We start from the raw sequence: 57,671 nt of genomic DNA on the forward strand, positions 1-57,671 counted from the left end.
CGCGGGGTGGAGCAGCCCGGTAGCTCGTCAGGCTCATAACCTGAAGGCCGTAGGTTCAAATCCTACCCCCGCAACCACTTCCATCATAAATCCCTACAAATCGACGTCTGATCGCCATGAAATACTGGCTTATCAGACACTTAAACACGTCCCGACCCTCGAAAGAGGGCCGGGCGATTGCGCGCGTCTTCATCATGCCATGGCCCACTGGGCCGCCTCAACCGGTTTCTCCGATCGTTTGTTCAATATTCATCGAAGGAAACCAGGCAATGTCTGAAGATCAGGAAATGCGCGAGGAAATCCGTGCCAGAATGAAGGGCCGGATCCGGTTTAATGTCGCCACAGATCGGGTCGAAGTGATCGTCGGGGAGCCGGACGAATTTCTCCGCTGGGAGCCGATCAACCGGCTCACCATGCTGCAGCATCTTCCACCCCTAGTGGTGGAGAGGCTTTGGGACATGTTCGCCGACGCGGCAGGGGCGGGCTTCTATGCTGAGGACCGGTTGGCCGGGGTAAAATTCCTTGGCTTACACAGGGTGGCGGAGTATCTGGAGGAGAAGGAATGCATCCGGATCGACGAAATCCCGATGCCTTCGTTCTCAGCATTGGCACCAGCGGTGAGTCTAGATACATATCTTGCGGGGCGAAACCGGACGACAATCAGCGAAATCCTGAAGGCCGTCCCTGATGCCGCCGAAAAGGAGTTGCCTCTTCAGCTCAAAGAGACTGGATGGGAGCCACGGCGGTCAGCTACAGAACGCTTTTGGGTGAAAGTTCAAAACGGGTAGACTGATGAACCGACTCTCCTTCTCGTTAGAGGGGGAGAGTTGGCGTACGCCAAGCAGAAAGGCAGCTTTCGCCTACACGTCAGACATACAAGGAGAGTCCGGTAGTTTCCGGAAGCAGACATTGGGACTACTCAGTTGGACCGACAAAATATGCATTCGCACATAACAATCAGAGAGGCAAAACATGGCAATTAGACACATCGGCGTTTAGCATTATAATTGATTTACACACTGGAAACGCAGGAATTCTCAAAATGGTCCCAAAATTTTTCATAAAAAATTTCATTGATCATTATGGAGACCCATCTTCGTTCAAATATAACGGGTTATGGAGTCTTCTTTTGACGAGAAACAAAGAGGAAACAGCTGATTTTGCTAGAAGATATTTCGATGACTTCAATAAAATTTCTACAGACGGATGGAATTTATGCGTCTGCGCGAATTTCGACCCCAATAGATATCCTAGCCAATGGTTTGATGACGAAAAATTTTTTGAATATGAGAAATTAATTCGAGAGCAGTTGATTTTTTCAGGAGTAACAGTTCCTGATATGGCAATAATATTTTATGATCCGCACGATGAATATTTAGGAATAACAAATCTAATAATACCAATAAATAATAAAGCGATGCAAAATAAAATATTGTTTAAAAGAGCATTTGAGGGCATACAATCTGATATAATGTCATCGGCTGATGAACTCCATATCAATATCAGATCTGAAATAACCTCTGACGACTACAAAAAAATCATAAATAGGTTACAAGGGAAATTGGAAAGAAGGAAACTTTTATCTTTTATAAGCATGATTTCATCTCCGGTTGGAAACGCATTTCTGGGCGCTTTAGTCGGCAAGTTTGTTTCATAACGTAACAATCTGGTTTGCTCTCCGCTATATTTTTAGCGAAGCAGACAGGCGGCAGTCGCCTTCATGTTGGACATCCACGCGGCTGTGGCCATTGCCCGAAAGCCGACATTATCAAGCGAACCGTAATAGACAGATTTTGGGGCAAAACCAACGTTCGCGAGCAGCGCTGAGAATGGTAGGTCGACATCTAAGACCTGCCATTCTCTCCGCACTGATGATCGTTCCCAGAATGCGCAGGACTGGGCCGATTGCAGAATGACAGCTTCCAAATGATGCGTAAGTGAAGCGGACATCGTTCAGCTAAGTTTCGAAGCCTGAGTTCTTCGTTTTGGGTGGCCGCGCGACGTCGATGACTTAGACATCGATCATATCCCGCAACCCCTCTGGCCGCAGGTCTATCAGCATCTGGCGCATGGCTACGCCCGTTTCCGGCCTCTGTCGATACGGTCAAGTTGCGGCGGGATACGCTGGAGGCAGCGCGCAACGAGACCTCGGCCAAGTTCGTGGAGCCCGTCGCCAAGTGAGCCAAGCGCTATATCGAGCAGTTGCTGCCCGATTGCGAACTGACCTTCTCCGAGGATCTCGGGCTCGAGCGCGTGAAGCGCGTTGGTGTCGCCGAGGATTGTGCGAGCCTATCGCGCGGCACGCAGGAACAGCTGGCGGTGCTAACCCGGATCGCCTTTGCCGACATGCTGCTCGAGCAGGGTAAGCCCGTATCGCTGATCTTCGACGATCCGCTGGTCTATTCAGACGACGGCCGGCTCGACACGATGATCGAAATCTTGAGCGAGGTCGCGACGCGCATGCAGGTCATCCTGATCACCTCTCGCGACCGTGCTTTCCGTCAGGTTCCAGTCAACAGACTGCTGATGAAGATCTCTTGAGAGTCTTTTCTCAGCGGTTGCTGATTTGAGATAGGTTGACGCGTCAGAGAACGCAAATCATGATCGCGTAAAAGAGGATAAAATATGGCCAGGACTGCCGAATATTCTATCAAGGGCTATCTCTACCAGTTCCTGCGCTATCTGTCGGAAATCCTCGCGGCGGGGCCGGGAACGAAAATCACGATCGAGGGAGCGATTGAGGATGTCGATGTCGCGGCCCCGGGGTTCACGACCGCCGTCCAATGCAAATATCACGAGGCCGTCGACAAATTCTCGCTGAGCAAGATTTACAAGCCGGTTCTGCTTATGCTCCAGCATTTTTCACACAACAGTAGCGCAACGCCGGAGATCCGCTATCGGCTTTTCTGTCATTTTCCTGACCAGAATGGTACGCGCCAGCTAAGCAAGGATGAGCTCAAATCGGTGCTCGCTACCAAATCCGAGGCGATGCAGAAGATTATCGAACGGATAGCGCCCGGCGTCGATCACGGTGTATTCTTGGCGCGATTCACGATCGAATTTGGCCAGACCAGCGAAGGCCTGCAGAAATCCGTTCTCGCGACACTCAGCGCCAAGGGGTTCTCCGCAGAGGATGTCGATGCGATCATTTTCCCCAATGCGATCCAGCGGATCGTCGATACTGCGACCCGATCCGCTATCACCGACCGCACAGTAGATCCCGCTACCTTCATCGAAGCACTCCGAGATGTCCGCCGTGTGACGTTCACCCGCTGGACGCGGGCACTTGCCTCGCGCGCGCAGATTGCCAAGCGGTTGCGCGAAGATCTTGCCCCCTCGCTCGCGCACAATGTTCGCCGCCGTACGTTCGTCATCAACCCGGGCATGATCGAGAAGTTCGACGATACGATCGTCGCTTTTATCAAAGGGTTCGTCGAGCGCTACTGCTGTAAATATCTCCACGAGTATCCGCCACTGTTCCTGATCACGGGTGATTATGACGTGGATGCGCTGGCGACCCGACTCCACGATGCCGGCCTCACCGCCGCGACCGGCATGGTCGGAAGCGCGTTTCGCGCCAACGCGTTTTTCAAGAAACCGATGCGCCGGAAGACGCCGCTCGAGATCGAGTTTCGCCTCGGCCTCGCGCGCCGGTCAGTCGTCACCGAAGATCCACCCCAGCGTCCAGACGAGCTGTTCTTGGTGAACGTGACCGACGACGTCTGGGCGAAGAAGGACGTTGCAGTCCATCGCTTTGAGATCGAGCGGCTGTCCGATCTCGAATATGTGCTTAAGCTGAGGAAAGAATATGCCTGATCTTAGTGATCCTATCGGCTGCGTCACTGACAGCTCGCCGTCGTTGGTGCGCATCGAAATCAGCAATGCGGAGGATTTCGAGAAGCACAAGGCGAAGCTCGGCGTCGGGCAATATCTGCTGATCGCGTCGGGCAATGATCTCTATTTGCTTGCCACCATAATGGCGGTCCGTGCCTCGCACGTAGATCGCGCCAAGCCTGAGAGCGGCGATGGTGGGGGCGGGGACGCGGACTCGGTCGCGTTCCGCTTCCAAATCGACACCCAGCCAATCGGCACGCTGTCGGACGATAGCGACTTCACTCGGGGCACACCTGCATTGCCGGTGCCTACCGAATATGCCTATGTCACTCCACCCGAGATGCTAAGCACAATTTTCTCGAAACAGATCAAATCGCCATTCTCGTTTGGGACGCTGAGCGTCGCGCCCGACGTAAAGTTTGAGGTTGATGGCGACCGCTTCTTCAGCAAGCATGTCGCAGTGGTCGGCTCGACGGGGTCGGGCAAATCCTGCGCGGTCGCCAAGATCCTTCAGACCGTAGTTGGCATTGAGCAAAAGGTAAACGCCAACAAAGCCGCGCAGAAGAACGCGCACATAGTGATTTTCGATATTCACGCCGAGTATGCAGCGGCCTTCCAGCTCGCCGAGACCGAGAAATTCACGCTCAACCTACTCGACGTTGATACGCTTAAGCTACCCTACTGGCTGATGAACGCCCAAGAACTCGAGGAGTTGTTCATCGAAAGCAATGAGAACAATTCGCACAACCAAGTCTCGCAGTTCCGCCATGCCGTCGTGCGCAACAAGTGCCGGCACAATAATGACCTCGAGAATATTTCGTTTGACACGCCGGTCTATTTCTCGATCGACGAGGTGGTGACTTATCTCGAGAATATGAATGCTGAGGTGATCGGTAAGCTCGCCAATGAGGGGAAGCCTAAGCTCGCCGACGCGACTTTGGTTGCTGACCGCGACAGCTGCTATTTTGACAAGCTGCAGTCGTTCGTGGTCGCGTCGACAGCTACTGCGACCAAGGCTAGTAATGGGCCATTTCATGGCGAGTTCGATCGCCTGATCCTTCGCCTACGCACGCGGCTTGCCGATCCACGCCTGCGCTTCGTTTTCTATCCGGTAAAAGAGGGCGGAGCAGCGCTCGAGACCAGCGACTTCGCCGATGTGGTCCGCCAGTTCGTCGGGTACCTCACCAAATCCAATGTCTCGATCGTCGACCTGAGCGGCATCCCGTTCGAGGTGCTGAGCATCGTAGTCAGCCTGATCTCGCGGATGATCTTCGACTTCGGCTTCCACTATTCTAAGAACCGCCATGTCGGCGGCAATGTCAGCGACGTGCCGATAATGGTGGTGTGCGAGGAAGCGCACAATTACGTGCCCCGGTCGGGTGGCGCGCAATATGCCTCCTCCCGGAAGTCGATCGAGCGGATCGCCAAGGAAGGCCGGAAATATGGCGTGACGTTGATGGTCGTGAGCCAACGGCCGTCCGAGGTTTCTGAGACGATCTTCTCGCAATGCTCGAACTTCATCTCGCTCCGGCTTACCAATGCGGTCGACCAGAATTACATTAAGTCGCTGCTTCCTGATCTGTCCGCCGGGATAGGCGACCTGCTGCCCAACCTCGGCCAGGGTGAATTTCTCACCGTGGGCGACGCGCCGCTAATGCCGACTGTTGGTCGGTTCGCGCTCCCGGTGCCCGAGCCGCATTCGCGCAGTGTCAATTATCTCCAAGAATGGAATGCCGACTGGCGCGAGATCAATTTTGACGATGTGATCGAGCGCTGGCGCGGCAAGGTGCTCGGCGCCACCGCTGACACCTCCAAGATGGGCTAACCCGTGTCGTCACCTATCTATCAGCAGCGACGGGCGACCACCGAGCCTTCGGCCCTGTTTGGCGCACTCATCCCTACGGGCCGCTTCAATCACGTTGAAGCCCTAAGCGAGGTGACGACTAGGTACCCAATCTTGGTGATCGCGATTCTCGCTTAACGCTGATCAACGAACGGCGGCCTTCGGGCGGCGGGACTAACTCGACTAACCGACCAACATTGGGGTGCGCTGCGGTCGGGCTGCTGGATCGGAGGCGAATGACAGGTCCCGGCATGAACGGACGTTCAAGCGTTGACCGCTGAACGTCTCGACTTGGTCGGTAGCAGCCAAGAACATGAGCGCAAAGAATGGATGCTTTCGTTTATCGCTATCCCGATAGCCGACTTTCCGTTCCCCCTCCATTGCTGTCGCATCAGCAGGAGAGGATCAACTCTGCCATCCCGTCCAGCCGGACCTTATGCCGCTCCCAGTCCGGCATGATACGCGCAAGAAGTGACCAGAACGCAGGGCCATGGTTGTGCTCCTTCAAGTGGCACAGCTCATGCAGGATCACGTAATCAATGCAGTCACGCGGAGCTTTGACCAGATGCGGGTTCAGTGTGATGGTGCCCCCTGGTGAGCAGTTGCCCCACTGGGTCTGCATCACCTGAAGTTTCAAGGCAGGGGGCGTTGTCACCCACAGTGTTGTGGGGAGAAGGGCGGACAAGCGGTGGCGGAACACCTCCTGCGCCCGCGTAAAATACCAGAGTTCCAGCATCTTCTGGATCCGCAGAGCGTGACGTTCCTGTAAGGATACTTCCAGCCGCCCACGCAGCATCCGCACGGTCTCGGGCTTATCCGGCTGATGATGCACTTTCAGCAGATGCCGCCGTCCCAGATAGAAATGACTTTCCCCACTGACATAGGCACGCGGCGTGGCATGTTCCTGCACTGTCCGGAAGTCCCGCAGTTTCTGCCAGATCCAGCGGGTTTTCTGGTGAAGCGCCTTGTCCAGATCAGCCTCTGTCGTGCCGTCCGGGACAGAAGCCTCCACACGCAGGTCAGGATGCACCCTGATCCGCAGCGTTGTGCCGGGACGTGCGCGGAGCACGAGATTCACCCGGATCTGCTCCCCTCCATAGGTCAGAATGCGAGAAGGGATTTCTTCCATGTTCAGCCGCGTAGGGTATCAGCAGGCCCAGCCCGCATGATCTGGATGACCTGCTCGATGATCTCCTGCGCCTTGTCCACCCCAAAGCCTGCTTTCTGGCCTGCGCTGAACAGCAGAGGCAGCAGTTCTTTCCTGACCGCCTTTTCCATATCCGGGCGACTGAGAGAATTCTCCCGCACGGCTTTATCCACGATGCTGTCGATCTCGAACGCCAGATCAACCCAGCGCTGTTTTTCTTCATCCGTCTGTTTGTGGTTAAAGATGGCGGCCAGTGTTTTCAGGAACACGCCATAATAGGCGTGCGCATGGCGATGTCCGTCAAAAACAGAGGGGATATTCTCCAGTTTCCGCTGGGCCGCCTGCTCCTCAAATTCCTGAAACAGCATGAACTGCTTGAGTGGGTGGTCGAACAGGCTCTCCGCCTCTTCAATCACCTTGCGCAGCAGGGCCGAGAACGCTTCCTTCGCATACGGATCATCCTGCATCTCGTGGTCGATCATTTTCGTCACACGGGTGCGGATCAGGTCCGTCTCGTTGCGGGTTTTCTCTTCGCTCCAGTTTTCTGGCTGATTGTCTTCGGGCTTCTGGCCCATCTTGCCCACGGCATACAGTCCATTGGACTCATGGACCTTCACGCCCGCCACATGCCGGTCCAGCAGTTTCTTCACCTGCTCGGCGTACTGGTCAAAATCCACGGTTTCGCCCGTATCCTGCATGACCATCTGGCGCAGGCTACTCAGTTGCTTCAGCGTTTCCTTGTAGGTGGCGCGGTCTTTTTCCGTGAAACTGGTGTCTTCAAAGAACGCCACGGATTGCAGCGCCACCTTCAGACAGGCCGCGAACTTCGTCAGCGCTTCATAGAAATCATCCCGACGCTTGAGGTTTACGTCCACCATCTGGCCGTGTTCCTCCACCATGCGCGGCATCAGCACGGCGCGAAGCTGCTGGAGGTCGCTCCTGTTCTTCACGCCCTCAAAAATGGCCCAGAGCGCTTTGTGCAGGGCAGGGAGTTCGCGGTATTCCGTGCTCATCTGGCTATACAGCCCGGCAATGTCCTTGGGGTCATACCCGCCGACATTCTCGGCTGCCAGTTCGTCATACCAGGCCAGCGTGGTGTCCAGCTCCGCCAGAATGCCGCGATAATCAATCAGCAGCCCATGCTTCTTCTGGTCATGCAGGCGGTTCACACGCGCAATGGCCTGGAGCAGGTTGTGCTGCTTCAGCGGCTTGTCGATATAGAGCACCGCATTCTGCGGTTCATCAAAGCCGGTCAGCAGCTTATCGACCACAATGATCAGCCTGAGATCCGGGTCCTTTTCAAAGCGCTCAATAACGCCGCGTGTGTAATCCTCCTCGCTCTGGCTGCCGACATTGTTTTTCCACCAGTCCTGAATTTCCGGCTGCTTGCGCTCATCCACTTCCGTATGGCCCTCGCGCGTATCGGGCGGGCTCATGACGATGGCACTTTCAAACAGACCGACCTCATCCAGATACTGCTTGTAGCGGATGGCAGACAGCTTGCTGTCACAGGCCAGCATACCCTTGAGGCCGCTGTCGATGTTGCTGTCAAAATGCGTGGCCAGATCCATGGCGATCAGCCGGATGCGGTCATCGGCCTTGTAAACCTGATTGGCGCGGGCAAAGCGCTTCTTGAGGTCTGTGACCTGTTCTTCCGTCAGCCCCTGCGTGATGCGCTCGAACCACGCATCAATGGCGCGGTCATTCACATCCAGATCAGGCTTGCGCTCTTCATAGAGCAGGGGCGTCACCGTGCCGTCCGAGACAGCCTGCTGCATGGTATAAGAGTGGATGATCCTGCCAAACCGGCTTGTTGTTTCACTCCCCTTGAGCAGCGGCGTGCCGGTAAAGGCAATGAAGGCGGCATTGGGGAGCGCGTGCTTCATGCGGGCATGGTTCTCCCCGCCCTGACTGCGATGCCCTTCATCCACCAGCACGATGATGTCCGCACTGTCGTTATGGCATTCGGGCAGCGTGGTCGCGGTGTGGAACTTGTTGATGAGCGAGAAGATGATGCGTTCCTGCCCATGCCCGATCTGCTGCGCCAGACGGCGGCCGGACGTGGCGAGTGCCTCTTCCTTGTCCTTCTTGTCCGCCAGTTCGCCGCCGGTGGAGAAGGTCGCGCTCAATTGGCGCTCCAGATCTTTGCGGTCTGTCACCACCAGAATGCGACACTGTTTGAGGTCCTCATCCAGAATGAGGGCGCGGCTGAGGAACACCATGGTGAAGGACTTGCCTGACCCTGTGGTGTGCCAGACCACGCCGCCCTCGCGCCCGCCATCGCTGCGGCGGGACTTGATGCGTTCCAGAAGGCGCTTGATGCCAAAAACCTGCTGATAGCGGGCGACGATCTTGCCTGCCTTGCGGTCGACCAGCGTGAAGAACCGCGTCATGTCCAGCAGGCGCTCGGGGGAGAGCAGGCCGATCAGCAGACGGTCCTGATCCGTGACATGCAGCGGGCGGGACGCCCAGTCCTCGAACCACACCCGGTCAGAGGGTTTCCGCTCGGTAAACAGCGCATCTTTCTGCGCCCCTGAAAGCGGTGTGTTTTTGAGCGCCTCCATCCGGCTTTCGGGAATGTCCTCTTCCTTCCAGCTTGCCCAGAACTTTTTGGGCGTGCCGCAGGTGCCATAGCGCCCGTCATGGCCGGTGATGGAGAGCAGAAGCTGGCTGTAGGCAAAAAGCTGAGGGATTTCATCCTTGTTCTGATTGCGGATGTTCTGGGAAATCCCGGCCTCCACGGTCGGGCCTTTGCCCGGCTGGCCATCGGGGCGCTTGGCCTCGATCACCGCCAGCGGAATACCGTTGACGAAACACACAATATCCGGCCTGCGCATCTGTGTCAGATCCGTGCGCAGGACGCTGAATTCTTCGCTAAAGGTAAAGCTGTTATTGGCCGGGTTCTGCCAGTCGATGAGGGCGATGGTCGGGTTGGCCTTGCGCCCGTTGATGAACTCGGTAATGGCAATGCCGAACAGCAGATGCGTTGTCATCTTCTCATTGGCGTCGCGCAGGCCGGAGACAAAGTCCGGGTGCGTGACGATGGAGACAAGCCGCTCAATGGCCTGATTGGACAGGGCGTGTTCCTGTCCTTCAAACGTAAAGCGCCGTTTTTTCAATTCCGCCCGCAGGAGAGCGTCCAGCACCACGGCACTCTGCTTGCCGCCCCGCAGGGCCAGTGCTTCGGATGGGGGCAGAAACCGCCAGCCGAGTGTGCTGAGCAGAGCCAATGCGGGCAGTTTGGCGCTGTATTCTTCCTGAAATTTTGGGGCGGGGGGCATGGTGTCAAATATCCTGCGATCTGAAATGACTTAATCGACTTTTACGCGACGTTTGCCGGTGAGGAGCTGCTGCATGAGGGCTTTCTTTTCCTGACGCAGGCGGGAAAGGTCGGATTCAAGGGCTGCGATTTCTTCGTCTGCTGTGGTCAGGACGGCGGCTATGGATTTCTGTTCCTCTACTGCCGGTACGGTAATTTGTAGATGCATAAAGTCAGCAGGTTTGACGTTGAGAAGACCATGTGCACGGCCACCTTCATGAGCAATCTGCGTAAGTCCGTAGTTTATGAGGCCAGAATCAAAATAAAATTCAAAAAAATCTCCGTTGGCAGTCAGATGAGATTTTAAACGGAAGCAAATATATAGGGTGGTAACGACACCTTTATCGTAACGGTTAAGTCGTTTAATCGCTCCCATAGGATAACCAATGGAATAACTTTTATTATAAGCGAAATCACCCTTTTCAAGGAGAAAGTATCCATCAAGCGTATCTGATGCGACTGTTTTTTTGAAATATTCTTCCTGTTTTACCAATCCATCTTGGGCAGAAATTGTAACAACGTTTGTATTACCTGATGTGTTTCGCTGCATAAGGCGAACGAAAAAATCAGAAAGCCGGTGCTTTTTCCACTCCTCTGTGAACCCCGGCAGGCGTTTTTTACCTGTGAGAAGTTGCTGCATGAGGGCTTTTTTCTGCTTCTGGCTGTTGGCCAGAAGCTTCTCCGTCCCCTCAATCGCACGATCCCACGTCGAGAGGATCGCCGCGATCTTCTTCTGTTCGGGGAGAGGGGGGAGTGGAATCTCAACCTGCTGATAAGCTCCTACATTTAAATGTTTCTGAGCCATTCCTCCTTGGAGGTTAGCAACCTGTGATTTTCCATATTCTGAGTTGGTAAAAAGACAGAGGTAAGTAGGGATGATTTTTTGTATGTCAGGGCGAGCTATTACGATATCGATCGCATTGCAGCCAGCATATTGCGGAGTTACCACGCAAGCTGTGCCGGGATAGCCTGTACGAACGACCAGAACATCCCCAGTTTTCAACTCACTTTTTTTATTTTCATTGTGGCCTTTGTGAGAAAAATAGACCCAATCTGAGTTGTTGACCTGACCTTCTTTCACATTGGCTGAACGAAAAGCTTTAATACCTTCGCTTGCAGAGACGTAATATTGTGATGGTTTAATAACAACGCCCACAGAAACGGATCGACAGACTTCTGCAACAGATCGTTTTTTCCACTCCTCAGGAAGCATAACCCAGCTCCTTCAGATAAGCGTCCATCTGGGCTTCCAGCTTGGCCAGTTCCGCCTTGATTTCAGCCCGTTCAACCCGCACGGCGTTCAGGTCGATCTCTTCTTCTTCCTCAAACGTATCGACATAACGCGGAATGTTCAGGTTGTAGTCGTTCTCTTTGATCTCGTCCGGCGTGGCGAGGTGGGCGTATTTGTCCACGTCCTTGCGGGCGCGGTACGTGTCCACAATTTTGGTGATGTTCTCCTCGGTCAGCACGTTCTGGTTCTTGCCTGCCCTGAACTCTCGGCTGGCATCAATGAATAGCACGTCCTTCGTCTTGCGGTCCTTGCGGAAAATCAGGATAGCGGCAGGAATCCCTGTGCCGAAGAACAGCTTTTCCGGCAGGCCGATCACCGCATCCAGCAGGTTTTCCTCAATCAGCTTCTGGCGGATTTTGCCTTCCGAACTGCCCCGGAACAGCACGCCATGCGGCACCACCACACCCATGCGGCCCATGCGGTCTTTCAGGGTGGAAATCATGTGCAGGATAAAGGCGTAATCGCCCTTGGTCTTGGGCGGCACGCCACGCTTAAAGCGGTGATGCACATCGCCTTCCGCCTCGTCATGCCCCCATTTGTCGAGACTGAAGGGCGGGTTGGCCGTCACCACATCAAAGCGCATCAGATGGTTTTTATCATCCAGCAGCTTGGGGTTGCGGATGGTGTCGCCCCATTCAATGCGGTGGTTGTCCTCGCCATGCAGGAACATGTTCATCTTGGCGAAGGACCATGTGGAACCAATGGCTTCCTGCCCATACAGGGCATAATCCTTGCTGCCCTTGTGGTTCTGCGTCACCTGCCGTCCGCACTTCATGAGCAGGGACGCCGAGCCACAAGCTGGGTCACAGATGCTCTCGCCCGGCTGGGGGTTCAGAATACGGGCCAGCAGTTCACTGACTTCCGGCGGGGTATAGAACTCGCCAGCTTTCTGCCCTCCACTGGCGGCAAAGTTCTTGATCAGGAACTCATAGCCATTGCCGATCACGTCCAGATTACCCACGCGGGAAGGGCGCAGGTTTAGGTCCGGTTTGGCAAAATCTTCAAGCAGATGCCGCAGAATGGTATTCTTTTGCTTTTCATCCCCCAGTTTGTCGGAGTTGAAGCTGATGTCCTGGAAGACGCTCTTGCCCGCGTCCTTCAGCTTGGTGCCATTGGCCTCTTCAATGGCGTGCAGGGCTTTATCAATCCGCTCACCGTTTCCGGGGGCGTTGCGCTCTTTATAGAGCGTATAGAAGTCCGAGCCCTTGGGCAGCACGAAGCGTTCCTGCGCCATCATGGCTTCGATCAGGGCGGGGTTATCGCCATACTTTTTTTTGTAGCTGTCATAATGGTCCTGCCAGACATCGGAGATGTATTTCAGGAACAGCATGGTCAGCACGTAATCGCGATAAGTGTCAGGGCTGACAGTGCCGCGGAAGGTGTCGCAGGCGCTCCACAGCGCCTTGTTAATCGTGTCTTGTGAAATCTGCTCGGTCACGAACTTAAATCCTGTTTCAAAACGTCAAGGGAGTGTCAGCCCGCCAGAAGGTCTCTGGCAAGCCCGGTCATCATCTGCTGGCTGGTCTGGCGCAGGCGGCGAAGAAGGTCTTCCTCGCGCTGCATGGCGTTGGCCAGTCCGACAATCTGTTCCTGTCGAGGCAAAGGGGGTAGCAGAACGGGCGTGGCCTCCAGAACCGGCCGTGCAATGTTGCGGACCAGGGTGGAACTCTGGGCGTTCTGCTCCAGATGCCGTTGCGCGGGTTCCTGATTGAGCCACCACGCCAGATAAGCAGGCAGCACATCCGGACGTGACACGCGCAGCAGAAAGAAGTGCGGAGCAGCGACAGCCTGAAGGCTGCCGATACTCTCATTAACCAGAACGGCCTGAGACACATTACCACGGGCAGGGAAGAGAATATTGCCCGGATGCAGCCAGTCCGGCTCACGACGTCCGGCCATTTCGGTGCGCACGCAGGACGCCCAGTCCACACCAGAAGGTGAGGTGTCCCGCATCTGCACGACAGCTGTTTCCACTCCTTCGGTCGGGTCAATCCGTCCTCTGAACGGATGGCCTGCCGAGATGCTGGCCACTGCCACAAGATCCATTTTCTGTGCGCCATTTGGTTTCATGTGATTTTGGTAGGCGAGTGGGAGGGTGTCGTCAATAGGATTCTACCATTGGCTTTCGTGCAGAGAAACGCTCCCGTAAATTTTGTCTTTATAGGGTGAGTGACACCGTCATGACGGTGTCACACGGGTGTCATTTCTATCGCACCTTTGGTGCTCCCTGAGAGGCCGGGATGACGGCGTCATGACACCACCATAAATGGTGTCATGCATTCGGTGACACTCTCACGATGCGTCATCTCTGCCGTCATGACGGTGTTATGACAGGTGTCAGGCAAAGTGTCATGGGCGTCATGCTTCCTGAAAAACGGCAGAAAACAGCCATTCCACCCTTTTTCGGCGTGTCCCGGTTTTTGAGCGTGTGAGGGCACGCTACCTCAATTTCATACGCACCCTTCGGATGCATATGAAATCGCTGCGTTTTTTCTTCTCTATCGCGGCATTTTTGCGAAGCAAAAATCAGAGCCGCTCTTTCTCTCTGATTTCAGGTCTCTTGCACCTGCGGTGCGCCCTGATGATGGGGTGTGACGGTGTCATTTTTGGGGATTGGGGGCTTTTGAGGCGCATGACCCTTATTGCCCCAAGGGAGGTCGGAGATCGGTTGCTCCGGCTTTGCTTCTGTCTTGGCGTAGGTCGTGGCGTCTCGTCCTTCATCATCTCAATCGGAAAGACCCTGTTCCATGTGTACACCCCAGATGGCCTGCAACGTTTTTGACGTCTTTGCCCTTCATCGTATCGAGACCTTCTTGCTGTCAGAACTCTTGAGCGGTGGTCGTTCGGATCTCGCGCTCCTTGAGGGGCTCGTCATCCTCAGTCGCGAGATTGATCGCAAACTCGGCGAGGCCCTGAAGGCGGATCAGGATCTAGCGGTCGGCTAAGCGCACCGTTCGATACCAATACTTTTTTCTCACACTCAACGGCACAGGATGCCGTTTTTATTCTCCGACATGATGTGGGGCGGGTGCCCCGCGTCATGACGCGACCTTAGGAAACTCTCATGTCGTCGATATCGTCTTCGCAGTATTCTACTCGCGCATGTGAAATGCGTGGAAAGAACGACTTTTTCCCGGATCATGCCGATCTTCAAACCTATTACGACTTCGCCATGGAACTGGGGGCACCTCCTAACCATCAGATGTGTCGCTATCGGGGTGTGCGGGCTCAGCACCTCGTCTTCCTCGGGGAAAGCGGCACATATGCCTGGGCGCGGATGGACGCTATGGCCCGACAGCGGTGGCCAAACCTGCCGGTGGCAGGAAAAGTCGCCGCTGACAAAACTCTTCTGGCATCGCTGCCTGAGCGGATCATCTATCAGTTTCTGACTGCTGGGCGGTTTCTTGGCGTTGCAATTGACCTTCACCAGCCCATCGACGACACGTCAGGTGATTTTCGTGCGGACATCACGCTTCGATGCCGTGATGCCGCCCATTTCATCGAGGTGGTAGGGTGTTGTGCCCGCGACCGGGTCGTGCGGAATGCGGTTGAAAGGCGCGGTCTGATCAGAACAGAACTCCGCGAAAAATTTTACAAAAGTCAGGGTATACAACCTACCATGATTTTTCTTGATCACTTTGCGGATCCTGAAGAATTGAAGGGCTTGTGTGCTGCGTTGATTGAACGTGTCGTCCATGAGGCCGATGGCCGGGAGGAAGACAGTAGGCAGCGCTGGACGTTCCAATAGGCCTATCGGACTTACGGATTCGGGTGTGCTTTATTGGGCTTTTCATCTCGATTCTGGCCTTTAAAGATCGAATTTAGGGCTGTCAAAAATAACGAAATTAGCGACTTGATTTTTCAGCGAATCGCGTTTTTTAAGACCCTTCTTGATTTTCTTTTCCATTTAAAAAATCGCTGAAATTTTTTTAAGAAAGTGGAATGGCGAACCCTGAAAATCTGTTCTTTTCTGGCCGTAACAATGAGTTGCACGGAGCCAGACAATGACCTTGAACGATCAAAAAAAATACAGAGCGCCAATGATAACGGTTTTGAGCGCGCTGAATTAACGGGTCTGATTTCCGTAATGGCGAAAGCCGTGGGGAAATCAGTTGCGAAGAGACAATTTGAGGCTTGGATTAAAACTTTTCCGATACCGGCTAACGACAACAAGCTGAGTGAGTGGCAGGCACAGAAGGATTCATCCGTACACAAAGCCGAAAGTTCCACTGAATAACTTATTCAATACTGTGGAGAAAAATAATGAGAAACTTAAAGTCTAAAAGTAGGGTTGCATTGTACGGGCGTCACTCGACGTCGAAGCAGAATGCAGCGTCATCCGACGACCAGATACGGGCGGGCGAGCGGTATGCAGCCCAGTAGGGATGGACTGTTGTGGCGAAATTTACTGATGCGGCGGTGTCCGGTGCTTTCGAGCATGGACGTGCTGGTTTGTCGGAAATGAAAAAGCAGGCGCTGCTTGGCGCATTCGATGTAGTGGTGGTTGAGTCGGTTGACCGTTTGGGGCGAAACGTTTCGGAGGTGACCGGCCTTTGTAAACGGCTGAAATTTCATGGCATTGAGGTCCATACTTACACGGGCGGAAAGCAGACCGAGTTGCTCATAGCGCTCATGAGCAGCTTGGCTGAGAGCGAACTTGAAAAAATTGCCGAGAGGACGAAGCGTGGAGCCAGAAGCTGTATTCTGGATCGACGGAGCGCGGGTGGCCGAACATATGGGTATATCTCTGCTCCCCGCGTGACAGCAGATGGAAAAGTCAAAAAAGGATACCAGCGAATATGTCCCTCTGAGGCAGAGATTGTCCGTCGGATTTATGATGAGTATGCGCTCGGCAAAAGTCCGCTTGAAATCGCTCGCCGATTGAATCTGGAAGGCATTCCTGGTCCACGTCGTCGCCGCCGGAAAGACGAAGATGAAACGGAAGTGCCAGTTCGCTCTCAGTGGCAAGTGAGCACGATTCTTGGGCATGCCTCGCGGCGCACCGGTATCCTTCGTAATGAACTTTATCGTGGATGGCGGCTTTGGAACCTGAGAACGTACCCCAAAAATCCTGACTCAGGTAAGCGTGTAGCCCGTCAAAACCCGTTGGAGGATGCTGAGCGGATTGAAGATCAGGATATGCGCATTGTCTCCGAGGCGCAGTGGCACGCGGTCCGGGCAAGGGAGGCATTGGTCACCGCGAAGTTGAAAAAAAATGCGAATGGTGACGGATATCATTTCCGTGATGCGAGACGTCCCACTTCTTTCCTGAGTGGGCTGATCCGGTGTGCGGAATGTGGCGGACACGTGGGTCTTGTCCTGCGGGATCGGTGGGGGTGTCTGGGTCATCACCGAGGTACGACCTGTCAGAACAATAGAACTAAAAAGCGCGATAGTGTGGAACAGCGCATTCTATCGGGATTAACGGATCAACGGATCGACTTGTGACATCAGAGGCCTTGGAGATTGCCTTGCAGGCCTATCATGCAGAAAGCCAGTCACTCCATGCCCAATGGCTTCACCGGTTCAATGCTGACCGGGAAAAGCTCACATCGCTTGACACCCAAATACGCAACATATTGAAAGCTATTGAATTTGCTCCGGATGTCTCTGAACTCTCGGCCCGACTGACTGAACTATCGACTGAGCGGAAGATGCTGGCTGCGGAGATAAAACCCGCGCCAGCACCGATGCCCGATTTAAAGAATGACTTTCCAGAGCTCTTCCGTTCGCAAGTGACAGGCCTGAGTGCTGTTTTGAGTGACCCTGATCATGGACGGGAGGCGGCGGAAAAATTATGCAGCCTGATTCGCAATGTCGAATTCAGGCCTGATCCAGCGAGAGGCGAGGTGGATTTGACGTTGGAAGGGGACTTGGTTGGTATTCTTGCGTTGGCCGCAGGTAACGACAATACCGAAGTTATGACCGAAGCGGTTGTGCGCCCCCGCAACCATGAAATAAGCGTCTGAAAAGACTAAGGAAAAGCCACCCAAACGGGTGGCTTTTTTTGTGCCTGAAATGCCCGCGCCTATCAAATACATCCTCCTTTTAAGGGTTTAAAACCGATGGGTTCACATCGGGGACCAATGAACTTGCAACCAACTGTTCAATACGCTGGCGTAGAGGAGGGGGCCCGGCGTGCCGGAGCGTAAGCGGGCGCAGAAGAAAGGTAAGGGGACACTGCGCTTGGGCATGCAAAAACTCCTGAGGCAATGCTACGCGATCGCCCCGCCCGGCTCATCGCTGATCCACCCAATCTGCGACTGATGACACACGGCGTGGCCGATATTCTGCGCGCCCGCATACTGGCCATTGCCTGCGGCTACGAGGACGTCGATGGTATCGCCATCTCAATGCCGTCAATAGATGAGCTATGCTTGTCGCTTTCGGTATCGGGCAGACGGGAAATGAGGGGATGCTGAAGGTAGAGATGCAGTGAAGACCCCCTCAGGCGTGGGATCGTCGCCCTAGAGCGCGTAAAGGCAATCGTCCAGAGGCAGCAGAGTATGGCGGCGGAATGCCATGACGATCGCTTTTTTATCAATCCTACGGTACGGCTGAGGAAGCTACCTTCGGGATGGCGCGTCGAGCCCGGAGCGCTTCACCGCAACTCTTTGACTGCGCTGTCGCTCGACGGCCGGCCGCCGCCGTGGCGTTTCCATAGCGCATCCCTCCAATTGCGTGAAAATAATACACCACCAACTCTGGGGACTAAGCAGTCAAGCGACGGGGGAAGCCGCATTGGGTGCGGAGGGGCGTTAGGCATAAGCGTTCTTTATGGCGGGTTATACAAAGATAATATTTGATTTGAGAAACGTTTGAAAAGAATGATGACCCCATCAGAAGTGGGGAAAGTATCTGTGATGCAGTCTGAAAACAGAACGCTGAATTTTTCCGAAATATTCGCAGCGTCGTGTCGCATACGCGATCATGTGGTCCGGACGCCTCTTCTTGAAAGTCCCGTGCTGAACGAGAGGTTGGGGGGGCGTATTCTGGTTAAACCGGAAATGCTTCAGAAAACGGGCTCGTTCAAGTTTCGCGGGGCCTGTAACCGTATTCTGCAACTCACGCCGGGTGAACGGCGCGGCGGTGTGGTGGCGTGGTCTTCGGGAAATCATGCCCTGGCGATTTCGGCGGTTTGTGCGCTGCTGGATATTCCGGCTCATATCATCATGCCCGAGAGTGCCCCGCAGATGAAAATCGAGGGTGCGCGCCGTTATGGCGCCAAGGTCAGGCTCTATGACCGGGCGACGGAAAACCGCGAGGAAATTGGTGCGCGGATTGCGGACTCCGAGGGCGCCGTCATTGTTCCGCCCTATGATGATTTCAACGTCATGGCGGGTCAGGGCACGGTAGGTCTTGAGATCATGGAGCAGTGTCGGGAGCTGGGTCTCATGCCCGACAATGTGCTTTCCAGTGCGAGTGGCGGTGGACTGGTGGCGGGGATTGCGACGGCTGTCCGCACCTGTCGTCCGGAAACGTCCATCTATTCCGTGGAGCCCGCAGGGTTTGACGATCTGGCCAGATCGCTGGCGTCCGGGCATCGGGTCGAGAATGCGGGTGGCATGAACACGCTGTGTGATTCGCTGATGGTGCCTACGCCGGGCGCACTGACCTTTCCGACCAATCACGCCCTGCTGACGGATGGTCTAGTTGTGAATGATGCCGAAATTCGGATCGGCATGGCCAACTGCTTCGAGCATTTCAAACTTGTGGCTGAGCCCGGCGGAGCCGCACCGCTTGCGGCCATTCTTTCGGGCAAGCTCGATGTACGGGGGAAGGTGACAGTGGCGGTCCTGAGTGGCGGGAATGTCGATCCGTCTGCCTATTCTTCAATATTGTAAATAAAAGGCGTATTCAGGATGTTGAAGAGTGGAACAGCACTGTATGAACGTCTGTCCGCAACCATTGATGACTTCATGGTGCTGGATTATACGGGTGTTGGCAGTATCGGCATGATTTACGCTGCGCTCCAGAAGCATCAACCGGGCAGCATGTGCATGGCTGCCGCCGAAATGATCGTCGGGCAGGTGGCGGAGCGTCCGGGGCCTGTTCTGATCGCCACGGGTTTCCCCGAAGGCGGCGGCGTTCCGGAAACGGATGGACCGGTGGGCGCTGCGTTTATTGCGCGCTCGATCTTTCTGGGCCTGTCGCGCGAAACGGTCATTGTCGTGGACGAGGACTGGCGGGAGATGATGTTCGCGACCTGTCGCGGCGCGGGTCTTGCGCCGTCCGATCTGCCCGCAGACGGGAAGATCGTGCCGGTTCCCTATCTGCGGCCGGTTTATGTCGCGACTGTGCCCAAGGATGACGCCGGCAGTCGCAAAGCGTGCGATGCACTGCTCGAGCAGGTTCAGCCGAGCCTCCTGATTGCGATCGAACGGCCTGGCGTCAATGACAGGGGATTGTATCATGGTCTGGGTGGCCGTCCGCTGGATGGAATGGTTGCGGATATGGACTACCTGTTCGCACAGGCACGGGTGCGGGGGCTGCGTTCCATCGGGATCGGGGATGGCGGCAATGAACTCGGCATGGGTATGATCGCTGCGGAACTGAAACAGAAGATCGCCAAGGCCCGTGACTGCGGCATTGAAGGAAGGGGTGGTGTGGCGGCTGAGACGGCGACGGACCATCTTATCGTCGCGAATGTCTCGAACTGGGGGGCGACCGGTCTTGTGGCGGCTCTGGCCTGTCTGGTGGAAAATCAGGCTGTTTTTCACGAGCCGGAGTTGGAAGTTCGCTGTATTGAAGCCTGTGTGGCGAGTGGCGGTGTGGACGGGATGTTCATGGGGCCGGAGCCTGCGACGGACGGAATTGCTGCGGAGGAATGGCGTGGTCTGATTCAGGTGTTCCGTAAAACGTTGCAACGCCATCTCGGGATGGTCACCAACTGGCAGGGCCAGTCCGGAGACTGGAGGCAGATCCGTGCGTGAGGCGGGATCTGTTCTTCCGTGTGGCGTGATTCTGCCGCCTGTCAGTGTTCCACGAGGCAATTATACGCCGATCCTCTCCTGTGACGGTTTTCTGTTCGTCGCGGGACAGGGGCCACGCTGGGGAGATGATCTTCGCTACAAAGGGGTCGTGGGCAAGGATTTTTCCGTCGAGGAGGGGCAGCAGGCGGCGCGGCTGTGTGGGCTCAACATTCTGGCGCATGTCTGGCATTTCCTGGAGGGAGATTTGTCTCGGATCAGGCGGCTCGTCCGGGTGGCGGGGGTGGTGCGGTGTTCGGAAGGCTTCGAACAGCAGGCCAAAGTCCTGAACGGTGCCTCCGATCTGTTCGGGGAGGTTCTGGGGGACGCAGGATGCCATGTGCGGATCGCGACCGGGACGTCCTCACTGCCATCCGGGATGGCGGTCGAGGTGGAAGCTATGTTCAAAATCGACTGATTCCTGTCCGGGGGCGGCTGTGACCGTCCCACCCCCAGGGACATAAAAGAAATTTATTGACGCGGATAATAAGATAAACGTTCCAATAACGTATCAAGTTTTCGTATTATCAACTGGAAATGAAAGCGAAAATACTGACCGGGCGGAACGAACACTGCCGGAGGGAAGGTAATCGCGTCTCATATGAAGAAATTCCGGCGGAAAGCTGCCTTTTGATCCCCAGATCCCAGGAGTGCGTGAAAATGTTCGCCTTGAAATACCTCTCCCGCTCTCTCTCCCTGAGCACGGCGTGTCTTCTGACGACCTCGCTGTGTCATGCTGCACTGGCGCAAGGAACATTACAGGGCAGGGACGTGACTTCGTCGTCCGGGAAAAAGACCGTCCATGTTGCTCATCCCGCCGACTCTTCTTCTCGTTCCGTTAAAAAAACGGATCGCAGGAAGGTGACTCAGGTCAGCGCGAAGGACACGGAAAGCATTGCCGTTCGCGGGACGCAGGTTCCGGGGGAAAGCGTTTTTTCGGCCTCCACGCGGGAGCATAGTACGGCACAGGTTTTCCGGTATTCTTCGCAGCAGCTCAAGGAGACCGGTCAGACCAATATCCTCGCCGCGCTGTCCCAGCTTTCCGCCGCCGTGACATCGTCTCCTTTCGGGGGCATGGGCAGCAACGGCTTCAATAAGACGATGCAGTTGCGAAACCTTGGCGCGGATCAGACGCTGATGCTGGTCAATGGCAAGCGCCGGCATGTGGACGCCAATTTCAATTATTATCAGGCCGGTCCGAACTATGGGACGGACCCGGCGGATCTGTCCCTGATCCCGGTCAGCGCGATTGACCATGTCGAAATCATCACTGAAGGCGCGAGTGCGCTTTACGGTCAGGATGCCGAGGCTGGTGCGGTCAATATTGTTCTGAAGAAAGACAACAAGGGCGGCTCGATCAATCTCCAGAACAGCGGTTTTTATGCGGGAGATGGGCAGTCCTTTGATGGCAATGCCGATTACGGCTTCGCTCTGGGGCATCGTGGCGGTTATCTGAACATGGCGGCGCAGATCAACAATCAGCTTTCCACCAACCGGTCGGGCGAGTATCCGGGTAATCTCTATTTCGAGGGTGATCCGCGTAACGACACTGCCAGCAAGGATGTGCAGCGTCTGGCGGGCAATATCCGGATGCTACTTGAAACGGCCAGCGTCAACATGGCCTATCCGGTGACGGATAACTGGGAAGTCTACAATACCTCGACTTTTGCCCATAAAGATATCATTGCGCCTGAGACGTATCGTGCGCCGTCCAATGATAACGTTGTGCGCGCGCTCCATCCGAATGGCATGGAGCCAATGTGGCATGCCGAGGAATGGGATTTTCAGGTCAATAATGGCATCCGCGCGCATAGTTTTCTGGGAATGCAGTGGGATTTCTTCGTCAATTACGGCCGCAATCAGCAAATCAACCATATTGTTGATACAGACAATCCCACGATGGGGCTGGACAGCCCAACGAGTTTTTACACGGGACAGTTTGTCTCTACCGAGCTGGATGCCGGGTTCAACAGCACGAAGATCATCAAGACGTCCTTTCTGCCACGTCCGGTCAATCTGAGTTATGGTTTCGATTATCGTTTCGATACCTATCAGGTTGGCAAGGGTGATGAGGCGTCTGTCGAAAATGGTGGTGTTCCCATTCTCGACGGGCCGAATGCCGGGAAAATGGCGTCTGCGGGTGCGGTGGACAAATTCGGAATTCCTGCGGCGGCTGGCAGTATCCTGAACCGTGGTATTTTCGACGGGCACGTCAATCTGGATTTCTACGTCACGCCCAAATGGGAATGGACGCTCGGTGGCCATGCGGTCAGCTATGACGATCTTGGCGTTCATCCGTCGGGCTCAGTCGGAACACGCTATAATGTGAGCAAGAATCTTGCGTTCCGGGGCAACGTCAACACGGGATACCGGGCGCCGACGCTTGCGGAGGAAGGGTTCTTTGCCGAAACGACATTCCCGACATACCGGACGGCGCAGCTTCCGGTGAATTCGAACTGGGCCAAGGTTTTGGGCGCAACAAAGCTGCGGGGTGAGCAGTCCCGGAGCTACAGCATTGGTGTGGATGCCACGCTGCTGCCGAACTGGACGCTGACAGCCAATCTCTATCGGATTTCCATCAACGACCGTCTGTATAACAGCACCCAGTTCGGCGGGACCGAAGTGGAAAGCCTGCTCTCTGCGGCCGGGCTGCCAAATGTGCTGTATGCGGCCTATTACGGAAATCCGGTCAATACGGTTACGAATGGTGGGGACGTCACGACGGCCTATCATCTGAAGACGGGACATCTTGGTGATTTCGACTTCCGCTTCTCCCTCAATATCGCGGATAGTGAAATTTCGCACCATAACGCGACCCCTGCGACCCTTCAGCAGCTTGGGCTGTCGTCCTTCAACCGGACGAATGCGGAATATCTGCTGCATTCTTCGCCCAAGAATATTGAGAACCTGACGGTTGTCTGGCATCGCGGACCGTTCTCGGCCCGTGTGCAGGAACAGCGTTTCGGGTCTTACACATGGGTTGCGGCCCCGTCTCTGACGCAGGCCCAGTGGACCTATGCCAAGCCGTCCTACATCACCAATCTTGAACTGGGATATGACATCACCAAGCGCTGGCATATTGCGGGCGGCGCTTTCAACCTCGGAAATCATTATCCGGGCAAGGCGAACGCAGCCTCGCGCGCGGCACTGCAGAATGCGTTTATTTATCCCAACAACTCGCCTTATGGTTTCAGTGGCGGCATGTATTATGTCAAGACGGCCTTTCAGTTCTAAGAGGTTGTTCCAGAAGCATTCTCCCGCCGGTTCTGCAATATCCTGCCCTCCGGGGCAGGATATTTTTTTGTCGGTATGGTTGGTGGCGGGTATCCTGTTCCGGTATCGTAAAAAGATCGGCGTCATTGTCGGAGCATAGGAAAGGACAGAGACGTTCATGATGGATTTCAAGTCTCTTGAGACGGTTCTGTGGATCGAGCGGCTGGGGAGTTTCCGGGCGGCGGCCGATGCCCTGCGGATGACGCAGCCAGCGGTGTCCGTCCGGATTTCGCATCTTGAGGCGCTTCTGGGGGCCAGTATTTTTCATCGGGCCCCCAAATCCATCACGCTGACGCCGGTCGGAATGACGGTGGTGCAGTATGCCCGTCAGATCCTCGATCTGCGTGATGAGATGATCCAGACGGTCAAGGGGCATCAGGACGCAACCGGAATCCTGCGTATCGGAGCGATTGAAACCATTTCACAGACCTGGATTTCGGACCTTCTGATCGAGATCCGTCGCAAATATCCGAATCTGACGGTAGATCTGGAGATTTCGATCTCGGATGAAATCTCCCGGAAAATCACCAAGGGAATGCTGGATGTGGGTTTCTTTCTGGGGCCGGTCAATTCACCGCGTCTGATCGAAAGCGAGCTGTGCAACTACGAGACTGCGATGGTTGGCAGGGAGCATTTCGCGCTGCCCAGCAACGGGAAGCTGGATCTGGGGCAGGCGCCATCGATTTCCATCATGACCCTGTCGCGCAACACCATTCCCCATTCGGCGATCCGCAATTTTCTGGCGCGAGAGGGGATCGTTCATCATCGGGTGGACACCATGAGCTCTCTGCCGTCCATTCTGGCGCTCACGCTGGGGGGAGAAGGGCTGGCCCTGCTGCCCTATGCGGTCATGCGGGATTATCTGGCCAGCGGAAAGCTCCGGGTGTTTGAGACGGGCATGAAGCTGCCTTTGCTGCGCTGTGTGTCAGGGCGGTTGATTAGTCATGGTTCGGCGATTGTCGAGGACGTCATCTCCATTGCCGAACGTGTGTCGGCCAATGTGACCTGAGGGTCAGGCTGTCCGCCGGACGGGCGAGGATGATAATGTGTAGACCGTCGTTATAGCGCCCAGGGTGGCACAGGCTGCGACCAGAAAGACCCCAGAGAGCGGAGAGTGCAGATGCTCGCGCATCCAGCCGATGCCGTAGGGGCCGACAAGGCCGCCGATCGCGCCAAGGCTGTTGATCCATGCAAGCCCTGTCGCCAGTGTGCGTTTTTCGAGCACGTGGGGCGTTACGGTGAAGATCATGGCCGTGACGCAAAGGGCTGCTGCAAGTGCGATGGTCAGGAAAACCAGTGCGATTGCGCCGTGGGCCTGAAACAGGAAAGTCAGGACCAGACAGAGCGCGACCGTGAGGAACGGGGCGGCCAGATGCCAGCAGCGTTCGTTATGTCTGTCAGAACTGCGGGCGTTGAGCAGCATGGCCATGGCTGCGACGGCGAAGGGAATGGCCGTATAGAAGCCGAGCTGTCCGGGAGCGGGAGCAATAACCTGTTCGATGAAAGTCGGAACCCAGAAGACGATCCCGTAATTGCAGACGGCCTGACAGAAACAGATGACGACGAGGAGCAGGACTTCAGGCTGTTTCAGCGCGGCGAATACGGATGTCGTGTCGTTTGTGGATGTGTTCCGGGGCGGAAGGCGGGTCAGGATGGCCTGTTTCGTGGGGGCATCCAGCCATGAGGCGGAGGCAGGTCCGTCGTCGAGGCGTTTCAGAACGGTCAGTCCGAGCAGCAGGGGCGGGATGGCCTCGATCAGGATCATCCATTTCCATGCGGGCACTGACAGGACCTGATCGAAGGCGCCCAGAAGATAGGTGGAAACCGGGCCACCGAGGGCGCCGGAAAGCGGTATGGCGATCAGGAATCCCGTGGTGACGCGGGCGCGGATCGAGTCCGGAAACCAGAGGGCCAGATAGTACAGAACGGCCGGATAAAAGCCTGCCTCCGCGGCGCCCAGCAGGACACGCAGGGCGCAGAATTCCCAGGCCGTACTGATGATGACGAACAGGAAGGAAATCAGGCTCCATGCGATCATGATCGCGGCGATCGTCCGGCGGGGGCCGAATTTTTCGAGCAGGAGCGCGGAGGGAACCTGAAAGACGATGTAGCCTACGAAGAACAGCCCGGCGCCCAGCCCGAAGGTCGCATCCGAGAAGTGGAGGTCCTGTTCCATCGGCGCGCGGGCGAAGCTGAGATTGATGCGATCCAGATAGGAAAACATGTAGCAGACGACCAGCAGCGGGATGATGCGCCGGACGGCCACCCGGAAGAGCGTGTGATCAGAGGGCACGGAATCATCCTGAGCGTGTGGAGGCATGAGAATAGTTTATATTATTTTTCCGGAATGTTCCGAGACAAGATTTTCATAATCAGGAATGGGAATATCTGTCACGAGCATGGCGCCGGGAGCATGTGTGATGGCAAAGGGAAGACGGCTTGCGGCCAGAACGGCTTGGGGCGTCACTCCGCAGGCCCAGAAGGCGGGGAGTTCATGGGGGCGGATTTCGGTACGGGCGCCGTAATCGGGTGTGTCGATGTCGATGATGCCGATGTCTTCGGGAAAGCCGATCTGGACTGGTCCGCCATGAGCCAGAGGGATGCGGGAACTGATTTCCGTGGCCTTGATCAGGTCTGGCGAGCGGAAAGGACGCATCGAGACGACGACTGGGCCGGAAAATGGTCCGACGGGTGTGCAGGCAATATTCGTGCGGTACATGGACACGCCCAGACCCGTTTCGAAATGCCGCAGCGGGACGTTGCAGGCCATGAAGGCGTTTTCGAAGGAAAAGGAACATCCCAGCGCAAAAATGACGAAATCGTCCTGCCAGAACGACAGAATATCCGTCACTTCGTCCGTTAAAACGCCATCCCGCCAGACGCGGTAAAGCGGCAGGTCGGTCCGGATGTCGAGGTTACGTCCCAGCGCCGGGGTATCATATTCGCCGGGTTGGGACATGCCGACGAGGGGGCAGGGCTTGGGGTTCAGGCGACAGAATTCCGCGAAATCTTCGGCATATGCTTTGGGGAGGATGACCAGATTGGCCTGGATGAAACCTGCGGCCATACCTGCGGTGACGGTTCCGGCCGTATTGGATCGGCACAGCGCGCGGACGTCTTCGGGCGATGTGTGGAAAAGGGGAGGGATCGGCAAAGCGGATTCAGACATCGTTTGTGTCCTTGTTCGCGGCAGACAGGCCGGGCGATGACAGTGATGGTTCCGGGAGGCTAACAGTCGTTGCGTTCGGGATTCAAATCATCAAAATAAATGTTGAGGTATAAATATCCGTTATGGGCGTTTTTTGTGCTTAAATCTTTTGACGGCATTGCATTGGAATGTTCAGAATGAATGCTCCGGAATAAAAATCCGACGCTTTTGGATATTGTATGCATCATGAAACGAACCGGATCTCAGGCGCCCGGCAGGCTGGATCTTCCGTGAGCGGATGTTCTGGCGCATGACGACGTCGCCTGTGCGCCTTGCTCTGGGGAGCGCGATCGGGACCACGTTCGAGTGGTATGATTTCATGGTTTACAACACGCTTGCGGCGCTCGTGTTCAACCATGTCTTTTTTCCTGAGGCGCTGCCGTGGATGGGAACCCTTCTGGCGTTCTCGACCTATGCGGTGGGATATGTGTCGCGGCCTTTGGGCAGTGTGATTTTCGGCTGGCTCGGGGACCGGACCGGGCGCAGGCATGTTCTCATGCTGACGCTGGCACTTATGGGGCTGACGACGGGTCTGATTGCACTGCTGCCCGGTTATGCGCGGCTTGGGGCGATCAGTCCGGTTCTGCTGGTTCTGCTGCGGTTTTTGCAGGGGATCGCATTGGGCGGAGAGTGGGCCGGTGCGCTCCTTCTGACGGCGGAACAGAATTCGGAAACGGCGATGGGCATGGGGGCGACATGGTCGCAGCTTGGGCCCGGGCTTGGAACGGTCCTGTCCGCAGGGGTGATCTGGGGGGTGACGCGCTCCATGGATGCGGCCTCCTTTCAGGACTGGGGATGGCGTCTGCCGCTGTTTCTGAGTCTGCTGCTTCTGGCGGCGGGATGGGTGGTCAGGTCTTCCCTGTCCGAACCGCCCCAGTTTGCCGAACGCAAAGCGCGGGGTGAGGTTCTGGCCAACCCGGTGGGCGCGGTCCTCCGTCATCATGGACGCTCCCTGCTGATCGCTGCGAGTACCCGGATCGGGCCGGATGTTCTGTATGCGTTGCTGACGGTTTTCAGCCTGAGCTATGTGACCCAGACGGGGGAGCATACGCGGTCTGCGGCGCTGATGGCCGTATTTGCGGGATCGGCCTGGGGGGTGATCGTCACGCTGCTGGCGGGGCGGTTCAGCAACCGCTGGGGGGCGAAACGAATTTTCCTTGTGGGGACGGTTTGTGCCCTGCCTGCCGCGTTTGTGTTTTTCTGGTGTGCGGCTTCCCATCAGGCGCTCCTGCTGGGCTTCGGAATCTGTCTGGGTTTGTCGGTTCACGCTCTCATGTATGCGGTTCAGGGCGCGCTCATCAGCCAGCAGTTTCCGGTTGAAGTTCGCTATTCAGGCTCTTCGATCGCTTATACCTGCGGCAGTCTTGCGGGGGGTGGGGCTTTTGCGCCGCTTATCATGGTGACGCTGTTCCGGGCGACGCATCTCGAACTGTCCATTTCTCTTTATGTGGTCGTGGCACTTCTGGTTTCCGGTGCGGGCGCGATGCTGGCCCGCGGGACGCGCTGAGTGTGGCTGACTGATTCCAACAGGAACGCTGAAATATGGAAATTTTCTATCCCGATCTGACTGTGGTCAGGGAGGTCATTGTGGCTGGCTGGGCCGGGCGGGATGCGGCGGGTGTGCAGCATCATATCGACGAGCTGGCGGCCCTTGGGGTGGCGCCGCCTTCGGACGTGCCGCTGTTTTACCGGGTCGGACATGAAACCCTGAGCACCGCCCCTGTGGTTGACGTGCTGGGCAGCCAGACTTCGGGCGAGGTCGAGCCGGTTTTGTTGCGGACGCAGAGCGATCTGCTGGTGGGCGTGGGGTCCGACCATACGGATCGTGAAAGCGAAGCCTATAGTGTGGCATTATCCAAGCAGGTCTGTCCCAAGGTCAGCGGTCGGGCGTTCTGGCGGTTTGCGGATGTGGCGGATCGGTGGGACGAGATGGTGTTGCGGTCTTTTACGGCTGAGAGAACGCCTTATCAGGAAGGTCTTGCGGCGTCCCTGCTCAATCCGCTGGATCTGGTGGCGCGCTGGGAGCAGCGGGAGGGCCGGGTCTTCGGGCCGGGGAGCCTGATGTTCTGTGGAACCGTTCCTACGCTCAATGGGATTGTCCGGACGGAGAGCCTGACCGTCGAGCTGTCTGATCCGCTGAGCGGGAGTGTGCTGTCGCACCATTACGCCATCCGGGAACTTCCGATAGTGGCGTGAAAGGGCTTTTGGGCATGGACAAGTGGGAGCGGTATGCCATCATTCCGCTCCTTGCGCTTCTTTACCTTGGAAAACCAGCACCATGAGTCTGTGTTTCATTACACAACAGATCCATCCCGATGCCGTAACCTGTCTGAACGAGGCCGGAATCACGACCCGTTATGCTACGGAACCTTCGATGGACGCGGTGATTCGCGAAATCGGCGACGCGGATGCGGTGATTACACGCGATCTGGGACTGAGCGAAGAGGCGCTGCGGGCCGCGCCGAAGCTGAAAATCATTTCCTGTCACGGTTCGGGCACGAACCGGATCGCCAAGGCTGCGGCGGCGGAGCGTGGCGTTCTGGTGACGAATGCCCCCAATACCAACAGCCGGTCCGTTGCGGAAATGACGATCGGGCTTCTGCTGGCGGTCATGCGGCGTCTGTGCGAGGCGGATCGTGCCGTGCGGGAGGGAAACTGGGCGTTTCGTTATACGAATAACGGCACGGAACTGCACGGACGGACGATCGGGCTTGTCGGGTTCGGCGCCATTGCCCGGCATGTCGCGCAGATTGCGGGGTTGGGGTTGGGAATGCGCGTTGTGGCGTGGTCTCCGAGCGTTCCGGCGGAGGTGTTCGAGGCCGCGGGCGTGGAGCAGGTGCAGAGCCTTGAACACCTTCTGGGGGTCTCGGATGTGCTGTCGCTGCATCGTCCGGCACAAGGGAGCGGTCAGCCCACGATTGACGCTCATGCGCTGTCCCGCCTGAAAAAAGGCGCGGTTCTGATTAATACCAGCCGGGGCGGGGAGGTGGATGGTCCTGCGCTGGCGAAGGCTCTGGAGACGGGGCATGTCGGTGGGGCGGGGCTGGACGTGATGTCGCCCGAGCCTCCGCTGGCGGATGATCCGTTGCTGCGGGCGCCGAATATGGTTCTGACGCCGCATATCGGCGCGACGACGGAACAGGCCTTGCGCCGTATGGCGATGCTGTGTGCGTCGCAGGTTCAGGACGCGCTTGCGGGGCGTGTGCCGCCGCATTGTCTTTGAACAGTTGAGTTTCGCGCCCTTCCGTTTCGGGAAGGGCGCGGGAGACAATCAGGGGGCGCCGAGGCCGCCGCCGCCCGGTGTCATGAGGACGAGCACATCGTCCGCTTCCAGAACCTGAAGGCCCTTGCCGGCAAGCTTGCGGCCTGAGGCGGTTTCGACCCGGCCTGCCGCGCCGTCCTGTCCGCCGAGTGCGCCACGGGCCGGGTGATCAACGCGGTCAAAGGCGGCCAGAAGCTCGAAGGGCTGTTTCTGGGTGGTGCCGATTTTCATGATCTGTCCGTCGCCGCCTTTGGTCAGGCCGAGACCGCCGCTGTTTTCGCGCAGTTCTTTTTCCCAGAAAATGAGCGGGCACTGGATTTCCGCGATTTCAATCGGAGTGCCGTGTACGCCGGATGGAAAAGCCGTGGCGGACAGGCCGTTCAGGCCGGGGCGAGCCCCAGTACCGCCATTGGTCGTGATGGCGAGGGCGTAGGTTTGGGGCGTGGTTGAGCCCTTGGGGAACCACTGTCCGCGCACGGCAATGTTCCACAGGCAGGATGTGCCTTCTGCCGGAACGCGGTCGGGCAGGGGCGTGCGGAGGCATCCGAACACCATGTCCGGCAGCATCTGTCCGATGACGTGCCGGGAGGAGACGGGGGCGGGACGCATTGCGTTCAGGACGGACCCTTCGGGTGCCTCGACGTGATAGGGAGCCAGTGAGCCTGCGTTGTTGGGGACGTCTGGCGAGATCGCGCAAGCCAGCCCGAAGACCGTATAGGCGCGGGTATAGGCCATCGGGACGTTGATCCCGCGTCCGACAGCAGGCGGTGAGCCGTCATAGCTGACGCTGACGCGGCTTTTGCCAACCGTGAGCTTTGCCTTGAGCGTGAGTGGCGCATTGTAGCCGTCGATGGTCATCTCGTGGGACCAGCTGCCCTGCGGGAGGGCGGCGATCTTGTCGAGGACGGCCTGGCGGGAGCGTTCGATAATGAAATCGGCCAGTGGTTCGAGACTTTCGAGGTGGAACTCGTCCATCATGTCGCACAGGGCGCGGACGCCGACATCGTTGCAGGCGGCCAGAGAGTAGGTATCGCCTTCCGTATCCACCGGCAGGCGCGTATTGGCGCGGATCATGGCCATCAACGTCTCGTTGACCTGTCCCTGATCGATCAGCTTGAGCATCGGGATCGAGAGGCCTTCCATGAAGACGTCCGTTGCTTCCGGCCCGTTACCCAGGCCGCCGATATCCATCAGATGGCTGGTGCAGGAGAACAGTCCGACCAGACGGCCCTTGTGAAACGCCGGGGTCGTGATGACGAAATCGTTGAGATGCCCCGTTCCCATCCACGGATCGTTCGTGATGTAGGCGTCGCCCTCTTTCATGGTCGAGACGGGGAAGTGACGCAGAAAATGGCCGACGGATTCCGCCATGGAATTGACGTGGCCGGGCGTACCGGTCACGGCCTGCGCGATCATCCGGCCTTGCAGGTCGAAAATGCCGGCCGAGATGTCTTCGCATTCGCGGACGATGGGGCTGAAGGCCGTGCGGATCAGAACCTGCGCCTGTTCGCCGACCACGGCAATCAGGCGGTTCCACATGATCTGGAAGTCGATTTCCTTATGGGAGTGCGCGCTCATCAGACGGCGTCCTTCATGTCCAGAATGATGTTGCCGCTGCCGTCCAGATGGGCGGTGTAGCGGGAGGAAACGTAGGTCGTGGTTTCTTTTTCAGCGATCAGGGCGGGGCCGGAGACACGGCTGCCCGGTCCCATGTCCGTACGTTCGTAGACCGGGAGGGCGACATGCGTGCCGGTTGCGCCGTTGAAAAGTTTCCGGATGTCGGCGGAGACTGCGTCATGCAGGGCCGGGGCGGCCTCGAAGGGCGGGTATTTTCGCGGGGTGGTTGAGACGCTGACGGACCAGTTCAGGATTTCGACGGCGGCATGGGGGATGACGCGGGCGAACTGACGGGCATATTCCGCTTCGAAGGCGTCCCGCAGGGCCGAAAGATGGTCGCTGCTGAGGACGCCGTCGGGCAGCGTGACGATGATTTCGTGTCCCTGTCCGACATAGCGCATGAAGGCCGCGCGCCTTGTGTGAAGCGTTTCCGTCCGGGCGTCGTCCTGCACCATGCCGTGGGCGGCCTGCGTCATGTCGTCGAGCAGGGTCGAGACTTCCGCTGAACTGAAGCTGTCGTCCAGACGCATGGGGAAGGAGCGCACCAGCTCGAACGAGACGGGGGCGGCGAGGAAGCCCACGGCCGAGCCGACACCCGCGTTGGAGGGAATAACAAGGCGCTGGATTCCAAGCTTTTCTGCGACGCGTGCGGCGTGAAGCGGGGCCGCGCCGCCGAAAGCGATCATGGTATGGTCGCCGATCACGGCGCCACGTTCGGCGGCATGGACGCGTGCCGCACTGGCCATGTTTTCGCACACGATTTCATAAACCGCATGGGCGGACATTTCCGCCGACAGACCCAGCGGTGTTCCGATATCGGCCAGAAGCGCTTCGGCCGAGCGAGCCGGCTGGAGCTGAATGCTGCCGCCCGCGAAGTTTTCCGGGCGGATCAGGCCGAGCATCACGTCCGCGTCTGTGACGGCGGGTCGTTTGCCGCCCAGTCCGTAACAGGCCGGGCCGGGAACGGAAGACGCGCTCTCCGGCCCGACGACAACGCGTTTCATGGCGTCCAGATGGGCGATGGAACCGCCGCCCGCGCCGATCTCGACCATTTCGATCACGGGAATACGCAGGGGCAGGCCGGAGCCTTTCATGAAGCGGGCCGTGCGGTCCACTTCAAAGAAACGGGACGATGCGGGTTCGCTGTCTTCGATCAGGCACACCTTGGCAGTCGTGCCGCCCATGTCGAAGGACAGGACGCGGTTTTCGCCCAAACGCTCGGCGCATTGTGCGGCGAAGATCGCGCCACCCGCCGGGCCGGATTCCACCAGGCGGACGGGGAACTGCCGCGCCGTTTCCAGAGCGGTCAGGCCGCCGCCGGAGGTGACGAGATAGAGCGCGCCTTCAAACCCTCTGGCGTTGAGGGCTTCGCGCAGGCGGCCCAGATAGCCCGCCATCAGGGGCTGGACGTAAGCATTCGCGACGGTGGTGGAGGTGCGCTCATATTCCCGAATTTCGGGGCAGACGTCGCTTGAAATGGAGATGGTGATGTCCGGCATCGCCTCCTGAAGAAGCGCCTGTACACACCGTTCATGGGCCGGATTGGCATAGGCATGGAGAAACGCCACCGCGATGCTCTCGACGCCGGCGTCGCGCAACTGCGGCACGAGCGCCAGAACGGCGGCTTCATCTAGAGGAAGCTGGACGGTGCCGCGGGCATCCATGCGTTCGGGGACGGTGAAGCGCAGGTCGCGGGGGACGAGCGGGCTGGGCTTTTGCAGCATCAGGTCATACTGGTTGAAGCGGCTTTCGGTGCCGATTTCCAGAATGTCGCGGAAGCCCTGCGTTCCGATGAGAGCCGTGCGGGCGCCCCGGCGTTCGATGATGGCGTTGGTCGCAAGCGTCGTGCCATGCACGAAAACCGTCACGTCCGGAAAGCGGAGGCCGGCGTCTTCGATCACGAGGCCGATGCCGCTCATGACCCCTTCTTCGGGGGCGGCGGGCGTGGTGAGGACTTTGCGGGTCAGACGTCCCTGCGGTGTCTGGAGGACCACGTCCGTGAATGTGCCACCGATATCAGCGGCGAGACGGATTTGTGTGCTGTCGACCATGCCTGTGTTTTCCGTATCGGGTTAGAGTGCAATAGGATATCGGGAAGAGATGTTCGCTGACGGAGAGGACGAACCATGAAAGACGGGAAAGCCGGGAGCCGCGCGCCGGCGGTGCCGGATGTTGCGGATATGGAACGGGCCTTCATCGTGTCGTCGTCGCATCTCGCCGTTCCGGGCAATGAAGATCTGAGCGAGTTCGAGTTTGCCCTGACCGTCGTGAACCATGCGTTTCACCGCTGGATGGCGCGGGGTATGGCGGCGGCGGGTCTGCCGGATCTCTCGGCGCTCGACACGCTCATTCTGCATAGTGTCAATCACCGGAACCGGGAGAAAAGTATCTCGGACCTGATGTTCACCCTCAACCTGTCCGAGCGGCATTACCTGAACTACGCCATGAAGAAGCTCGACGAACTCGCACTGATCCAGCGCGAGCGCCGGGGCAAGGAGGTTTTTGTCAGCACGACACAGAAAGGGCGCGACGTCTGTCTCGAATATGCGCGTCTGCGTCGGATCTGCCTGTTGGAGCATATTCCCCAGAACCGGGAGGTCGGGGACGTCACGATTGCAGAGGTCGCCAAGGCATTGCGTGTGCTGACGGGCTTTTACGAGCAGGCATCGCGGTCCGCCGCGTCTCTCTGAACGCGGCGTCTCAGCCATTGGTATGAATCCGGAAGAGCACGTCGTGATAGCCCACGACGCCGCCATCTCCGATCAACACGGGGCCGAGCGTGCCGTCTGCCGTGGCCGTAACGGGCAGACGGAGGGGGCCTGTCTCGACAAATCCCACGATCTCGCCGGAGCGAACGGAGTAATTTTCGTCCAGACTGTTTGAGCGGAACACGCCCATTTCGGGGCTGGGCACGGGCGTGTTTTCCGCTTTTGCGGGTGGGGCGACAGGGTGCGCCGGGGGCGTCTGACCGGGGTTCTCCGACAGTGTCAGGGCAAGCGCGCCTGTCCCGTTTTTCAGAGAAACATGCCGGACATCGTGATGTCTCATCCGGCCAACCAGTTCGGTAAGGTCGTTCAGAAGGTCTTCAAGAAAAGTCATGATCCGGACTTTCGCATGAGGGCTTCGAGATAGTGTACGCTGACGCTGCCTTCGCGCACGCCGGGCTCTTTCATCAAGCGCAGATGCAGGGGCGTGGTGGTGGCGATGCCGGTGATCTGCATTTCCGAAAGGGCGGCATGCATGCGGTTGAGGGCGTCCGTGCGGTCCGTGCCGTGGACGATCAGCTTGGCGATCAGGGAGTCGTAATTCGGCGGTACGACATAGCCGTCATAGAGATGCGTATCGATACGGACGCCGGGGCCGCCGGGCGCGCGCCAACTCGTGACTTTTCCGGGGGCCGGGCGGAAGCTCTCGGGGTCTTCGGCGTTGATACGGCACTCGATGGCGTGGCCTTGCGTGCGGATGTCGGCCTGGGTGAAGGAGAGGGGTTCTCCCATCGCGATCAGGAGCTGTTCGCGGACGATGTCGATGCCGGTCGTCATTTCCGTGACGGGGTGTTCGACCTGAAGGCGGGTGTTCATTTCGATGAAGGAAAACGCACCGTCTTCGTACAGGAACTCGAACGTGCCCGCGCCGGTATAGCCCATCAGGGTGCAGGCGTTTGCACAGCGCTCGCCAAGCTCGGCGATGGCCTGCGGGTCGATGCCGATGGCCGGGGCTTCCTCAATCAGTTTCTGGTGGCGGCGCTGGATGGAGCAGTCTCGTGCGCCGAGCCAGACGGCATTGCCCTGCCGGTCGGCCAGAACCTGAATTTCGATATGGCGGGGGTGCTGGAGGAAGCGTTCGGCGTACACGGACGGATTGCCGAAGGCGCGTCCGGCTTCTTCACGGGCCGTTTCGATGGCATCGCGGAGGTCTGCTGCGGTCATGACCACGCGCATGCCGCGCCCGCCGCCGCCGCCTGCCGCCTTGACGATTAGCGGATAGCCGATGGCGTCGCAGATCGTCTGGGCTTCGGAGAGGTCGGTCGGTAGGGCGTCTTCCGTACCGGGCAGGCAGGGCACGCCGGAGCGGCGCATCTGCTGCTTGGCGCTGATCTTGTCGCCCATCAGACGCATGATGGCGGCGGTTGGGCCTGCCAGTGTGCGGCCGGACTGTTCCACAGCCTCGGCGAAATCAGCATTTTCGGACAGGAAGCCGTAGCCAGGATGGATGATGTCGGCGTTCGTGAGTTCGGCGGCGCGCAGGACGCGGGCGGAGTCCAGATAGCTGCCGGATGCTGCTGCCGGGCCGATGCAGAGCGTTTCGTCCACGAGGCGCAGATGGGCGAGGCTGGCATCGGCTTCGGAATGGATGCCGATGCTGTGCAGGCCGAGCAGGCGGCAGGCCCGCGTGATGCGCAGGGCGATTTCACCGCGATTGGCGATCAGGACACGGTGCGGCTGGGACACTGAAGGCTCAGGCATCGAGTGGTTCCACGGTGAAGAGCGGTGTTCCGGGGGAGACGGCGTCGGCATTTGCGACGAGTACGGCCACAATCCGGCAGGGAAATTCGGCCTCGATGCGCGAGAGCGTTTTCATGACTTCGAGAATATAGAGCGGCTGTCCTTCCGCCACGATGTCGCCCGGCTTGACGAAAGGCGGCGCATCCGGGGCCGGAGAGGCGTAGAACTGGCCGTGCATGGGGGCGTCGATCGTGATTTCGGTTTTGGCCGGAGCGGAGGCTTTTTCGAGGACAGGAAGCGTGGAGGCTGCGGCCGCCGGGGCCGGGCTGGTCGGCTGGGGGCTGCTGTCCTGTGCGCCGCGCACCAGACGGATGTGCTCGCCGTCGCGGGAATAGTCGAGTTCGGTAATGCCCAGCGCCTGCATCCGGGCCATCAGGGCGTCGAGGATCTTGAGATCGGGGATCATGGGGCGATTGGCTTTCCGGTCTGCTTCAGGTCAGGGCGCGCAACGTGATGCCCGCGGCTTCGAAGCCCGCGCGGACCTTGCGGGCGACGTCCACGGATTCCGCGTTGTCCCCATGCACGCAGATCGTATCAATGCGGGTCGGCAGCATTTTGCCGGAGATGGTTTCGATGGCGCCGGCCTGCACCATCCGCACGGCGCGGGCGGCCGCGAAATCGGCATCATGCAGGACCGCACCCGGTTCCTTGCGCGAGACGAGATGTCCGTCTTCGGTATAGGCGCGGTCGGCGAAGATTTCCGAGAACACGGTCAGGCCCCGCTCGCGTCCGATACGGTCCAGATGGCTCAGAGCGATGGCCATGATGGGGAGGTTTGGATCGACCGCCTTAACCGCATTGACGATGGCTTCGGCAACGGCGGGATCGCGTTCGGTCAGGTTGCCCAGCGCGCCATGAGTTTTCATATAGGTCATGCGGTGACCGGAATAGGTGGCGAGGGCCTGTGCCGCGCCCATCTGATAGGCCACGATCCGTTCGATCTGTGCGGGGGTGAAGGGCATGACGCGGCGTCCGAAGCCCCACAGGTCCGGGAAGCCGGGATGGGAGCCGACGGAGACGCCTTTTTCGCGTGCGATGCGGAAGGTCTCGGCCATGACTTCCGGGTCGCCGCCGTGAAAGCCGCAGGCGACGTTGGCGGAGGTCACGATGTCCAGCATCGCGCTGTCATTGCCCATTGTGTAATGGCCGAAGCTCTCGCCCAGATCGGCGTTCAGGTCGATGGTTTTGGCGGTCATGGTTTGGAACTCCCGGACATGAAATAACAGGGCATCAGAAAACGAGCTGTGTGCGGAGTGTGGCAATTTCGGTGGCAAGGCGCTTCAGATCCGCAGCTTCCTGCCGGATGATCTGCACTGCGTCATCGCGCGTGATGGTTTCGAAATGGACGGGCGCGCCGACGACTGTCTGGGACAGCAGGCGCAGGTCGGGTGCAATGACGGTGGCGATCTTGGGATAGCCGCCGCAGGTGTTGGCATCCATCATCTGGATGATCGGCTGGCCCGCAGGCGGCACCTGAACGGTTCCGGGCAGGATGCCGTGAGAAAACAGGTTGAGCGGGTGCGAGAGTTTCAGGGCGTCCCGCCCTTCCAGCCGATAGCCCATGCGGTTTGCGCTGGGGGTCAGGGTCCAGGATGCGGCGTGGAAGGTTTTCAGGCTTTCGGGCGTGAAGACGTCGTGTTCGGCTGCGGGCAGGACGCGGATCCGGGTGCCGTCTGCGGAGGGAAGCGGGCAGGCGCGCGCGAGGCCATAGCCTGCGGCGGGCAGACGGAGCGTGGAGGCCGGGAGGCAGGAGAGGCGGTCGCCTTTCTGGAGGGCGCGTCCTTCAAGGCCACCGAAGCCGCCTTTGAGATCCGTCGAACGCGCGCCCAGAACCGGGGGCACGTCCAGACCGCCCCGGAGCGTCAGATAGGCGCGTGCGCCCTGTTCCGGCGTGCGGAGCGTCAGGGTCTGGCCTGGCCTGGCGGTGATGGCCCAGTCGCGCGGGAGTTTCAGGTCGTCGAGCGTGGCGGGGCAGGCGGCACCAGTGATGGCAAATGACGTCTCGGCCTGAAAGCGCACGCGGAAGGGGAAAAACACGATCTCGATTCCGGCAGCATCCAACGAATTGCCGAGCAGCAGGTTGCCGTGACTCAGGGCCAGACGGTCCATCGCGCCGCCTTGCGCCACGCCCATGGCCATGGCGTGAGGGCGTCCGAAATCCTGAATGGTGTTGAGGGAGGAGCCGGTCAGGATTTCGATCATGAGGCCCTCACAAAACGGACGGTGTCGCCCAGCCGCAGTAGGCCGGGCTCGGGACGGAAGGCGTCGAACAGGCACAGATCCGTCCGGCCGAGGATATGCCAGCCGGATGGCGAGGTGCAGGGCATCATGCCTGCGTGGCCGCCGCCGATGACCACAGCCCCTTCCTCCACTCTCAAACGCGGGGAGTCGCGGCGGGGGATGGCCAGACGCGGGTCCAGTCCGGTCAGGTACACGAAACCCGCCATGGCGCCGATGGCGGCGACGCTGTAGCGACCGGCCATGTGGGCGTCGATGGTTTCCTCTTCCGTCAGGTTGGCGAAGCGGGCGACGAGCGCCAGATCTTCGCCGAACGCGCCGCCATAGACGACCGGCACCACGATCTCGCGGGACGGCACCTCTTCGGCGGAGGCCTGTGTCCAGACGGTCCGGAGCAGCTCTTCCATGACGGAAGGGTCAGTCTGTACGGCGTCGAACGTGACGAGAAGGTTGTTGACGCCGGGGATTGTCTGGAGGACGTCAGGCCGGGTGTTCAGTTCGCGGCTGGTGGCCCAGATGCGGCGCTGTGTTGTGTCACTGAACGGCCCGTCGGCGGCGTCCAGCAGGAGGCCGCCCGCGCCTGCCATGTGAATACGGGTCATGCAGTCTGATCCGGCTGGGAGCGGCCATGGAACGGCCGCCGGGGAAGGAGAGCTGCGGCTAGCGCGCCGCACAGGATGATGATGCCTGTGATGTAGAAAACGCCGTGGAAATTACCGGTGGCCTGAAGCAGATATCCCGTCATGACCGGGGCCAGAATGCCGAGGCCGTTGGAGAAGGTCAGGGTCAGGCCGGTCACGGAGCCGAGGATTTCGTCTTCCACAAGTAGGTCCGCCAGAAGGGCCATGTTGGCGCCCGTTCCGCCTGCCATGAAGGCCATGGAGACGGCGAGGAGCGGAATGATGGTCGCGGCCGTTCCGCAGAGCGGCAGAAATCCCATGGAGGAGGCCAGTATGAGATACAGACACACGACCTTGCGGCGTCCTCCCAGAGAAAGGTTTGATCCACGAACGAGCGTTTCGCCAACCTTTCCTGCCGTGATCGAGAGGATGGCCGCGCCGACATAGCAATAGGCCGTATAGGCGCCGGACTGTTCGGTGCCGAGATGCAAGGTCTGGCGCATGATGATCGGTAGCCAAGACATCAGCAGGAAGTTGGCATAATTGGCGCAGCACTGCGCGATTACGATGCCCCAGAATGCCGAAGAGCGGAACAGGGTCGGCACCGAGATCAGGGAAAAGGACGTTGCCTGTGTGCCGCGTGCGGGGCGCGGATGGGTCAGGAGCCAGACCACGGACCAGACCAGCCCGAGCGCGCCGAGCAGCGAAAACGCCGGGCGCCAGCCGTAATGGGCAATCAGCCACCCGCCGGAGGCGGCACCGCAGGCCAGCCCGATGGGGATGCCGCAGATGAAGGCGGTCATCATCAGCCCACGTTCGTGCAGCGGCGCCCAGGCCCGGACGACCTTGTTGCCGAGTGCGAAAGTGGGGGCTTCTCCAACGCCCAGCAGGATGCGGGTGGCGATGAAGGCGGGAACGGTGGCGGTCAGGCTGCCGAGGATCATGGCGAGCGACCACAGGGCCACGGCGGCCGCACCGATGATCCGGACACCGAAGCGGTCCAGAAGGATCGCGCTGGGCAGGTTCAGGATGAAGTAGGACCAGAGGAAGCTGGAGAGGACCCAGCCTGTCTCCCCCGGTGTGAGTGCGAATTCATGGGCGATCTGGGGTATGCCTACGGACAGGGCGGCCCGGTCTCCGTAGCAGATCACGCACATGGCGATGGTGAGGGCGTATATGACGAACCGGAAAGGCCGGCGATCTTTCGGAACTGTCTGCAAGAAACTGCGCCTCTTTCCGTTCGTGTTCAGAATGTCAGGCCGGTCTGGATATAGTACATGCCACCGTTGAAGCCGTAAGGTGAGTAATAGGCATATTTGTATTCGTTGAAGAGCGGTGCTGCGGTCGCCTTGGGAACGCGGGTCGGATATTTGTTGCCCAGGTTGTTCGCGCCGACCGTGACGCTCCATTTTGGCAGGATCTTGTAGCTGACGGACATGTTGGTCAGGAAAGCCGGGCGCTGTTCCATCGGAGCCGCCGTGGGGCTGGCGAGGAAGATAATGGAGCCGTAGCGCTGTTCCTGCACCATGACGTTCCACTTGCCGTAATTCCAGTTGACCGTGAGGTTTTCGCGGTTCTTCGGCGCGGAGTGCAGAAGCATTTCTTCGGCATAGGTGTTGAACGTGGACAGGCCCATGTTCGCCAGCACAGTGGGTGTCTTGTTGCGGCTGCGGATTTCGTTGTCGGAGTAGTTGAATGTGAAGTCGAAGCGGAATGTTCCGGCGCGTTTGGTGTGCAGGGTGTAGTTAGTGTCGATGTCACCGCCATAGGTCTGGGTATTGACGGGGTTTGTGTAATAGGAGGCGTAGGTGACGTTGTTCAGGCCAGACGCTTCGAGAATATCGGCCACACCCGCGCCGCCGAGGGTCGTGGTGCTGGCCAGACGGTCGTTGATGGCGATGTAATACAGGTTTGCGGTGACGTTCCAGTCCTTGAGGGGCGTGGCGTCGATGCCGATGCTATAGTTGCGGGAATATTCGCCCTTGATATGGCCTGCGCCGAGCGCCCTTGCGGCGGCGCTGCTGTTGGGGAGCTGGTCCACGGCGTAGTTGGCGAAGGGGGCGTTATAGAAATAATAGGTCTGACCCAGTGTTGGCGGGCGGTAACCGGTGTTGATGCTGGCGCGGATGGCCCAGTGTTTGTTGAAGTTGTAGCGTGTTCCGATCGAACCGGTCGTGACGGTAGCGAGATGGTTGTAGCTCGTGGCGCGGCCACCGAGGGACCATTCCCATTTTTTCGTAACGTAGAAATCGAGGTTGACGTTGCCGTCGTAGATGTCGCGTCCGCGATTGGTGACGGCGAGCGGGACGTTACCGGCATGGTCGGTTGCGCCGAGGCCGATCCATGAGGCTTCCTCGCCTTCTGTCATCTGGAAGGTGTCACGGCGATATTCGCCGCCAAAGCGTAGGGCAATCGGTTTGGGGAGCCATGACGTGTTGAAGAAGCGCGAGCCTCGTATGCCGGTCGAAAGCTCTGAAGTGATGGTTTTGCCGTCATAAAAATCGCGCGGGCTGGCATCGCCGAGAGACATGTTGTTGCTGTCGAGGGTCGAATAGGCCTGATCGTCACGACCGTAATTGACGTAGGCGTCCCAGGCGAAGCCGAATTTATGCGCCTTGATGCCGTTGTCTGTTTCGAAATCGTATTGATCCATGCCAATATAGGGCTGTGCGCCATTGGGCCAGAGATTGATATTGGTCAGGCTGTTCCCAGCACTTCGGTAGGTTTCGGCCACATGGGCCTTACGATGGCTGAAGGTCGAGGTGCTGTAGAGGCTGAGGTTTTCGTTCAGCGGGATCGCCATGTTTTCGCTGATGGTTTCCAGCGTCGATTTCGGGATGCCGAGGCCGCGCTGCACATCACGACTGGCTGTTTCGTTGCGGGAATCCCCGACCGGATAGAGTTGTCCGACGAAAAGGCCGCTGCGGTTAGTCGGAAGCTGGTGAGTAACCTGCGCCGCCAGATCGAGATAGCCACCGTTTTTGCCAAGTGCCGTGGCCCAATCCGCATAACCGTTCAGCGCCTGCCCGTCACCGGCGTAAAAGCCGCTGTTTTGGAAATTGATGGACCCGCCATGGGTGCGCTGCTTGAGAACGATGTTGACCGCACCTGCAAGAGCGTCCTGACCATAGAGTGCGGTGGCACCTTCGGTAATGACTTCGATATGATCGATTGCTGAAATCGGGATCAGGGAAATGTCGGTGGGTTCGGTGCCCCAGTTCGGGCCGGCATTGGCGTTGAAATTTGCACCGATATGGCGGCGGTGTCCGTTGACGAGAATCAGCGTATCGTCGGCGGACTGGCCGCGAAGCTGCATGGTCTGGATGAAGCCGCTGTTTCCGACGCCGGATTGTGGCGGAGACGTAATGGAAGCCGAGGCTTGGGCGAGGGCCTGCATGACGTTTGTCTGGCCGGTGGCCAGAAGCTGGCTGCCGGATACTACCGTAACCTGTGTGGTACTGTGAACCGGGGTGGAGGGATTCATCACGGATTGGCCGGTAGAGGCCGTCCCGGTGACGCGCATCTCTTCTGGACCCGACCTTGAAATGATGGATGTTCTGCGAGAGGAGGGCCTTGCAGAAGTGGTAGTGGCGGCCCGTGCAGGCGAGGTTGTGACCCGTTTGTGCGTGGAATGTGTCTGCGTCGTCACTCTGGTGGACGTGGCCTGGGCGGTTGGACAGAGCGAAACGAGCGAGCTCAAGGCAGCGCTACACATCAGGAAAGCCTTGGGTCCAAAACACTTGCTCATGGGCATCCCCTTTGCCAGCCGATGTTGGCTGACCATTCGAAATATATGCTTTTCATGAACAAATCACACACATAACGAAACGACAACTAAAATGTTTTTATTAAGGAACAAACTCTCTTTTTCTGCCGCTTTCCTAGGCGAATCTGATTGATTTGACCGAGCACCTGAGGCTGAGGCCTGTTTGACGAAAAGACAGCATCGCTTGAACGGACAAAAAAAATGAGTAAAAACTGAAACAAGAGAAAATTTTTTTGTCTGTCGAGTCGTGATTCCCGAACTCAGAACATTTGTTGTTGCTGCCCGGACCGAGAGTTTTGCCGCGACAGCCAAGGCGATCGGGGTGACGCAGTCGGCAATCAGTGCTCAGATTCGTCGGCTTGAAGAAGAGTTTGGCTATGATCTTTTTGAGCGCACAGGCAGGTCGGTAACTCTGACGGCAGCGGGGAGTCGCATCTTATGTCAGGTCGAAGATATCCTCTCGGCCTTTGAGGCGCTTCGGGGGGCGTCGCGCCTCAAGCCAGAAACCGAACTGTTGCGGGTGGGCGCTATTTCAACTGCTCAGACCAGCTTGCTTGCCCCCGCTATTGCGGGATTGCATCTTGAGCTTCCGGATCTGAAAGTACGGATTGTTCCAGGGACTTCCATGATTTTGCTGGATCGTCTGGATGCGGGAGAGCTGGATGCTGCGCTGATCGTCCGGCCACCTTTTGGGTTGATGCCATACATGCAGTGGCATCCTGTCGTGCAACAGGACTATGTCATGGTCGTCGCTGCTCATGTCGAAGGCGCAGACTGGCGACAGATCCTCGAAGGGCAGCCTTTTATTCGCTATGATAGTCGTTCTTTTGGGGGGCGTACGCTGGATCGATTTCTCAGGACGCAGGGGCTTTCTCCCCATGAGGTCATCGAGACTGAAGATCTTCACACCATTCTGCAGATGGTCGCCAATAATATGGGGTGTTCGATTGTTCCCTATATCTTTGCGGTTAGTGTTGTGCCGAATATCCGTATCTTACCTCTGGGAGACCAGAAGATCGTGCGGGATGTCGGTGTGATGACCTTACGCGGCCGAATGACGGAGGGCTGCAAGGCTCTGATCCGGTATCTGGAAGAGGCATCCCGCAGCAATATGCCTCCTCAGTAGTTTCGGATGTTATGAAGAGCCTTCAGGCTGTCGCACGCCATAGAAGGAGCGGCGCATTATCGGTTCCTGCTTGTTGGAAGTCGGTGCCGAAAGACCCGGATAGAGTGGCAAATGTTTCCAGAATGTTTCGCCCTTCCTCGCCGTAGGCCAGAGAGGGTACTCCGCGTCTGTGAGCAGCCAAGCCCAGACCGAGTGTGATCGGATGGATTTCGAGACTTTCGAGCTTTCCGTTCTGATAAGTGCAGATCGGCATGATAGTCTCCCAGAAACGTTTTTCGGCGGGGAAACCTTTTGCATCGTTGTTGCTGCGAGCTTTGTAAAGCTGATGAGGTGTTAGCTCCGGACTTACGCGGTTCGCCACATAGGATTCGACTGGGAGGCGCTCCACGAGTTCATTCTGTCCGATGAAATTACCCAGACTGTAAAAGATCGGTTTGCCGTTATGGATTTCGAGACCCCGCAACAGATGTGGTCCGTGACAGGCAACGATATCCGCACCGGCGTCGATCGCCTGACGGGCGGCTGTTACGAGAAAATCAGCCGGAATTTCTACGTCGAGTTCCCCATCGGCGTTGTAGCCGCTTTCATGCGCATGGATACTCAGGATGACCGTATCGGAAACCATCCGTGCTTCTGCGATCCAGCGATGCAGGGCTTGCGTGTCCGTCGGGTTGGGGGTGGTGCTAACTTTCGTTTCCTGACTGACCTGAAAATTTAGGTTTTCAAAGGCAAGAACCCCGTCGGGGGTAGGAAAGGCGAAGCCAAGCTGGATTTTGTCGTCCTTGACCCGTTGTAATCCGAGCTTCCTGTAGATCTCCCTCAGGGAGGTCATATCATCGGCGGAAACGTGGTGCATCGTGTTGTAGCGTAGCGGATTGATGCCGGGACGTCCCTGCATCGCGCTCGTCTGCATGGCTGCTTCCTGCCCTCTGGCGAAGGTGGAGGTGCAGGACAGCATGGAGACCGTACCTGCAGGATGCGTAAAATATGTAGGGCGTCTGGCATCTTCCAGATGCAGGCCGATCCCGGCATGATGCAGGTTTCGGCGGTTGAGTTCGTCCAGCGTCTTGCGCAGGCCGGAGATGCTGTAATCTAGCGAGTGGTTTGTTGCCGCTGCAAAAAGGTCGAAACCGGCCTCTTTCAGGTCATTCAGAACCCGGGATGAGGCGCCAAAATGCGTGCCGCCCATATCAAGGGCTGGATCACCCACGAAATCGTTCGGTACCAGTTCGAGATTGGTGAACGAAACATCGCAGGCGCGGATCATGTCGAAAAGGGGCGACAGTCCGGGGTCAGTGCGGCTGTTGAGTTGCCGAAAGAGAATACTGTCACCCGTCAGGCAAATCTTCATCAGGCGGTCCGGAACATCAGTTGAAAAATTGATGCTTTGGGAAAAGCATTTCTGTTCCGGTATGGTTATCGAAGATGCATGAGGTGTCCAGTTTCAGGACGCTCTTTACGGCGATGGTTTTCCTATCTTCACGATATGGGAAAACCGGGCTTCTCACGGAGCCGGGCAGCTCTGGCGGCTCTTACGACGTGGTCAGAGGTTTCTGAAGGATTTCGAGGAGGCGGTTGAACAGGCTGAGACGCGGTGAGTTCCGCTGAACCAGAAAGCCCAGATTTCGGCAGGGAGCCGGGGCCGGGAGCGGGATTTTTTTTAGATGGACGCCTGCGGGCCAGGGACGGGCCCAGTCAGGGACCAGCGACACGCCCGTTCCCTGACTGACAATAATGGCAATGGCGTCCAATGAGTCGAGTTCAAGACGTTCATGGGGCCATATCCCTGATTTTCGGAGATATTCGTCAGCAAGGCGGCCACCCCACTGCATCCGGTCATAGCGGATCAGGGGATGATTCCGGAGAATTTCGTGGGGGTCTGTTTCCTGAAGAGCTTCCGGGGCCAGGACGACCAGAGGCTCGGACCGCAGGGTCTGCCAGACTAGTGTTTTTGGAATTTCAAAAGGGGGCTCCACGATGAAGGCAGCGTCGATATTTCCTTCCAGAACCGCGTTATGCAGCCCGGATGAAGAGCCTGGAGTAATATGCAGCTCGATTTCGGGGAAACATTCGAAAAAACGTTTCAGATAAGGGGGGAGGAGGCCATTCGCCGCACTTGATATCGCGCCGATCCTCAGGGTCCCGACAGGCTTGTCACTCGCAGCAATGGCGCAGAGATCCCGGACGCTCGTGACGATCGCCCGGCTCTGTTCGATGATGGCTAGCCCTTGTTCCGTAGGACGGACGTTCCGCCCATCACGCTGGACAATCGGACAGCCTATTTCGTCTTCGAGCGCGCGGATCCGTTGGGCAACGCTGGCAGGGGTAAGACGGAGCTGACGTGCTGCACCCGCAAGCGAACCCTGTTCGATAACGATCAGGAAACTTTCGAGGAAGCGTGTGTCCATGAGTAGGTCTCCGAAGGGTCTGTCAGGGTAGCGTAACGTAGCGAAAGAGATCAGACATCGGATTTACCTTCTTCTGAAGTCATATATTCGCACGATTGTTACGCCGACGAATATGATATCAGCGGATTTTTCCAGAAAAGTCATGGTGCAGTCATGGTTAATCCGTTTCATCTCGCATTCCCGGTCGACGACCTTGCAGCCGCCCGGACCTTTTACGGAACTGTTCTCGGGTGTGCAGAGGGGCGGAGTACGGAAGCCTGGATCGATTTCGATCTTTATGGACATCAAATCGTTACGCACCTGGTTCCTGATGCCTGTCGGGGTGGGAGTGAAGGTGGAAGGGGGGCCGTGGACGGTCATAACGTGCCTATCCCGCATTTCGGCGTTGTTCTTGACATGGAAGACTGGAAGGTTCTGGCGGAGCGTGTTCGCGGTCATGGCATTTCTTTTGGAATGGAGCCACAGATCCGTTTTGCGGGGCTGCCGGGCGAGCAGGCGACGATGTTTTTCTGCGATCCCGCAGGAAATGCGTTGGAATTCAAAGCTTTCGCCAACATGAAACAACTTTTCGCCAAGCAGTAAAGGGTTGCCTATGTTCTGTTCTAGTCAACCCGAGACAAACAGCGTGACCGCGCCTGTGGTGGATGTCGATCTCGGACATCATCTTTTCAGTCGTTTGTATGAGATCGGTTTTGACGGCCGTGGCATGACGCGACCGTCTTACGGAAGGGAAGAAAATCTCGCCCATGACCTGTTCATGGAGGTGGCAGGGCAATACGGATTGGAGGTGCGTCGTGATTGGGCTTCCAATCTTTACTTGACGCTTCCCGGCCGTGACCGGACCCTTCCTGTCGTCATGACGGGGTCGCATCTCGATACTGTTCCATGTGGCGGAAATTTTGATGGGGCGGCGGGTGCAGTGGCTGGTCTTCTCGTGCTCAGTGCCTGGGTCAAAGCGGCTTTTCGGCCGGAACGGGACACGACACTGATCGTGACACGTGCAGAAGAAAGCGTCTGGTTTCCTTTGTCCTATCTGGGAAGCCGAACGGCTTTCGGGCTGCTTGAGCCTTCTGCGCTCGAAACTCCGCGAAGCGACGATGGTCTAAGCCTGAGGCATCACATGCAGGACTGTGGTGCCAGTCCCGACCTGTGCGGAAAAGCATCGGTTCTGGATACCGCGAAAATCGACTGTTTTGTCGAACTGCATATCGAACAGGGGCCTGTTCTACTGGAAGCGGATGTTCCGGTGGGGATTGTGACCGGAATTTGCGGGAGCACGCGGTATCGCTCGGCTGCTATTCATGGTCAATATGCCCATTCCGGGGCGACGCCGCGTCGTTTCCGTTCAGACGCCGTGATGGCCGGGGCCAGCATGATGACTGCTCTGCACGAGGCCTGGAAACAGGCGGAAACTGACGGAGAAGAGATGACTCTGACGTTTGGCGTCTGCCGGACCGACGAGGCGCAAGCGAATTTTGCGGCGGTTCCCGGGAAGCTGGATCTCGTGATTGATATCCGTTCCCGGGACGAAGCGCTTCTTGAGCGGATCAACGGGTTGGTTATTCAACAGGCGCGTCGTGTTGAACAGGATTATCACGTCCGTGTGGAGCTTGGGCCGAGGACCTGTAGTACACCTGCCGTCATGAATGCAGATTTGCAGGCGGACGCAAGAATTCTTGCAACCTCGCTGAACATTCCCTTTGTTTCGATGTCAAGCGGTGCCGGGCATGATGCGGCGATATTTGCCTTGCAAAACGTCCCGACGGGAATGCTCTTTGTGCGCAATAGCAACGGAAGTCATAATCCAGACGAAAGCATGGAGATGGATGACTTCATGGAGGGGGTCCGTCTGCTGGAATGCCTTCTGCGCAGGCGGGCAGTATCTGTGTCCTGAATCCTTTGAGGGCCTGCATTCAGGATTGTATGGAGGTGCCAAAACGATTTGGCTGTTTCGCGAGTGTCTGATCCAGGCGGGTGCTATTGAAAGGCTGTGTGATCGTTTTGATAATACGCTGCGCGACGCGGGTTATCTGCCAATGTCCGGCCATATCTTGGATGTAGTACTGGTAACCGCTCCCAGGCCGCGCAATATGAACGCTGAAAAAGCAGATTTCCGGGTAAAACGTGTTCCCGAAGACTGGCAGGCCAAGCGCAAAGCTGTCTCATAAAGATCGCCATGCAAGCTGGACGCTGAAGTTTACCAAAGCGAAGCGGCAGGATGACGGGACTATCCCTACAACAGATCTCGTCATCCCGTTCTTTGGATACAAATTCCACGTCTCCATTGACCGGAAGTCCCGGTTCATCCGGAAATGGAAGACGACGGGTGTGATCTGCCGTTCTTCAAGCTTTTCAATAAGCGGATCAGCATCATACGCCTTGTCGGCGATAAAGGCTTTGGGATCGATTTCATCGAGGAGAGGTTCTGCTTCAGTGGTGTCGGCTCTCGCCTTTGCGTCAGCGAAAGAGCCATGGCCTTGCCCGCAGCATCGACAATGGCATGGATTTTCGTGGTTAGTCCGCCACGGGATCGTCCGATGATCTGATCGTCGCCCCTTTTTTATGGGCGCCCGCACTATGCTGGTGAGCCTGCACAATCGGGCTGTCAATCATCATGTATTCATTGGCTCGATCATCGGCGAGCAGATGGTGGAAAATCCGTTCAATCACGCTGCTTTCGCACCAGCGACGCAGTCGTTTGTGAACATTCTTCCAGTCCCCGAACTACACTGGCAGGTCATGCCACGGAATGGCGGCGCGGTAACGATATAAAACTGCTTCCACAAACAGCCGGTTATCCGCAGATGTCCCGCCGACATGACCTTCCCGACCCGGGAGAAGATCCTTTATCTGCTCTCACTGATCATCGCTCAGACCATACCGGCACATCCACACATCTCCAAAAAACGGAGAAAAATATCAAAGATCAGATGAAAACAGGCCTTATGGCATCGTAAGCTAAATGACGACACGCCTTAAGAAGCTGACGTAAGACCTTGCACACGCCGTAGATGCAGAAATGCTCCGAGGAAACCGCAGAATTTCCGGCTTCAACGTAGCATTATGCTATTTCTAGACTGATCTTCGTCTTTGATCGCGCGTCGTCTGCGCAACTGCTCATAGTAGGCTGATAGGTTGATCTGTAGTCTTAGAAAAAACGCTGGCCCGCTTATCGCTCTCGACCTTCGCCTTCTTGACCCATTCGTTCAGCGTATGCCTCGAACAGCCAATCTTGCCAGCAATCGATACCATACTGTCCAATACGACGGATTCTCGCCTTCATGCTCCAGAAGCAGTCGAACTGTGGCGGGACGAACCTCAGGGGAAAATTTTTTCACAGAATGGCTCATCAAACTTTTTTCTAGGCTGAATAGATCTCCGCCAATTCCGGAGCGGCTCAGAGTGCTAATATTTCTGCATACTCCGTCTGGCTATAATTCTTTAGTATGTTATAGAAAAGAATAAGATTTTATAGAGGTTGTGTAAATGCAGAATTATAAAACCATATCTATAGCTATGGCCACATATAACGGAGAAAAATATATACAAAAACAACTAGAGTCTTTGGAAAATCAAAAATACAAACCTATCGAAATTATTATATGCGATGATTGTTCAACTGATAGAACAATAGAAATTTGTGATAATTTCTCAAAAAAATCTAGTTTTATGGTGAAAATTATAAAAAATGATAAAAAATTAGGATTTATCGAAAATTTTTTTAAGGCAGCCTCTTTGTGTAGCGGCGATTTAATTGCGTTTTGCGATCAAGATGATATCTGGGAGAATAATAAACTAGAGCGTGCTCAAAAATCTTTTTTCGACTCTAAAATTGCGATCTTCGGACATGCTAGTAAATTAATTACAGAAAAAGGTAATATAATTGGCCACCACGGTCTTTCCCTTCAAAGTGGGACTTATAGCATTGCAGATCTTGACCCATGGGATTTGGTTTACGGCTTCAGTATAGTTATAAAAAGGAGCGTCTGGAATTCCGTGGATTCCAACGATCGTCCTACCGATCCGTTTTGTCGAACAGAAAAGCTCTCACACGATAGATGGGCATATTTTCTGGGGACAGCAGCCGGATCAATGGCGTATGATTCTCAACCCCTAGCTCGTTATAGGCAGCATGGGAACAATGTATTTGGGAGTAAAAAAAGTAGAAAAAACCGTATTTTAGAGAAATTGCATTTGATTTCCATAGATAGAGGGGAATATATTAATTTATTACTGCAGGCTTGTGATAAGATGTCAAAAATATCTGAGTCATTTTTAAATGAAGGATTATCTCTTGATAAGAGGCCATCTTTTATTTACTGTAGTTTAGCAAAAAAATACAAAAATAGACTCTCTATTTTTTCAAATAATAAACTGTATTCAGTTTTAAAATTTTTAAGATGCTTTCTTGATGGAAGTTACCAAGAAAAAAATATAAAAAATAAATATAAAGAGATTTTGTGTGATTTTATTTATATTTTTATTAAGAAATAGAAATGTTATTTTAAATTATTCTCTAATTTTTGTACTTACTGATTTTGGGTTTGGAGGATAGAATTTTATTATCATCTAGTTATAATCTAGGAACTTTTGGGTATTGATTTGGTCTGCTGTGGTAAAGGCGAACTCTCTTCTCGTATCGGTTTGTGATAAGCCGTCCGTCCTTGATCCTTGTCCAAAGGTTTTTCGACGAAATACTGGTGTCTATAAGTTCATTCGGGGCAGGCGAGTTCTAGATCATTCTTCCGTGTCTGGTTGACAGGACGGTTTTCCGGCTCCGGAGATCTTTGCGGAATTTGCGTCAGTATCGTCGAGCAGAACATGGGTGCAAATCAGTTCATGCACCTGACTGGGCGAAAGCATGCAAGATAACGCCCTGTTACGAGCATCTGCTTCCACGCAGGCCTTGTTGCCAAGTTCTTCCCTAGAAGCGGCCAAAAACTTCACAGGTTTTTCGGTGTTTCCTGTGCCTTCCTTTTTTGACGGCCCCTGCAGCCGTGTTCCCGGCTATCTTGTGATGGGCACGGATCGTCGTGCTGTCGGAAGGCTGTTCAGCAGAGCAGAGCCCCAGTGTAATCACTGACCTGTCCGGCTGTCATGAAGAGGCTCAACGGTTCTCCATTCTGATCGGTGACTGGCATGCAGCTTGGTATTCATACCGCCTTTGGTGTGACCGATCCGCGCTACTAGCAGCCTTGACAAAAAGCGTCGGAATAATCCACCGACCAAGCTTCATTTCAACAAAATTTTTACTTGGAAATAAGCGTCCGAGGTGAAGGCGGCAGCCGTTTTGCTGTTCCTGCATCAATGAGCGGATAGGTGTATTGGGACGAAACCGAGTGTCTCTTTCTGCGCAAGGGATATAGAAAAGAGGGCTTCTAAGAAGCTAAAAGGATCCTGATTGATGAGTGAAAGCCAATCATTCAGAGTAAGATAAACTATGATCCGAAAGGCATTTCGCACTAAGATTATCGCTAATAACACGCGATAAAACAGGACTTTACTCAGCAAGTGTCACGAGAAAATTTTAGCGAACTGCTTTCTTTTCTGGCAGTTGCGCAAGAACGAAGCTTTACAAAGGCAGCGGCCCGTAGAGGCGTCACGCCCTCGGCAATCAGCCACACCATGCGTCTTCTGGAGGAACGACTGGGCGTCACCCTTCTGACGAGAACAACACGTCGTGTCGTTCCCACGCCTGCGGGAGATTATCTTCTGCAGAATATTCAGCCGCTTTTCGACGAAATCGAGAACCGGATGAGCAGCCTAGATGAATTCCGCAAATGTCCCAGAGGCAATCTGCGGATCACCGTGACAGATGAATCTCTGGGCTTTTTTCTTCGACCCCGAATTGCAGATTTTCTAAAGAACTACCCGGAAATCTCCTTGGAGGTTTCAACAGATCTGCGTCTGATTGATATCGTGGATGAAGGTTTCGATGCAGGGGTGCGCCTTGGGGAACTGGTGACTCAGGGGATGATTTCAGTGCCTGTATCTCCTGACATCCCATTTGCGGTTGTTGGGTCCCCGACCTATTTCAAAAGCCATGCCGTCCCAAAAAACCCGGCCAGCCTGCACGAACACAACTGTATCGGGGTTCGTTTACCAACCCATGGAAAGATTTATCGGTGGCGTTTCAGACAGAAGGGTAAAGACCTGAAGTTTCAGCCTGTCGGCCAGTTTGTATGCAATAATGTGTTCGGCGCACGGGATGCCTGCCTGGACGGTATTGGCCTCGCCTATATTCCTAAAATCGTTGTCGAAGAACACATCCAGAATGGCAAACTGATAGCAGTTCTGGAGCCATTCTGTCCGACACATCTCGGGTTTCATCTCTTTTACCCCCGACATCACCGCCATTCGATGCCTCTGTCGCTGTTCGTCGAGGAAATGAAAGTAAAATGAGAAAGCCGGCTCATAAGGATACAGGCTCTCTCGGACGAAGGTTTAACCTCCGATAAGAGGAAGCTGTTTGAGCATTTCCTGCAGGTTTACCGCATCCCAAGGCATATGTTCGGCAATCGTCATACCGACCACTTCTTTTTCGGTTGTCACTTCCTGAATTAATTTCAGAACATCGGGAATATTGAGCTTGCCTTCGGCAACGTCTCCGAAATCATGCTTGCCACGACCCGGTTTTGCAAAAAGCAGAGACCGGAAGTTGTGCGGATCCAGCACATCCAGATCCAGATGGATGGCAAGGACTTCAATCTGGCTGTCTTTTAGCCACTCCATGACGGGCTGTGCACCATCACGCACCTGCTGGGGTGAACATGTCCGCAATCCATGATCCGCAATGAATTGGGCTTCGAACGGAAGTGGGTCATGGATGCCTGCAATCATCACATTCTTTGCAGGAAGCGGCTTCGTCACTGCCTTGGTCAAATCAGGATCGCCATGACCTAACAGAGCCCCCAGAACGTGTGCATGAGCGTTCGTATACTGCTTTGGGGTCTGAACGTCTGGATGGGTATCAATCCAGAGCACACCCAGCCTGTCGTCATAACGCTCCGATAGCCACGAAAAAGGTACGAGCGAGACAAGACAGTCCCCGCCCAGCACCGCCAGTGACTTCGGCTGATGGCGTTCAATGATTTTCCGGGCGTCCTGAATCTGTTTCATCAGAACACTGCGTCCCCGCATTTCATCCTCGACTGGCAGAGGAACGTCAGTCGGAGCGTCAACTGGAACTTCCTCAACAGGGCCAGCAGAAGGAGGGGCCAGCCAGGCCAGAAGTTTTGACCCCAGATAATAGGGAGGATTATCGCCACCCTGCCACTGAGGGAAAATAAGCCTCAACGTTTTGGAATCCTGATCCGTCATGAAAGACCTCCTGTCAGGTAAGTGCATACGGTCTGCCTCGGTATCGATCAGATAACTCGCCATCTCGGTCAGATGTAAAGGCGCTTATCTTTTGTCTTTCGCAAAAGATCGAGATTTCCCGAACCGCTTCATACAACAGAGCATTTCATGAGCGGTGCATAATTGATAGATCTTTATTACTGAAATTTTCTCATAAACCTTTTGATGAAAAACTCTATAGTCTTGCGGAAAATTCGATTTTAAGACTGGAAAATCTCCAAGCAAGGTCAAGGGTGCATCCTCCTCGTGTGGATTGATCCCATCCCAATTCATATGGAAATTGGTACCGCAGATGAATATAAGTACATCAGTAATAGCAAATAATAATTTTATTATTCTTTATCTTATTAGTGATGTATCTCGGAATTCATCTCTCCGATCTAAAATTTCAGAAAATATGCTTCCATCATGCAGAATTTGATTTCTCGGGAGATTTCTCCTACCTGCCAGAAGCTGGCTATTCTGTCTCTGGCGTTGGGTTCATTTGCATCAGTCACCACCGAATTTCTTCCTGTTGGTATCCTGCCTGATATTTCGAGAACATTTTCTGTAAGTCCGGGAACGGCGGGGCTTACCATGACAGTTCCTGGAATGATGGCAGCACTTTCCGCTCCTGGAGTTATGCTGTTTTCCGGACGCACAGATCGTCGCAGGATTATTTTATGGCTCTCTCTTATTCTGCTCGCAGGTTGCCTGATTGCCACCATGGCACCGACATTTGCCGTGATGCTGCTCAGTCGCGCACTGGTCGGGATCAGTCTGGGCGCATTCTGGGCCATGGGCCTCTCTGTTGCAGTAGAACTCGTTGCCAAGGACAAAGCGCATCAGGCAGCCGCGGCTGTTTTCGCAGGGGTTACGGCAGCCATGATTCTTGGGGTTCCCATGGGATCTCTGGTCGCCGAGTACTCATCCTGGCGCGGTGCATTCGTGGCCGCCGCAATCATCGCCATTGCCGCCTTACTCATGCAGTGGAGAATGCTTCCAGCTGTTCCAGCGGAAAGCCATGTGCGGCTTACGGACTTCAAAGCATTCGTCAGGCTGCCTGAAGCGCGGAAAAGTATCGTTATGATTGCTGCCGTTTTTGCGGCCCATTTTGCAGCGTATACTTACCTGACCCCTCTTATCCATGAAGCAGGTATTCCTTCAGGGGCTGTGACGTTCTTGTTATTGGCTTATGGTGCTATCGGGTTTGCTTCCAACCTCGTGGCCAGCCGCTTTTTGGAAAACAATCTCAAGGCGACGCTTTTTGCTTCAAAAATATCGCTGGCAATACCCTTTTTGCTCCTGCCGGTGCTGCTGATCTTTCCAAAATTTGAAACGGTACTCATTCTTCTCTGGGCCGTCGCGTGGGGAGCGCTGCCCCTGTGTCTCAATACCTGGCATCGCAGTATCGAGACTGACCATTCAGAAGCTGCGGCCGCCATGTTCACCTTTACCGCGCAGGTTGCCATTGCAGTCGGTTCAAGTCTTGGGGGCGCAATAGTCGATCATTTCGGATTGAGAGCCAATTTCTGGATGAGCGCTTTGATTGTCATTCTGAGCGCCTTCTATCTGGCGACCCATAGAAAAGCAGAGTGATTTTGTAAGAGGAGGCGGTCCAAATATTACGAAACCGATCAACAGCAATCCGCCGGTCACCATCGAACGTTTTCAGCATGAGGGAAGCATCATGAAGTCTCTGGTTTGCATGTCTTTTGGAACAGCCCCCTCAATGGCTATTGAGGAACGTCCTAAACCTTTGCCTCGGTCAGGTTATACTTTGATCAAAATGCATGCCGCGACGGTCAATCAACTTTCGGGGCAAATTCGTCGAGGTCTTTTCAATAAAGCCAAGGCGCCTCTGGTTCTGAGCAATGACGGCGCAGGTACAGTAGAGGGTAGCGACCTCTTTCAACTTGGAACGCGTGTTGCAATTTACGGCGGTGGCCAATTAGGGATCACGGAAGACGGTTTGCAACAGGAATATGTATCCGTCAAAAACAGTCATGTTTTCGAATTGCCTGACACGATCAGTTTGGCCGAAGGCGCGGCGCTCCCTATCAATTATGTAACTGCATACCAGGCCTTAACACGCGTTGGACACATTGAACCGGGGCAGACGCTTCTGATTTCAGGAGCAGCCGGAGCAGTCGGTCACGCCTTGATCCAGCTTTCGCGAGCTTTGGGGGCGAGGCCTGTTGCAGTCGTTTCCAGTCCCCTGAAGGCAGAAGCTGCCCGTAAGAGTGGGGCGGCGGCGGTTGTAGATCTCTCAACTGAGATCCTGTCGGATGTTGTATTTTCCCTTACGGCGGGCCAGGGCGCCGACCTCGCATTCGATCCAGTTGGCGGCTCGCTGCTCAGGGAACTGATAAAATCAGTGTGTAAGCGGGGTTCAGTTGTGTCCATTGGATTTGCTGGTGGCGCTGAAGCCTGTCTGGATCTGGCTGAAGTCGTCATTCATGAAAAGCGCCTGCTCGGATACGACGCTTGGCTGGAAACGGACGAGGCCGTGTCCAATGCCTTCAGCGCTATTCGGGCTTTCATTGAGAAGGGAGTTGTTCGACCGGTCATCGATAGCGCATGGAAACTGGAAGAACACGAGGACGCTTACAAGCGTCTCGCATCCCGAGAGGCTATCGGGACGATTCTTATCAGACCATAAGAATAGAGCTTTCTTAGTTTTGGAGTTTTTTATCTGTCTAAATCAAAGTAAAAAAATTTTCAGAAATTAGATTGTAAAAATAATTCTGACATATTTTTGGAGATTATTTTAAATAATTAATTTTATGTATCTATTTGTGTTTAGAATATATCATTATCTCGTATCCGAGTGTCATAAGATATTTCAACGGTCATTCACGTAAAGCGTATGATCTCCCAACATTTTCATAACTTGACACTTAATTGATCAAGCATTCACTGCTAATCGGGATCCTAAAAATCGTCTGAGGAAGATTTGCGTCGGCCGCCCAAGCTGTATCGACTCCCTGGATAGGTGAAGATGCCTTTCATGACGACGCGGCCTTTGACCCATGTGCGCCGTACAAGCTGGAGGCAGGGGGCGTGAGGGGGGATGTCCAGCAGGGACTGCAATTCCTGACTGGGGGCGACAGCGAAGACAATGTGCTCAATCTCATCAGGGCCGGAAATATGATAAAGATGTCGGTGGGGATGGGTGAGGGTGAAATCCTGCTGAAGGTATTCAGGTGCGAATGCAGGGGAGACGAAACGCTCTTCTACCTGAAGCGGGATATCATCTTCGAAATGGACGATCACCGAGTGAAACAACTTGCTCCCTGGCCGCATATCGAAGGAAAATGCGAGATCAATGTCAGCACGGATGGCTTCCAGTGTGATGACCTGGGCAGTGTGGATATGGCCTGAACTCAGAATGTCATCGGCAATATCGTGAAGTTCCAACAGATCGGCCTTCGGGGCAGGGCGTGAGACAAACGTTCCCACACCCTGCGCGCGGACCACGATTCCTTCGGTCATGAGTTCGCGAAGTGCCCGATGGACCGTCATGCGGGAGACGCCGAGGAGTTCGACCAGTTCGCTCTCGGAAGGAAGCTTTTGACCCTCTTTCCATTCTCCGTCCTGAATACGCTCGGTAATATAAATTTTGACCTGCTCGTAACGGGCAGGAGATCGTTCCCGGGAGACGTCTATCTTCATGTCGCGGGCTGTCCTTCAGCTAGAGAGCGGCAATCCCAAAAACATCCTGGCGAAACTGTAATTAAGACAAGAGGTTGTATGGATAAGATGATGTAATTTTATATCACAGGGTCCAGTTTACCGTCAAAAATTCGATGAAGCGGTCTTCTGCCTCCGATCCAGTATGAAAGTTCGTGTGGCCCGGCGATATCCCATAGAAGCATATCCGCCGCCTTTCCTGTTGTGAGCGTGC

General features: G+C 56.1%; 47 protein-coding genes, 1 tRNA gene and 3 pseudogenes (1 of these 51 running past the window's edge). 27 read left to right on the plus strand and 24 right to left on the minus strand.

What is annotated here, in order from left to right:
• From JK176_RS03440 to JK176_RS03465, 6 genes are all read left to right on the plus strand, one after another.
• Nucleotides 1-77 (plus strand) — tRNA-Met (locus tag JK176_RS03440).
• A gap of 192 nt (nt 78-269) precedes the next feature.
• Complete coding sequence (locus tag JK176_RS03445; RefSeq protein ID WP_211586410.1) at nt 270-788, plus strand: hypothetical protein; 519 nt, start codon at nt 270-272, stop codon at nt 786-788.
• 254 nt (nt 789-1,042) lie between these two features.
• Nucleotides 1,043-1,657 carry a hypothetical protein gene (locus tag JK176_RS03450; protein ID WP_211586411.1) on the plus strand — a complete coding sequence of 205 codons (615 nt, stop codon included), beginning with the start codon at nt 1,043-1,045 and terminating at the stop codon, nt 1,655-1,657.
• A gap of 545 nt (nt 1,658-2,202) precedes the next feature.
• On the plus strand, nt 2,203-2,541 hold the full coding sequence (locus tag JK176_RS03455; RefSeq protein WP_249194168.1) for an ATP-binding protein: 339 nt from the start codon (nt 2,203-2,205) through the stop codon (nt 2,539-2,541).
• 84 nt (nt 2,542-2,625) lie between these two features.
• Nucleotides 2,626-3,816, plus strand: a complete 1,191-nt coding sequence (locus JK176_RS03460; protein ID WP_211586413.1) for a hypothetical protein — start codon at nt 2,626-2,628, stop codon at nt 3,814-3,816.
• Nucleotides 3,809-5,659 carry an ATP-binding protein gene (locus tag JK176_RS03465; protein WP_211586414.1) on the plus strand — a complete coding sequence of 617 codons (1,851 nt, stop codon included), beginning with the start codon at nt 3,809-3,811 and terminating at the stop codon, nt 5,657-5,659. Before JK176_RS03460 ends, JK176_RS03465 begins: the two co-directional genes overlap by 8 nt.
• 409 nt (nt 5,660-6,068) lie before the next feature.
• Here JK176_RS03465 and JK176_RS03470 read toward each other — a convergent pair whose 3' ends face one another.
• The 5 genes from JK176_RS03470 to JK176_RS03490 are packed head-to-tail and all read right to left on the minus strand — an operon-like array spanning nt 6,069 to nt 13,504.
• On the minus strand, nt 6,069-6,806 hold the full coding sequence (locus JK176_RS03470) for a M48 family metallopeptidase (RefSeq protein ID WP_211586415.1): 738 nt from the start codon (nt 6,804-6,806) through the stop codon (nt 6,069-6,071).
• A gap of 2 nt (nt 6,807-6,808) precedes the next feature.
• Complete coding sequence (locus JK176_RS03475; RefSeq protein ID WP_211586416.1) at nt 6,809-10,105, minus strand: type I restriction endonuclease subunit R; 3,297 nt, start codon at nt 10,103-10,105, stop codon at nt 6,809-6,811.
• A 30-nt stretch (nt 10,106-10,135) separates the two neighbouring features.
• Nucleotides 10,136-11,356, minus strand: a complete 1,221-nt coding sequence (locus JK176_RS03480) for a restriction endonuclease subunit S (RefSeq protein WP_211586417.1) — start codon at nt 11,354-11,356, stop codon at nt 10,136-10,138.
• Nucleotides 11,346-12,872 (minus strand): type I restriction-modification system subunit M, encoded by a 1,527-nt coding sequence (locus JK176_RS03485; RefSeq protein WP_211586418.1) that lies wholly within the window; start codon nt 12,870-12,872, stop codon nt 11,346-11,348. The genes JK176_RS03480 and JK176_RS03485 overlap by 11 nt, the downstream gene beginning before the upstream one ends.
• 35 nt (nt 12,873-12,907) lie before the next feature.
• Nucleotides 12,908-13,504: a restriction endonuclease subunit S gene (locus JK176_RS03490; protein WP_211586419.1), complete on the minus strand. Its 597-nt coding sequence runs from the start codon at nt 13,502-13,504 to the stop codon at nt 12,908-12,910.
• Between the two features lie 677 nt (nt 13,505-14,181).
• Here JK176_RS03490 and JK176_RS03495 point away from each other — a divergent pair.
• The 9 genes from JK176_RS03495 (at nt 14,182) to JK176_RS03535 (ending at nt 24,685) form a co-directional block, all read left to right on the plus strand.
• Entirely contained in the window at nt 14,182-14,379 is a 198-nt protein-coding gene (locus JK176_RS03495) for a hypothetical protein (protein ID WP_211586421.1), read from the plus strand.
• Between the two features lie 119 nt (nt 14,380-14,498).
• Nucleotides 14,499-15,182 carry a hypothetical protein gene (locus JK176_RS03500; protein WP_249194169.1) on the plus strand — a complete coding sequence of 228 codons (684 nt, stop codon included), beginning with the start codon at nt 14,499-14,501 and terminating at the stop codon, nt 15,180-15,182.
• Between the two features lie 647 nt (nt 15,183-15,829).
• On the plus strand, nt 15,830-16,882 hold the full coding sequence (locus JK176_RS03505) for a recombinase family protein (protein WP_211586423.1): 1,053 nt from the start codon (nt 15,830-15,832) through the stop codon (nt 16,880-16,882).
• A gap of 23 nt (nt 16,883-16,905) precedes the next feature.
• The gene (locus JK176_RS03510; RefSeq protein WP_211586424.1) at nt 16,906-17,403 is read left to right on the plus strand and encodes a hypothetical protein; all 498 of its coding nucleotides are present in this window, start codon (nt 16,906-16,908) and stop codon (nt 17,401-17,403) included.
• 894 nt (nt 17,404-18,297) lie between these two features.
• Nucleotides 18,298-19,278 (plus strand): threonine/serine dehydratase, encoded by a 981-nt coding sequence (locus JK176_RS03515; protein WP_211586425.1) that lies wholly within the window; start codon nt 18,298-18,300, stop codon nt 19,276-19,278.
• An 18-nt stretch (nt 19,279-19,296) separates the two neighbouring features.
• Nucleotides 19,297-20,367, plus strand: a complete 1,071-nt coding sequence (locus JK176_RS03520; RefSeq protein WP_211586426.1) for a DUF4392 domain-containing protein — start codon at nt 19,297-19,299, stop codon at nt 20,365-20,367.
• On the plus strand, nt 20,360-20,821 hold the full coding sequence (locus JK176_RS03525; protein WP_194268975.1) for a RidA family protein: 462 nt from the start codon (nt 20,360-20,362) through the stop codon (nt 20,819-20,821). The genes JK176_RS03520 and JK176_RS03525 overlap by 8 nt, the downstream gene beginning before the upstream one ends.
• A 443-nt stretch (nt 20,822-21,264) precedes the next feature.
• Nucleotides 21,265-23,637 carry a TonB-dependent receptor domain-containing protein gene (locus JK176_RS03530; protein WP_349291895.1) on the plus strand — a complete coding sequence of 791 codons (2,373 nt, stop codon included), beginning with the start codon at nt 21,265-21,267 and terminating at the stop codon, nt 23,635-23,637.
• A gap of 157 nt (nt 23,638-23,794) precedes the next feature.
• Nucleotides 23,795-24,685, plus strand: coding sequence for a LysR family transcriptional regulator (locus JK176_RS03535; RefSeq protein WP_249194170.1), 891 nt, complete (start codon nt 23,795-23,797; stop codon nt 24,683-24,685).
• A gap of 3 nt (nt 24,686-24,688) precedes the next feature.
• On the opposite strand, the gene JK176_RS03540 is transcribed toward JK176_RS03535, so the two are convergent.
• A complete protein-coding gene (locus JK176_RS03540) occupies nt 24,689-25,969 on the minus strand; it encodes an MFS transporter (RefSeq protein ID WP_349291896.1) in 1,281 nt (426 codons plus the stop codon).
• Between the two features lie 36 nt (nt 25,970-26,005).
• Complete coding sequence (locus tag JK176_RS03545; protein ID WP_211586430.1) at nt 26,006-26,845, minus strand: putative hydro-lyase; 840 nt, start codon at nt 26,843-26,845, stop codon at nt 26,006-26,008.
• A gap of 289 nt (nt 26,846-27,134) precedes the next feature.
• Between JK176_RS03545 and JK176_RS03550 the strand changes: the two genes are divergently transcribed.
• The 3 genes from JK176_RS03550 to JK176_RS03560 all read left to right on the plus strand — a co-directional run bounded on the left by JK176_RS03550 (nt 27,135) and on the right by JK176_RS03560 (nt 30,107).
• The gene (locus JK176_RS03550) at nt 27,135-28,391 is read left to right on the plus strand and encodes an MFS transporter (protein ID WP_211586431.1); all 1,257 of its coding nucleotides are present in this window, start codon (nt 27,135-27,137) and stop codon (nt 28,389-28,391) included.
• Between the two features lie 35 nt (nt 28,392-28,426).
• On the plus strand, nt 28,427-29,080 hold the full coding sequence (locus tag JK176_RS03555) for a DUF2848 domain-containing protein (protein ID WP_211586432.1): 654 nt from the start codon (nt 28,427-28,429) through the stop codon (nt 29,078-29,080).
• Between the two features lie 82 nt (nt 29,081-29,162).
• Nucleotides 29,163-30,107: a hydroxyacid dehydrogenase gene (locus JK176_RS03560; protein WP_211586433.1), complete on the plus strand. Its 945-nt coding sequence runs from the start codon at nt 29,163-29,165 to the stop codon at nt 30,105-30,107.
• A gap of 48 nt (nt 30,108-30,155) precedes the next feature.
• Here JK176_RS03560 and JK176_RS03565 read toward each other — a convergent pair whose 3' ends face one another.
• Together JK176_RS03565 and JK176_RS03570 are read right to left on the minus strand one after the other, a co-directional pair.
• Nucleotides 30,156-31,724 (minus strand): hydantoinase B/oxoprolinase family protein, encoded by a 1,569-nt coding sequence (locus JK176_RS03565; RefSeq protein WP_211586434.1) that lies wholly within the window; start codon nt 31,722-31,724, stop codon nt 30,156-30,158.
• Nucleotides 31,724-33,814: a hydantoinase/oxoprolinase family protein gene (locus tag JK176_RS03570; protein WP_211586435.1), complete on the minus strand. Its 2,091-nt coding sequence runs from the start codon at nt 33,812-33,814 to the stop codon at nt 31,724-31,726. The genes JK176_RS03565 and JK176_RS03570 overlap by 1 nt, the downstream gene beginning before the upstream one ends.
• A 75-nt stretch (nt 33,815-33,889) precedes the next feature.
• Between JK176_RS03570 and JK176_RS03575 the strand changes: the two genes are divergently transcribed.
• Nucleotides 33,890-34,453, plus strand: coding sequence for a winged helix DNA-binding protein (locus JK176_RS03575; RefSeq protein WP_211586437.1), 564 nt, complete (start codon nt 33,890-33,892; stop codon nt 34,451-34,453).
• Nucleotides 34,454-34,463: 10 nt separating this feature from the next.
• Here the strand turns inward: JK176_RS03575 and JK176_RS03580 are convergent, their stop codons facing one another.
• From JK176_RS03580 to JK176_RS03615, 8 genes are read right to left on the minus strand one after another with little or no spacing between them, the layout of a single operon-like run.
• On the minus strand, nt 34,464-34,862 hold the full coding sequence (locus JK176_RS03580) for a hypothetical protein (protein ID WP_211586439.1): 399 nt from the start codon (nt 34,860-34,862) through the stop codon (nt 34,464-34,466).
• Nucleotides 34,859-36,229, minus strand: coding sequence for an acetyl-CoA carboxylase biotin carboxylase subunit (accC, locus tag JK176_RS03585; protein WP_211586440.1), 1,371 nt, complete (start codon nt 36,227-36,229; stop codon nt 34,859-34,861). The genes JK176_RS03580 and accC overlap by 4 nt, the downstream gene beginning before the upstream one ends.
• Nucleotides 36,222-36,674 (minus strand): biotin/lipoyl-containing protein, encoded by a 453-nt coding sequence (locus JK176_RS03590; RefSeq protein ID WP_194268966.1) that lies wholly within the window; start codon nt 36,672-36,674, stop codon nt 36,222-36,224. The genes accC and JK176_RS03590 overlap by 8 nt, the downstream gene beginning before the upstream one ends.
• A 25-nt stretch (nt 36,675-36,699) precedes the next feature.
• On the minus strand, nt 36,700-37,464 hold the full coding sequence (locus JK176_RS03595) for a LamB/YcsF family protein (protein ID WP_153431349.1): 765 nt from the start codon (nt 37,462-37,464) through the stop codon (nt 36,700-36,702).
• Between the two features lie 34 nt (nt 37,465-37,498).
• The gene (locus tag JK176_RS03600) at nt 37,499-38,470 is read right to left on the minus strand and encodes a biotin-dependent carboxyltransferase family protein (RefSeq protein WP_211586441.1); all 972 of its coding nucleotides are present in this window, start codon (nt 38,468-38,470) and stop codon (nt 37,499-37,501) included.
• Nucleotides 38,467-39,108, minus strand: coding sequence for a 5-oxoprolinase subunit PxpB (pxpB, locus tag JK176_RS03605; RefSeq protein WP_194268964.1), 642 nt, complete (start codon nt 39,106-39,108; stop codon nt 38,467-38,469). Before pxpB ends, JK176_RS03600 begins: the two co-directional genes overlap by 4 nt.
• A complete protein-coding gene (locus JK176_RS03610; RefSeq protein WP_211586442.1) occupies nt 39,105-40,346 on the minus strand; it encodes an MFS transporter in 1,242 nt (413 codons plus the stop codon). The genes pxpB and JK176_RS03610 overlap by 4 nt, the downstream gene beginning before the upstream one ends.
• Before the next feature lie 26 nt (nt 40,347-40,372).
• Entirely contained in the window at nt 40,373-42,874 is a 2,502-nt protein-coding gene (locus JK176_RS03615; protein WP_211586443.1) for a TonB-dependent receptor domain-containing protein, read from the minus strand.
• 265 nt (nt 42,875-43,139) lie between these two features.
• Between JK176_RS03615 and JK176_RS03620 the strand changes: the two genes are divergently transcribed.
• Entirely contained in the window at nt 43,140-44,018 is an 879-nt protein-coding gene (locus JK176_RS03620; protein WP_211586444.1) for a LysR family transcriptional regulator, read from the plus strand.
• Between the two features lie 22 nt (nt 44,019-44,040).
• Here the strand turns inward: JK176_RS03620 and JK176_RS03625 are convergent, their stop codons facing one another.
• Both JK176_RS03625 and JK176_RS03630 read right to left on the minus strand, forming a co-directional pair.
• Nucleotides 44,041-45,369 carry a CapA family protein gene (locus JK176_RS03625; protein ID WP_211586445.1) on the minus strand — a complete coding sequence of 443 codons (1,329 nt, stop codon included), beginning with the start codon at nt 45,367-45,369 and terminating at the stop codon, nt 44,041-44,043.
• 181 nt (nt 45,370-45,550) lie between these two features.
• Nucleotides 45,551-46,426: a LysR family transcriptional regulator gene (locus tag JK176_RS03630; RefSeq protein ID WP_194268961.1), complete on the minus strand. Its 876-nt coding sequence runs from the start codon at nt 46,424-46,426 to the stop codon at nt 45,551-45,553.
• Nucleotides 46,427-46,579: 153 nt separating this feature from the next.
• Here JK176_RS03630 and JK176_RS03635 point away from each other — a divergent pair, with 153 nt between their 5' ends.
• From JK176_RS03635 to JK176_RS14945, 3 genes and pseudogenes are all read left to right on the plus strand, one after another.
• Entirely contained in the window at nt 46,580-47,008 is a 429-nt protein-coding gene (locus JK176_RS03635; protein ID WP_211586447.1) for a VOC family protein, read from the plus strand.
• Between the two features lie 43 nt (nt 47,009-47,051).
• Entirely contained in the window at nt 47,052-48,320 is a 1,269-nt protein-coding gene (locus JK176_RS03640) for a Zn-dependent hydrolase (protein ID WP_349291897.1), read from the plus strand.
• Between the two features lie 37 nt (nt 48,321-48,357).
• Nucleotides 48,358-48,751 (plus strand): annotated as a pseudogene (locus tag JK176_RS14945) (IS5/IS1182 family transposase); the annotation flags it as partial.
• On the opposite strand, the pseudogene JK176_RS14950 reads toward JK176_RS14945, so the two are convergent.
• Nucleotides 48,745-49,276, minus strand: a pseudogene (locus JK176_RS14950) (IS5 family transposase); the annotation flags it as partial. The pseudogenes JK176_RS14945 and JK176_RS14950 sit on opposite strands and share 7 nt — an antisense overlap.
• Nucleotides 49,277-49,912: 636 nt before the next feature.
• Between JK176_RS14950 and JK176_RS03660 the strand changes: the two are divergent.
• Complete coding sequence (locus JK176_RS03660; RefSeq protein WP_211586450.1) at nt 49,913-50,920, plus strand: glycosyltransferase family 2 protein; 1,008 nt, start codon at nt 49,913-49,915, stop codon at nt 50,918-50,920.
• Between the two features lie 540 nt (nt 50,921-51,460).
• Here JK176_RS03660 and JK176_RS15210 read toward each other — a convergent pair.
• A pseudogene (locus JK176_RS15210) lies at nt 51,461-51,604 on the minus strand (IS5/IS1182 family transposase); the annotation flags it as partial.
• Between the two features lie 333 nt (nt 51,605-51,937).
• Between JK176_RS15210 and JK176_RS03665 the strand changes: the two are divergent.
• Nucleotides 51,938-52,828, plus strand: a complete 891-nt coding sequence (locus JK176_RS03665) for a LysR family transcriptional regulator (protein ID WP_211586451.1) — start codon at nt 51,938-51,940, stop codon at nt 52,826-52,828.
• A 42-nt stretch (nt 52,829-52,870) separates the two neighbouring features.
• Here JK176_RS03665 and JK176_RS03670 read toward each other — a convergent pair whose 3' ends face one another.
• Nucleotides 52,871-53,746: an arginase family protein gene (locus JK176_RS03670; protein WP_249194171.1), complete on the minus strand. Its 876-nt coding sequence runs from the start codon at nt 53,744-53,746 to the stop codon at nt 52,871-52,873.
• A 447-nt stretch (nt 53,747-54,193) separates the two neighbouring features.
• Between JK176_RS03670 and JK176_RS03675 the strand changes: the two genes are divergently transcribed.
• Nucleotides 54,194-55,363 carry an MFS transporter gene (locus tag JK176_RS03675; protein WP_211586452.1) on the plus strand — a complete coding sequence of 390 codons (1,170 nt, stop codon included), beginning with the start codon at nt 54,194-54,196 and terminating at the stop codon, nt 55,361-55,363.
• A gap of 91 nt (nt 55,364-55,454) precedes the next feature.
• The gene (locus JK176_RS03680) at nt 55,455-56,426 is read left to right on the plus strand and encodes a zinc-binding alcohol dehydrogenase family protein (protein WP_211586453.1); all 972 of its coding nucleotides are present in this window, start codon (nt 55,455-55,457) and stop codon (nt 56,424-56,426) included.
• Nucleotides 56,427-56,698: 272 nt separating this feature from the next.
• Here the strand turns inward: JK176_RS03680 and hutC are convergent, their stop codons facing one another.
• Together hutC and hutI are read right to left on the minus strand one after the other, a co-directional pair.
• Nucleotides 56,699-57,439 (minus strand): histidine utilization repressor, encoded by a 741-nt coding sequence (hutC, locus tag JK176_RS03685; RefSeq protein WP_211586454.1) that lies wholly within the window; start codon nt 57,437-57,439, stop codon nt 56,699-56,701.
• Nucleotides 57,440-57,537: 98 nt separating this feature from the next.
• A protein-coding gene (gene hutI / locus JK176_RS03690) for an imidazolonepropionase (protein ID WP_211586456.1) crosses the window boundary here: on the minus strand, nt 57,538-57,671 show its final stretch. Its footprint extends 1,105 nt past the window's final position; the window shows 134 of its 1,239 coding nt (coding positions 1,106-1,239); its start codon lies beyond the right edge, outside the window; its stop codon occupies nt 57,538-57,540.

It is taken from the genome of Gluconobacter sp. Dm-73 (assembly GCF_018256215.1).
GTDB lineage: Bacteria > Pseudomonadota > Alphaproteobacteria > Acetobacterales > Acetobacteraceae > Gluconobacter > Gluconobacter cadivus.

Bases quoted from the DNA above. Each gene is read 5' to 3' on its own strand.
- JK176_RS03490 (WP_211586419.1), bottom strand. From the start codon at position 13,504: ATGAAACCAAATGGCGCACAGAAAATGGATCTTGTGGCAGTGGCCAGC.
- JK176_RS03615 (WP_211586443.1), bottom strand. From the start codon at position 42,874: ATGAGCAAGTGTTTTGGACCCAAGGCTTTCCTGATGTGTAGCGCTGCC.
- JK176_RS03535 (WP_249194170.1), top strand. From the start codon at position 23,795: ATGATGGATTTCAAGTCTCTTGAGACGGTTCTGTGGATCGAGCGGCTG.
- JK176_RS03515 (WP_211586425.1), top strand. From the start codon at position 18,298: ATGCAGTCTGAAAACAGAACGCTGAATTTTTCCGAAATATTCGCAGCG.
- JK176_RS03555 (WP_211586432.1), top strand. From the start codon at position 28,427: ATGGAAATTTTCTATCCCGATCTGACTGTGGTCAGGGAGGTCATTGTG.
- JK176_RS03565 (WP_211586434.1), bottom strand. From the start codon at position 31,724: ATGAGCGCGCACTCCCATAAGGAAATCGACTTCCAGATCATGTGGAAC.
- JK176_RS03470 (WP_211586415.1), bottom strand. From the start codon at position 6,806: ATGGAAGAAATCCCTTCTCGCATTCTGACCTATGGAGGGGAGCAGATC.
- JK176_RS03600 (WP_211586441.1), bottom strand. From the start codon at position 38,470: ATGATCGAAATCCTGACCGGCTCCTCCCTCAACACCATTCAGGATTTC.
- JK176_RS03630 (WP_194268961.1), bottom strand. From the start codon at position 46,426: ATGGACACACGCTTCCTCGAAAGTTTCCTGATCGTTATCGAACAGGGT.
- JK176_RS03450 (WP_211586411.1), top strand. From the start codon at position 1,043: ATGGTCCCAAAATTTTTCATAAAAAATTTCATTGATCATTATGGAGAC.
- JK176_RS03675 (WP_211586452.1), top strand. From the start codon at position 54,194: ATGCAGAATTTGATTTCTCGGGAGATTTCTCCTACCTGCCAGAAGCTG.
- JK176_RS03460 (WP_211586413.1), top strand. From the start codon at position 2,626: ATGGCCAGGACTGCCGAATATTCTATCAAGGGCTATCTCTACCAGTTC.
- hutC (WP_211586454.1), bottom strand. From the start codon at position 57,439: ATGAAGATAGACGTCTCCCGGGAACGATCTCCTGCCCGTTACGAGCAG.
- JK176_RS03580 (WP_211586439.1), bottom strand. From the start codon at position 34,862: ATGACTTTTCTTGAAGACCTTCTGAACGACCTTACCGAACTGGTTGGC.
- JK176_RS03465 (WP_211586414.1), top strand. From the start codon at position 3,809: ATGCCTGATCTTAGTGATCCTATCGGCTGCGTCACTGACAGCTCGCCG.
- JK176_RS03575 (WP_211586437.1), top strand. From the start codon at position 33,890: ATGAAAGACGGGAAAGCCGGGAGCCGCGCGCCGGCGGTGCCGGATGTT.
- JK176_RS03670 (WP_249194171.1), bottom strand. From the start codon at position 53,746: ATGACGGATCAGGATTCCAAAACGTTGAGGCTTATTTTCCCTCAGTGG.
- JK176_RS03595 (WP_153431349.1), bottom strand. From the start codon at position 37,464: ATGACCGCCAAAACCATCGACCTGAACGCCGATCTGGGCGAGAGCTTC.
- JK176_RS03520 (WP_211586426.1), top strand. From the start codon at position 19,297: ATGTTGAAGAGTGGAACAGCACTGTATGAACGTCTGTCCGCAACCATT.
- JK176_RS03475 (WP_211586416.1), bottom strand. From the start codon at position 10,105: ATGCCCCCCGCCCCAAAATTTCAGGAAGAATACAGCGCCAAACTGCCC.
- JK176_RS03590 (WP_194268966.1), bottom strand. From the start codon at position 36,674: ATGATCCCCGATCTCAAGATCCTCGACGCCCTGATGGCCCGGATGCAG.
- JK176_RS03635 (WP_211586447.1), top strand. From the start codon at position 46,580: ATGGTTAATCCGTTTCATCTCGCATTCCCGGTCGACGACCTTGCAGCC.
- JK176_RS03680 (WP_211586453.1), top strand. From the start codon at position 55,455: ATGAAGTCTCTGGTTTGCATGTCTTTTGGAACAGCCCCCTCAATGGCT.
- pxpB (WP_194268964.1), bottom strand. From the start codon at position 39,108: ATGACCCGTATTCACATGGCAGGCGCGGGCGGCCTCCTGCTGGACGCC.
- JK176_RS03550 (WP_211586431.1), top strand. From the start codon at position 27,135: ATGACGACGTCGCCTGTGCGCCTTGCTCTGGGGAGCGCGATCGGGACC.
- JK176_RS03480 (WP_211586417.1), bottom strand. From the start codon at position 11,356: ATGCTTCCTGAGGAGTGGAAAAAACGATCTGTTGCAGAAGTCTGTCGA.
- JK176_RS03660 (WP_211586450.1), top strand. From the start codon at position 49,913: ATGCAGAATTATAAAACCATATCTATAGCTATGGCCACATATAACGGA.
- JK176_RS03625 (WP_211586445.1), bottom strand. From the start codon at position 45,369: ATGAAGATTTGCCTGACGGGTGACAGTATTCTCTTTCGGCAACTCAAC.
- JK176_RS03560 (WP_211586433.1), top strand. From the start codon at position 29,163: ATGAGTCTGTGTTTCATTACACAACAGATCCATCCCGATGCCGTAACC.
- JK176_RS03495 (WP_211586421.1), top strand. From the start codon at position 14,182: ATGTGTACACCCCAGATGGCCTGCAACGTTTTTGACGTCTTTGCCCTT.
- JK176_RS03570 (WP_211586435.1), bottom strand. From the start codon at position 33,814: ATGGTCGACAGCACACAAATCCGTCTCGCCGCTGATATCGGTGGCACA.
- JK176_RS03545 (WP_211586430.1), bottom strand. From the start codon at position 26,845: ATGTCTGAATCCGCTTTGCCGATCCCTCCCCTTTTCCACACATCGCCC.
- accC (WP_211586440.1), bottom strand. From the start codon at position 36,229: ATGCCTGAGCCTTCAGTGTCCCAGCCGCACCGTGTCCTGATCGCCAAT.
- JK176_RS03500 (WP_249194169.1), top strand. From the start codon at position 14,499: ATGTCGTCGATATCGTCTTCGCAGTATTCTACTCGCGCATGTGAAATG.
- JK176_RS03445 (WP_211586410.1), top strand. From the start codon at position 270: ATGTCTGAAGATCAGGAAATGCGCGAGGAAATCCGTGCCAGAATGAAG.